The 57671-nt window shown below is 44.0% G+C and carries 52 protein-coding genes and 1 tRNA gene (1 of these 53 running past the window's edge); 23 read left to right on the top strand and 30 right to left on the bottom strand.

Features of this window, described 5'->3' with window-relative positions; genetic code table 11:
* The 4 genes from leuB to WA381_RS01740 all read left to right on the top strand — a co-directional run.
* Positions 1–687: the 3' portion of a 3-isopropylmalate dehydrogenase gene (gene leuB, locus WA381_RS01755; protein WP_061484939.1), read on the top strand. The gene continues 411 nt to the left of window position 1, outside the view; only the last 687 of its 1098 coding nucleotides appear in the window; its start codon lies off the left edge, out of view; its stop codon occupies positions 685–687.
* A gap of 9 nt (positions 688–696) precedes the next feature.
* Complete coding sequence (leuC, locus tag WA381_RS01750; protein WP_061094370.1) at positions 697–2097, top strand: 3-isopropylmalate dehydratase large subunit; 1401 nt, start codon at positions 697–699, stop codon at positions 2095–2097.
* A 3-nt stretch (positions 2098–2100) separates the two neighbouring features.
* Complete coding sequence (leuD, locus tag WA381_RS01745) at positions 2101–2706, top strand: 3-isopropylmalate dehydratase small subunit (RefSeq protein ID WP_156086019.1); 606 nt, start codon at positions 2101–2103, stop codon at positions 2704–2706.
* A 346-nt stretch (positions 2707–3052) separates the two neighbouring features.
* On the top strand, positions 3053–4249 hold the full coding sequence (locus tag WA381_RS01740) for an HD-GYP domain-containing protein (RefSeq protein WP_014975819.1): 1197 nt from the start codon (positions 3053–3055) through the stop codon (positions 4247–4249).
* A gap of 90 nt (positions 4250–4339) precedes the next feature.
* Here WA381_RS01740 and WA381_RS01735 read toward each other — a convergent pair whose 3' ends face one another.
* Together WA381_RS01735 and WA381_RS01730 are read right to left on the bottom strand one after the other, a co-directional pair.
* Positions 4340–5623, bottom strand: a complete 1284-nt coding sequence (locus tag WA381_RS01735; RefSeq protein ID WP_156086018.1) for a general secretion pathway protein GspB — start codon at positions 5621–5623, stop codon at positions 4340–4342.
* Positions 5616–6527: an ExeA family protein gene (locus WA381_RS01730; RefSeq protein ID WP_014948480.1), complete on the bottom strand. Its 912-nt coding sequence runs from the start codon at positions 6525–6527 to the stop codon at positions 5616–5618. The genes WA381_RS01735 and WA381_RS01730 overlap by 8 nt, the downstream gene beginning before the upstream one ends.
* A gap of 202 nt (positions 6528–6729) precedes the next feature.
* Between WA381_RS01730 and WA381_RS01725 the strand changes: the two genes are divergently transcribed.
* From WA381_RS01725 to hemW, 6 genes are all read left to right on the top strand, one after another.
* Positions 6730–7911: a CCA tRNA nucleotidyltransferase gene (locus tag WA381_RS01725; RefSeq protein WP_156086017.1), complete on the top strand. Its 1182-nt coding sequence runs from the start codon at positions 6730–6732 to the stop codon at positions 7909–7911.
* Between the two features lie 10 nt (positions 7912–7921).
* A complete protein-coding gene (locus WA381_RS01720) occupies positions 7922–8956 on the top strand; it encodes a WD40 repeat domain-containing protein (protein ID WP_156086016.1) in 1035 nt (344 codons plus the stop codon).
* A 273-nt stretch (positions 8957–9229) separates the two neighbouring features.
* Entirely contained in the window at positions 9230–9943 is a 714-nt protein-coding gene (locus tag WA381_RS01715; protein WP_156086015.1) for a hypothetical protein, read from the top strand.
* A 72-nt stretch (positions 9944–10015) separates the two neighbouring features.
* The gene (gene srmB, locus WA381_RS01710) at positions 10016–11242 is read left to right on the top strand and encodes an ATP-dependent RNA helicase SrmB (protein ID WP_014948476.1); all 1227 of its coding nucleotides are present in this window, start codon (positions 10016–10018) and stop codon (positions 11240–11242) included.
* A 220-nt stretch (positions 11243–11462) separates the two neighbouring features.
* Positions 11463–12065, top strand: a complete 603-nt coding sequence (locus tag WA381_RS01705; RefSeq protein ID WP_014948475.1) for an XTP/dITP diphosphatase — start codon at positions 11463–11465, stop codon at positions 12063–12065.
* A complete protein-coding gene (gene hemW / locus WA381_RS01700; RefSeq protein WP_156086014.1) occupies positions 12058–13197 on the top strand; it encodes a radical SAM family heme chaperone HemW in 1140 nt (379 codons plus the stop codon). Before WA381_RS01705 ends, hemW begins: the two co-directional genes overlap by 8 nt.
* Before the next feature lie 111 nt (positions 13198–13308).
* On the opposite strand, the gene WA381_RS01695 is transcribed toward hemW, so the two are convergent.
* The 9 genes from WA381_RS01695 to WA381_RS01655 form a co-directional block, all read right to left on the bottom strand.
* The gene (locus WA381_RS01695; RefSeq protein WP_014978492.1) at positions 13309–14103 is read right to left on the bottom strand and encodes a YggN family protein; all 795 of its coding nucleotides are present in this window, start codon (positions 14101–14103) and stop codon (positions 13309–13311) included.
* Positions 14104–14414: 311 nt separating this feature from the next.
* Positions 14415–14987: an Lcl C-terminal domain-containing protein gene (locus WA381_RS01690; RefSeq protein WP_014948472.1), complete on the bottom strand. Its 573-nt coding sequence runs from the start codon at positions 14985–14987 to the stop codon at positions 14415–14417.
* 2 nt (positions 14988–14989) lie between these two features.
* The gene (locus tag WA381_RS01685) at positions 14990–16768 is read right to left on the bottom strand and encodes an Lcl C-terminal domain-containing protein (protein WP_039224958.1); all 1779 of its coding nucleotides are present in this window, start codon (positions 16766–16768) and stop codon (positions 14990–14992) included.
* A 111-nt stretch (positions 16769–16879) separates the two neighbouring features.
* Positions 16880–17392 (bottom strand): PAS domain-containing protein, encoded by a 513-nt coding sequence (locus tag WA381_RS01680; protein WP_014948470.1) that lies wholly within the window; start codon positions 17390–17392, stop codon positions 16880–16882.
* Positions 17392–18387 (bottom strand): response regulator, encoded by a 996-nt coding sequence (locus WA381_RS01675; protein WP_014975809.1) that lies wholly within the window; start codon positions 18385–18387, stop codon positions 17392–17394. The genes WA381_RS01680 and WA381_RS01675 overlap by 1 nt, the downstream gene beginning before the upstream one ends.
* A gap of 366 nt (positions 18388–18753) precedes the next feature.
* Entirely contained in the window at positions 18754–19464 is a 711-nt protein-coding gene (locus WA381_RS01670) for an LrgB family protein (RefSeq protein ID WP_049585942.1), read from the bottom strand.
* Positions 19461–19862 (bottom strand): CidA/LrgA family protein, encoded by a 402-nt coding sequence (locus WA381_RS01665; RefSeq protein WP_049585941.1) that lies wholly within the window; start codon positions 19860–19862, stop codon positions 19461–19463. The genes WA381_RS01670 and WA381_RS01665 overlap by 4 nt, the downstream gene beginning before the upstream one ends.
* 138 nt (positions 19863–20000) lie before the next feature.
* Positions 20001–20762, bottom strand: a complete 762-nt coding sequence (locus WA381_RS01660; protein ID WP_049585940.1) for a LytR/AlgR family response regulator transcription factor — start codon at positions 20760–20762, stop codon at positions 20001–20003.
* 152 nt (positions 20763–20914) lie between these two features.
* Positions 20915–21241, bottom strand: coding sequence for a DUF3718 domain-containing protein (locus WA381_RS01655; RefSeq protein ID WP_014948465.1), 327 nt, complete (start codon positions 21239–21241; stop codon positions 20915–20917).
* Between the two features lie 312 nt (positions 21242–21553).
* Here WA381_RS01655 and WA381_RS01650 point away from each other — a divergent pair, with 312 nt between their 5' ends.
* Entirely contained in the window at positions 21554–22213 is a 660-nt protein-coding gene (locus WA381_RS01650) for a hypothetical protein (RefSeq protein WP_014975806.1), read from the top strand.
* Positions 22214–22261: 48 nt separating this feature from the next.
* Here WA381_RS01650 and WA381_RS01645 read toward each other — a convergent pair whose 3' ends face one another.
* From WA381_RS01645 to WA381_RS01635, 3 genes are all read right to left on the bottom strand, one after another.
* Entirely contained in the window at positions 22262–22591 is a 330-nt protein-coding gene (locus WA381_RS01645) for a hypothetical protein (protein ID WP_014948463.1), read from the bottom strand.
* A gap of 154 nt (positions 22592–22745) precedes the next feature.
* Positions 22746–23795 carry an MbnH family di-heme enzyme gene (locus WA381_RS01640; RefSeq protein WP_049585939.1) on the bottom strand — a complete coding sequence of 350 codons (1050 nt, stop codon included), beginning with the start codon at positions 23793–23795 and terminating at the stop codon, positions 22746–22748.
* A 71-nt stretch (positions 23796–23866) separates the two neighbouring features.
* On the bottom strand, positions 23867–24676 hold the full coding sequence (locus WA381_RS01635; RefSeq protein ID WP_014975805.1) for an MbnP family copper-binding protein: 810 nt from the start codon (positions 24674–24676) through the stop codon (positions 23867–23869).
* 83 nt (positions 24677–24759) lie between these two features.
* Between WA381_RS01635 and WA381_RS01630 the strand changes: the two genes are divergently transcribed.
* The 4 genes from WA381_RS01630 to WA381_RS01615 all read left to right on the top strand — a co-directional run bounded on the left by WA381_RS01630 (position 24760) and on the right by WA381_RS01615 (position 29007).
* Positions 24760–27513, top strand: a complete 2754-nt coding sequence (locus tag WA381_RS01630; RefSeq protein ID WP_156086013.1) for a choice-of-anchor B family protein — start codon at positions 24760–24762, stop codon at positions 27511–27513.
* Positions 27514–27796: 283 nt separating this feature from the next.
* A tRNA-Ile gene (locus WA381_RS01625) sits at positions 27797–27873 on the top strand.
* 186 nt (positions 27874–28059) lie between these two features.
* On the top strand, positions 28060–28428 hold the full coding sequence (locus WA381_RS01620) for a hypothetical protein (protein ID WP_156086012.1): 369 nt from the start codon (positions 28060–28062) through the stop codon (positions 28426–28428).
* A gap of 48 nt (positions 28429–28476) precedes the next feature.
* Complete coding sequence (locus WA381_RS01615; protein WP_156086011.1) at positions 28477–29007, top strand: hypothetical protein; 531 nt, start codon at positions 28477–28479, stop codon at positions 29005–29007.
* Positions 29008–29218: 211 nt separating this feature from the next.
* On the opposite strand, the gene WA381_RS01610 is transcribed toward WA381_RS01615, so the two are convergent.
* From WA381_RS01610 to WA381_RS01585, 6 genes are all read right to left on the bottom strand, one after another.
* On the bottom strand, positions 29219–29653 hold the full coding sequence (locus WA381_RS01610; protein ID WP_156086010.1) for a hypothetical protein: 435 nt from the start codon (positions 29651–29653) through the stop codon (positions 29219–29221).
* The gene (locus WA381_RS01605) at positions 29646–30077 is read right to left on the bottom strand and encodes a DUF5681 domain-containing protein (RefSeq protein WP_156086009.1); all 432 of its coding nucleotides are present in this window, start codon (positions 30075–30077) and stop codon (positions 29646–29648) included. Before WA381_RS01605 ends, WA381_RS01610 begins: the two co-directional genes overlap by 8 nt.
* A gap of 31 nt (positions 30078–30108) precedes the next feature.
* A complete protein-coding gene (locus WA381_RS01600; protein WP_141151650.1) occupies positions 30109–30825 on the bottom strand; it encodes a hypothetical protein in 717 nt (238 codons plus the stop codon).
* A 437-nt stretch (positions 30826–31262) separates the two neighbouring features.
* Positions 31263–33674: a DUF3987 domain-containing protein gene (locus tag WA381_RS01595; protein WP_156086008.1), complete on the bottom strand. Its 2412-nt coding sequence runs from the start codon at positions 33672–33674 to the stop codon at positions 31263–31265.
* A gap of 158 nt (positions 33675–33832) precedes the next feature.
* Positions 33833–34048, bottom strand: coding sequence for a helix-turn-helix domain-containing protein (locus tag WA381_RS01590; RefSeq protein ID WP_156086007.1), 216 nt, complete (start codon positions 34046–34048; stop codon positions 33833–33835).
* Between the two features lie 225 nt (positions 34049–34273).
* Entirely contained in the window at positions 34274–35578 is a 1305-nt protein-coding gene (locus tag WA381_RS01585) for a tyrosine-type recombinase/integrase (protein ID WP_156086006.1), read from the bottom strand.
* A 668-nt stretch (positions 35579–36246) separates the two neighbouring features.
* On the opposite strand from WA381_RS01585, the gene WA381_RS01580 reads away from it, so the two are divergent.
* The gene (locus WA381_RS01580; protein WP_156086005.1) at positions 36247–37092 is read left to right on the top strand and encodes a hypothetical protein; all 846 of its coding nucleotides are present in this window, start codon (positions 36247–36249) and stop codon (positions 37090–37092) included.
* Positions 37082–37816 carry a hypothetical protein gene (locus tag WA381_RS01575; RefSeq protein WP_156086004.1) on the top strand — a complete coding sequence of 245 codons (735 nt, stop codon included), beginning with the start codon at positions 37082–37084 and terminating at the stop codon, positions 37814–37816. The genes WA381_RS01580 and WA381_RS01575 overlap by 11 nt, the downstream gene beginning before the upstream one ends.
* Before the next feature lie 40 nt (positions 37817–37856).
* On the opposite strand, the gene WA381_RS01570 is transcribed toward WA381_RS01575, so the two are convergent.
* A complete protein-coding gene (locus tag WA381_RS01570) occupies positions 37857–37982 on the bottom strand; it encodes a hypothetical protein (protein WP_264386957.1) in 126 nt (41 codons plus the stop codon).
* 499 nt (positions 37983–38481) lie between these two features.
* Between WA381_RS01570 and WA381_RS01565 the strand changes: the two genes are divergently transcribed.
* From WA381_RS01565 to WA381_RS01550, 4 genes are all read left to right on the top strand, one after another.
* Positions 38482–39201 carry a zeta toxin family protein gene (locus tag WA381_RS01565; RefSeq protein WP_156086003.1) on the top strand — a complete coding sequence of 240 codons (720 nt, stop codon included), beginning with the start codon at positions 38482–38484 and terminating at the stop codon, positions 39199–39201.
* Between the two features lie 23 nt (positions 39202–39224).
* Positions 39225–39401 carry a hypothetical protein gene (locus WA381_RS01560; RefSeq protein ID WP_156086002.1) on the top strand — a complete coding sequence of 59 codons (177 nt, stop codon included), beginning with the start codon at positions 39225–39227 and terminating at the stop codon, positions 39399–39401.
* Positions 39402–39650: 249 nt separating this feature from the next.
* Positions 39651–40826, top strand: coding sequence for an MFS transporter (locus tag WA381_RS01555; RefSeq protein WP_231506417.1), 1176 nt, complete (start codon positions 39651–39653; stop codon positions 40824–40826).
* Between the two features lie 170 nt (positions 40827–40996).
* Positions 40997–41575 (top strand): porin family protein, encoded by a 579-nt coding sequence (locus WA381_RS01550; protein ID WP_156086000.1) that lies wholly within the window; start codon positions 40997–40999, stop codon positions 41573–41575.
* Between the two features lie 120 nt (positions 41576–41695).
* Here the strand turns inward: WA381_RS01550 and WA381_RS01545 are convergent, their stop codons facing one another.
* From WA381_RS01545 to WA381_RS01520, 6 genes are all read right to left on the bottom strand, one after another.
* Positions 41696–43243, bottom strand: coding sequence for a pectate lyase family protein (locus WA381_RS01545; protein WP_156085999.1), 1548 nt, complete (start codon positions 43241–43243; stop codon positions 41696–41698).
* A 436-nt stretch (positions 43244–43679) separates the two neighbouring features.
* The gene (locus WA381_RS01540; protein ID WP_156085998.1) at positions 43680–44774 is read right to left on the bottom strand and encodes a mechanosensitive ion channel family protein; all 1095 of its coding nucleotides are present in this window, start codon (positions 44772–44774) and stop codon (positions 43680–43682) included.
* A 332-nt stretch (positions 44775–45106) separates the two neighbouring features.
* Positions 45107–48535: a M36 family metallopeptidase gene (locus tag WA381_RS01535; protein WP_156085997.1), complete on the bottom strand. Its 3429-nt coding sequence runs from the start codon at positions 48533–48535 to the stop codon at positions 45107–45109.
* A 193-nt stretch (positions 48536–48728) separates the two neighbouring features.
* Positions 48729–49139, bottom strand: coding sequence for a hypothetical protein (locus WA381_RS01530; protein WP_039224650.1), 411 nt, complete (start codon positions 49137–49139; stop codon positions 48729–48731).
* Between the two features lie 79 nt (positions 49140–49218).
* On the bottom strand, positions 49219–50148 hold the full coding sequence (locus tag WA381_RS01525) for a PA2778 family cysteine peptidase (RefSeq protein WP_156085996.1): 930 nt from the start codon (positions 50146–50148) through the stop codon (positions 49219–49221).
* Between the two features lie 4 nt (positions 50149–50152).
* Complete coding sequence (locus WA381_RS01520; protein WP_014951406.1) at positions 50153–50533, bottom strand: PA2779 family protein; 381 nt, start codon at positions 50531–50533, stop codon at positions 50153–50155.
* Between the two features lie 581 nt (positions 50534–51114).
* Between WA381_RS01520 and WA381_RS01515 the strand changes: the two genes are divergently transcribed.
* Together WA381_RS01515 and WA381_RS01510 are read left to right on the top strand one after the other, a co-directional pair.
* Positions 51115–52716 (top strand): esterase/lipase family protein, encoded by a 1602-nt coding sequence (locus WA381_RS01515; protein ID WP_231506416.1) that lies wholly within the window; start codon positions 51115–51117, stop codon positions 52714–52716.
* A gap of 99 nt (positions 52717–52815) precedes the next feature.
* Positions 52816–54408: an ABC-F family ATPase gene (locus tag WA381_RS01510; protein WP_039230708.1), complete on the top strand. Its 1593-nt coding sequence runs from the start codon at positions 52816–52818 to the stop codon at positions 54406–54408.
* Between the two features lie 96 nt (positions 54409–54504).
* Here WA381_RS01510 and WA381_RS01505 read toward each other — a convergent pair whose 3' ends face one another.
* From WA381_RS01505 to WA381_RS01495, 3 genes are read right to left on the bottom strand one after another with little or no spacing between them, the layout of a single operon-like run.
* On the bottom strand, positions 54505–55410 hold the full coding sequence (locus WA381_RS01505; RefSeq protein WP_014951403.1) for a hypothetical protein: 906 nt from the start codon (positions 55408–55410) through the stop codon (positions 54505–54507).
* A gap of 47 nt (positions 55411–55457) precedes the next feature.
* Entirely contained in the window at positions 55458–56600 is a 1143-nt protein-coding gene (nagA, locus tag WA381_RS01500; protein WP_014951402.1) for an N-acetylglucosamine-6-phosphate deacetylase, read from the bottom strand.
* Complete coding sequence (locus WA381_RS01495) at positions 56597–57472, bottom strand: BadF/BadG/BcrA/BcrD ATPase family protein (RefSeq protein ID WP_156085995.1); 876 nt, start codon at positions 57470–57472, stop codon at positions 56597–56599. Before WA381_RS01495 ends, nagA begins: the two co-directional genes overlap by 4 nt.
* Positions 57473–57671: the final 199 nt, after the last annotated feature.

Below are 57671 nucleotides of genomic sequence, written 5' to 3'. Positions count from 1 at the left end.
GAGCTAACCAGCGGTATTTACTTTGGTCAGCCTAAGGGCCGAGAAGGTGAAGGCGAAGAAGAGTTCGCGTATGACACCATGCGCTATAGCAAACGTGAAATTCGCCGTATTGCGATTGCAGCGTTTGAAGCAGCACAGAAGCGTCGCGGCAAAGTGACGTCGGTGGACAAAGCCAACGTACTGGTAACCAGCCGCTTATGGCGTGAAATTGCTGAAGAAGTCGCAAAAGACTATCCAGATGTAGAACTAGACCACATCTACATCGACAACGCCACTATGCAAATAATGAAGAACCCAGCGCAGTTCGATGTGATGCTGTGTTCAAACCTTTTTGGCGATATCGTTTCTGATGAATGCGCTATGATGACTGGCTCTATGGGCTTGTTGCCATCGGCAAGCATGAACGAAGAAGGCTTTGGCCTTTATGAGCCAGCAGGCGGTTCGGCCCCAGATATTGCAGGCCAAGGCATTGCTAACCCTATCGCACAAATTTTATCAGCCGCCATGATGCTGCGTTTCAGCATGAATTTGAATGTTGTTGCCGACGCAATTGAAAAGGCAGTAGTGGCAACGTTAGAAGCAGGTGTACTTACAGGCGAGTTATTACCTGCAGATAAACGCAGCCAAGCGGCAAGCACGTCACAAGTGGGCGATGAAATCGTTAAACAATTAATGGCGCAGGAGTAAAACAACCTCATGGCCAAGACCTTATATGACAAAGTGTGGCAAGCCCACATTATTGACCAAATCGGTGAAGACAGCTTAATTTATATCGACCGTCACCTAATTCACGAAGTGACGTCACCTCAGGCATTCGCTGGCCTTAATGAAAAAGGCCGTAAAGTACGACGCCCTGATCGCACGGTTGGCACCATGGATCACAGCATTTCGACTCGTTCACTGGCAATTGATGCCTGTGGACCAGCCAATGCGCTTCAGCTACAAACCTTGGCAAAAAACTGTGAAGAACACGGCATTCAGCTATTTCCAGTGGGTCACCAAAAGCAAGGTATTGTGCACGTTATGGGCCCTGAATTAGGTTTAATTCAGCCTGGTATGACGGTGGTGTGTGGTGACTCACACACTGCAACCCACGGTGCATTTGGTGCGCTAGCGTTTGGTATTGGTACCTCTCAGGTAGAGCATGTATTGGCCACGCAAACGTTAAAACAAAGCCGCGCTAAGAGCATGCTTATTAATGTAAATGGCAAGCTTCCTGTTGGTATTACCGCAAAAGACATTATTCTTGCCATTATAGGAAAGATTGGCCACGCCGGCGCTACTGGCCATGTCATTGAATACGCGGGTGAAGCTATCCGCGGTTTAAGCATGGAAGAGCGCATGACGGTGTGCAACATGAGTATTGAAGCTGGTGCGAAAGCTGGCCTTGTTGCACCAGACGAGAAAACCTTCGCCTACCTTGAAGGCCGTGAATACGCACCCAAAGGCCAGGACTGGGAAGACGCTGTCGCTTACTGGAAAACCCTTTATACCGAAGAGGGGGCAACCTTTGACACTGTGGTTGAACTTGAAGCGGCGGATATCGCTCCTCAGGTTACGTGGGGCACTAACCCAGGCCAGGTTATTGGCGTAAACACACCGGTACCTGCCCCTGAAGACTTCAGTGACCCGATTGAAAAAGAGAGCGCAGTAAAAGCGCTTGAGTATATGGGCTTGAAACCCGGTGAAAAGCTTGCCGACGTTGCAGTAAACCACGTATTTATCGGTTCATGCACCAACGGTCGTATTGAAGATATGCGTGCAGCGGCACAAATTGCCAAGCGCGGTAAAGTCGCCGATTCAGTAACCGCGATTGTTGTACCAGGGTCAGGTAATGTTAAACGCCAAGCAGAAGCAGAAGGCTTAGATAAAATCTTTATCGATGCTGGCTTTGAGTGGCGTTTGCCAGGTTGCTCTATGTGCCTTGGTATGAATGACGACAAGCTAGTGGCAGGCGATAGATGTGCCTCTACCAGTAACCGTAACTTTGAAGGCCGTCAAGGCCGTGGTGCGCGCACTCACTTGGTAAGCCCAGCAATGGCTGCCGCTGCTGCAATTACCGGTCGCTTTGCTGACGTTAGAGATTATCAGGAGTAACTTATGTCTGAACAAGGTTTTACACAACACACAGGCATTGCTGCGCCGCTTGATCAGGCCAATGTCGATACCGACCAAATTATTCCAAAACAGTTTCTAACTGGCGTAACACGTGCTGGCTACGGCAAACATTTGTTTCACGACTGGCGTTATTTGGATTTAGAAGAGAAAGAGCCAAACCCAGCGTTCGCGCTGAATAAGCCTGAGTACAAAGGTGCGAGTCTGTTGCTAGCTCGCGAAAACTTTGGTTGTGGATCAAGCCGAGAACACGCGCCGTGGGCACTTGCCGACTTTGGATTTAAAACGGTTATTGCCACCAGCTTTGCTGATATTTTTTACGGCAACTGCATTAATAATCAGCTAGTGCCTGTGGCATTATCAAGCGAGCAAATGGACGCTTTGTTTGCTGCAGTGAAGGCAGACCCAGCAATTAAGATCACCGTTGATCTTCCAGCGCAAACAGTAAGTTTTAACGATACAAGCTTCAGCTTCGATATTGCTGAGCATCACAAAAACAACCTTATTAAAGGCTTAGATGCTATCGGTCAAACGCTTGAACTCACAAGTGCTATAGAAGCCTTCGAAGATAAACAGCCCGCGTGGTTGTAAAAGCGTGGGGCTTTAGCGCTTAACAACGCCCTAGCATGACACATGGGTGCTGTCGCGAGATGGCACCCTGTTTATTTCTCTCATCTATGCCTCTACCTTAACTTCGCATCAAGACGCCTAATACCAATCCGCAATAAAAATATCAGTTCACCTGATTTGAGCCATAAGCAACTTCTCGGCACATTTACACATCACGCGTTTTCTCACGAATTCGGTAATCCTACATTCGCCGACTCTAGCTATACTAAAGACTAATAAACTCCTCACTTTTTTCACTGGAATATCGTACTATTCGTTTCTATTGTAATTGAAGGCTATGGCAACGTTGTGCCTCACAGGAGAGATAATGCTAGAACAGGTACCCATTGATGATTTGCAGCCAGGAATGTACGTCAATCAAGTACTTGAACAAACAGGTTCACTTAAAATGCGCTCTAAAGGCATTGTGAAAACCCAAGCCATTATTGATAGTCTAAAATCGAAAGGTATTTTAAGCGTCGAAGTAGATCTTGCGAAATCTAAGCTGCCCGAGCCAGCTGTGCCACCCGAGCCAGCTAAAGAAAAAGAGCCTGAAGTGACTAAACCGGTTGTTAAGCCAGTGGGTCGTGATTCAATTAACGAAGCCAACGAGCTTTACAGCAGCGCAATTGCCATTCAAAGCAGCTTTTTAAAGTCGCTTAAAAATGGGGCGGTAAAAGATTTGTCTCCCATGGAATCGCTGTCGCAAAGCCTGATCGAAAGTGTATTTGATAATAAAGATGCGCTGAGCTGCCTGACTATGATCAAGGACACCGACCAGTACCTTCTTGAGCACAGTATTAATTGCAGTGTACTAAGCGGCATTTTCTGTGAGTTTCTTGGCTATGACAGAGATACCACAGAGCAAGTGAGTTTAGGCGCCCTATTGATGGATATCGGCATGTCTTCCCTGCCAGATGAAATTCGCAATAACACAGGCGAATTTTCCAGTGATGATTGGGAAGTGATGAAAACCCACGTTGAAATTGGTGCAGACCTAGTTGAACAGTGTGGCGATATTTCTGACCTATCGCTACGCATCATTGAAGAGCACCACGAGCGCGTCGATGGAAGCGGCTACCCGAGAGGATTGGTTGGTGACGAAATCTCAGAGTTCGCGCGTATTGCTGCCATTGTGGATGCATACGATGCCATGACATCTAATCGTACGCACAAAAACAGTATCACGCCTACTCAGGCGCTAAAGCGACTAACTGCGACAGAGAACTTAGACCAAGAATTGGTAAAACAATTTATCCAGTGTATTGGCGTGCACCCTGTTGGCTCCTTGGTGAGGTTAAAGAGCGGTAAATTAGGTATTGTTAGCAAAATCAACCCTAAAGACCCCGTAAGCCCTCACGTTATGACCTTTTACAGCGTTACGTCGCAGCATTTCAATGAAGTGAAACGCGTTGATTTAAGTCAGTACGACGATGAGATTGTGTCAGGCGTTCGCCCCGAAGAGTTTAGTTTGAACTTACCAAAATTCTTTAAAGACGTTTTCATCAATCAGATGCCGCTGTAGAACACAAAGTATAAGCAGCGAAAAGGCCCTTTTTTCAAAGGGCCTTTTTTGTATTTCTTGTTAGTGTTTTTTGTAACTAACAGATAGTAATTACCAATCGGTTAATGCTGCCATAGTAAAAATCTCATCTTCGAAAGCAAGCACCACACGTTGCGCTTCAATATTGACGATTTGCACTCTATCAGCAATCCAGTCGCCCTCACCTATTTGACGGCCATTGACTCTCACCCACCTATCGGCAGGACGAGACGCATACATATGCGCGCTAAAGTTCATGGTAGGAAGTCGTGTTAACAAGCGAACGGGTAACTGATCTACACGGGGTAGTTCGTCTTTAACCTTCACCCTTGCTTGCGCTTCAGCGGGTGTATTATCTTGTGCCTTTGAGTCTAGCGCTTCAACGGCAGCATTAAAACGGGCCATGAGCTCTGGTGACACGGATACGTCAGATTGAGACGCAGCTTCATTTAATACTTTCCCTTCATAATTCCCTGAAGTCTCAGTTTGTCTTGAATCTGTTGAGGAGCTACGCTCATATCCACTACTTGGCTCGGCGCCAGAACGTTGGGAGATGTCGTTATTGTAGCGATTCTGAGTACCTGTTGTGATTGGGTTTTTATTTGGAACTGCACCTAAATCAGTATTTTGCGTTGCAGCTAAATTTCCAGCAGACTGGTTATTTACCATAGCGTTCGCTTGCGTGCCTTGCTGAGCTGCAACGCCGTTACTAACGTTGGCATTTACCGCTGTGTTAGCAGTTTCATTTAAACCTGCGCTTTGCCCACTTTCCTGAGTGTTAGAAGATACCTGTTCACTTTTGTTGCTTGAAGTGCCTGGTGCTTCATTACTACTTTGCGTGGTCGTAAGCGCTGAAGCGCCTCCGCTTGCTTCAACCTGTGAAACTGAGCTTTCAGAGTCTGCCACCGGTACAGAAGCGGGTGCAGTTAGCATTGGCCACCAGCGTTTTGCCATAGCGGCGGAAAAGCCAATGCATAACCCGCCAAGAATAACGACGGCAAAAAGCGCAACTTGCTTGGTATAAAGCTTCCATGCTGACGGAAGCCCTTCCACTGTGGGTAAGAACAAGCTTCGATTAAACTGCTCGTTTAGGGATTTATCAAATTTGGCGGTAGTGTCGTGCTCGCCCCGAAGCAAAGCTTGGGTCTGAGTTCTATGATGAACTGTCGGCGCTATTTCCACGGTTTGCTCAGGGTCTATTTCGACCTCTTGCACGCCCATTTCAGACAAGCCCTGCACCATAGCATCGCTTGTCACTAAACCCGACTTTCTAATTTTAACTGGCCCATTTTGCTTGGTAATTTGAACAATCACCATACCGGGTTTTAAATGGTCAATGGCGACGATATTAGACATACAAACTCCCTAACCCGTAGCCGAATATGATGGCCAAAACAAACGCCGATGCGAGATACCATTTACGCTGGCTTTGCACGCGCTGACTGACAACATCTTCACCTAGAATTTGCTCTGCCGCGGCCAAGAATATAGGCTTTTGCACAACCGCATGCTGCTTAGTAAAAGATAAGGTTAACGCTCGGTCGCACAGCAAATTAATTACCCTTGGAATCCCACCAGTAATTTGATGCACCGCGCGCAATGTAGACTTACTGAAAATACTGATATCACCTTCTGCCACGCTTAAGCGGTGTGCTATGTAAGCACTAACTTCAGGCGCAGTTAAGGGCAGCAGATGATAACGAGCGGTAATGCGTTGAGCCAGCTGACGTAATTCGTTACGCTTTAGCAACTGCTGTAACTCAGGCTGACCTATCAATACAACCTTTAACAGTTTTTCACGATTCGTTTCTAGGTTGGTCAATAAACGAAGTTGTTCTAGTACTTCGGGCAACAGATGCTGCGCTTCATCAACCATTAGTACCGTATTCATGCCTGACTGATGATTCTCTGCTAACTTAGACAAAATCAAATCGGTGAAATACTTAAGGCTTGCTTTTTCAGGTGTATAAGCCAAGCCTAGCTCATCACAAACCGTTGCTAATAGCTCAAGGGCGGATAAGGTAGGATTCAAAATCATGGCTACCTGCGTATTATCGGGTAGCTGCTGCAACAGTTTTCTCGATACCGTTGTTTTTCCCGTGCCCACTTCTCCGGTGAGCATTACAAAACCACCGCTTTCTCTGAGGCCAAAGGTCAAATGGGCCAAAGCCTCTTTGTGCCTAGGGCTCATATACAAATAATCGGGGTTAGGCGCAATCGAAAAAGGATTGTCATTTAACCCGAAGTAGTTCAAATACATGGTTGCTGAAGCGCCTATCTGTTTTAATTTTTAACGACGAATAAACTACCAGACGCAACCTTGAAGTGAAAGCGCATAACGATGTGGCTACGAATTTTATTTGTAACATTGCTATACTGCGCCTCTGTTACCTTGGGAAGGTTGATTTTCGTTACACGTCAAAAGTCGGCACATCCCTAATCTAAAAAATCGTTGGAAGAGCATGCAAGTATATCTCGTTGGTGGCGCAGTGCGTGACGCACTGTTAAACAGAAAAGTTGTTGAACGCGACTATGTCGTGGTGGGCGCCACGCCAGAAGAAATGCTCAGCCAGGGTTTTACCCAAGTAGGCAAAGACTTCCCTGTTTTTTTACACCCTAAAACACAGGAAGAATACGCACTTGCACGTACAGAACGTAAGTCAGGAAAAGGTTACACCGGTTTTGTATGCGATGCGTCAAGCTCGGTGACGTTAGAAGAAGATTTGTTACGCCGGGACCTTACCGTTAATGCGATAGCGCAAGACAACTATGGAAAACTCATCGACCCCTATGGTGGTAAAAAAGATTTAGAAAACCGCCTACTTCGCCACGTATCTGAAGCCTTTAGTGAAGACCCTCTACGCGTATTTCGCGTTGCTCGGTTTGCAACCCGCTATGCTTATTTAGGGTTTACTATCGCCACTGAAACCATGGCTCTTATGCAGTCTATGGCGCAAAGCGGCGAGTTAAGCACGCTAAGTGCTGAGCGGGTATGGCAAGAAACAAAGCGTAGTCTTTTAGAGAAAACACCGCATGTTTTTTTCACTGTATTAAACCAAGCCCACGGTCTTAATGACTGGTTTACTGAGCTTGAAAGAAACGTAGATACTGCTTTGGCAACATTAAAAACGGCGGTAGATCTAGAAAAGGCTAAAAATGAGAGCTTTGTTAAAGACACGGGTTCAGAAACCCCATTACCTGACAGCAGCAATTCAGAAACCGCTAGGCTGATAACAAGATTTACTGCCCTGCTCACTCACCTTAATGAGGAAGAAGCGAAACAGTTATGCAATCGGCTCAAAGTGCAAAACCAAGTTAGTGAAATCGTCAGCCTTGCCTGCAAATTCAAAGGCTTTCTTTTGAACGCGCAGAACTCGCCCGCCGATTTACTTGCCCTGTTCAATGGCTGTGATGCGTGGCGTAGAGAGGAACGTTTCACATTATTGCTTAGCGCTTTTGCGCCTTATGCTCATAGCAAAGGCGTAGATTGGCAAGAACAACAAAAGCGCATCGAAAATGCATTAGCTGCCGCCAAACAAGTGAACGTGCAAGACATCATTGCCACCGGCGTTAAAGGCCCCGAAATAAAAGACGCGCTTAACCAAGCAAAGTTATCTGCTATTGCCTCGATTAATAATCAATAGTGGTAAAGCAATGATCGAAAGAAAAACGAACGGATGCTTTCTCTCACCTTTAGCGTCACCACTTTTTTATTTACTTTGCACCGTTCTCCTTGCGCTTTCTGGTTGCACTGAAGAGACGCGCGTATTACCTGTTCACGAGTTTCGCTTTACCCAAGAGCCAGTGAGGAATGCTACGCTTTCGGAGGATGCCCGTCTTGCGGCATTCATTTTTGACGATTCCTCTGTTTCTGTTTGGGATGTTGATGAAAAACGAGAGCGCTACAAGTGGCATAGTGACGTGCTTGATGAAGAGTCACTGCACCTAATTACGTTTTCCAAAGACAAGGCATGGTTAGCGCTCACAGGCTATTGGAGCACTACACTGATTAACTTGCAATCAGGTGATGTGGTAGGTAGTTGGCATTTTAGTGGTAAAGATCCCGGCGCCACAGCGTCATCAACTTCCCTATCCCACCATGGTGACAGCGCACTAGTTGGTATGACCGACGGTACCGTATTGCTACTAAATTTTGATAACGGCACTGCATTGCAATACCAGCACAATACAATGAAAGTGCTTCATGTAGGCTATTTTTCTAATGACTATGCGTTTTCTGGAGGGATAGATAAGCGCTGGTTTCTATGGGATTTAGACAAAAACGATGTGTTGCTAGAAAGGCAATATCGCAGTCGAGTTACCGCTTCAGCGCTAGACAATAGAGCTCAGCGAGCTTTTATATCCGATGCGCTGAACAGCCACGAAATTATTGATCTCGCCACCCATGAAGTGATCTCTGAACTACAATTTATGGAACGTTTCCGCTTTTTCCGAAAAGGGTTATTTTTAGAAAACGGTGACTACCTTATGACAACATCACCCAAATCAGTGGTGACGCTATGGCATGCTAACTCTGGCGAAGAGATAGCCTCATGGGAAATTAAACGCTACTCAAGCGAAGCCACCACTCACGCTATTACACTTAACAAGGATGGTGATGTTGTTACCCTCTCCTCTGATGGCGTGCTTCAAAGCTGGGATTACCGCGCACTGGTTACACCACTGTGATATACCTTATGCTTATACCGTCCCTCACAGCCTTTGCCCACCTTCTTGCTAACAAGTTTTCGTTTACACAACTTAAGCATGTCGCTATTATCCAACTTAGATTACAAATGTAATCCTTAACTATATTTGTGCGTTCTTGTGCAACAGTTGCTCGCTAGTTATTCGTTGCTTGTTCGCAGCTCGTTAAATAATAACTTCAAAGCGCGCTTCGCTTTAAACAAACGATTCGCCCTTTTAAATGAAAAAATCTGGCATCGGCTTGGAGATTCTTAAGTGAAAAAAACAATAATAACGTACCTTATAACTTTAGCTTTTACCCTTGTAGTTAGTGGATGTGCAAGCCCCCCAACCGTCTACCTTTATGGCAAATATCTTGAGCCGTCCAAAGTTCAAGCCTTATCTGAACAGTTAACGGACCAAGGCTTGAATGTTGAAGTAAACGACTTTGATTTTCCTACATCCGTGTCTACAAATACGTTGCTCTATTCATTGCTGCTACAATCACCAGAAGCAATCGACAATACCACTAGTATCGCAGAGCATGCGGGTTACTCTATAAACCGTGTCCAATCGCTCACTCAAGGCAATCATTGGTATACTAAAAACTCTTTGGCGCTATTCGTGTTTCCTGACGGCAATCGCCCCCACGGAACCCTCCTTGCCCAAGATCTTATCCATAACTATATCGCCAATGGATGTGGTAACGGCGAGCGCCTCACGCTGTACAAAGACGGTACGTATACCCTCACACTTCAAACGCCCACATCTTCAGAAGACGTAAAGGGTAAATGGAAGTATCGCCAGTTTCCTTACCTAGAGCTTCAAGAACCAAATTCACCGTACGCCAACTACTACTTCGAAATTTCACGGGTTGAAAGTGAGGATAAAGTGAGTAAGCTCGATTTAACGCACTTGCACTTACTTAACGCCAACAGTACCAACCCATTAGCGTCAGAATGTGTATTTACCTACGGTGTGCGAATTTAACGCCAGTTTTTCTCAATGTTTTGGTATAGCAATGCTACAATACGCACCATTCATTTAGAGCAATTTTATACTATGACTTTCGAAGAACTCGAATTAGACGAAGCACTGTGTCACGCAGCTGCCGATATGGGGTTTGAAACCCCAACTAGCATTCAAGAACTGGTTATCCCGCATGCGTTGGATGGACGAGATATCTTGGCCTCTGCTCCTACAGGTACGGGTAAAACAGCCGCTTTCTTATTGCCTGCATGCCAGTTTTTACTTGATTATCCGCGCAGACAGCCTGGTGCTACACGTATTTTGATTCTAACGCCTACCCGCGAGTTAGCGCTACAGGTTTATGAACAAGCCCTGGCCATAACAAAGCATACACAAATTGTGTGCGGGGTAATAACCGGTGGTATTAACTACGGTACCGATAAAGAAACCTTAAGCAAGAATCTCGATATTCTTGTGGCCACGCCAGGTCGTTTGCTTGAGCATATCGAAAAAGAAGCCGCAGATTGCCGTGATATCGAGTGTTTAATTCTTGATGAAGCTGACCGCATGTTGGATATGGGTTTCTCAACGGTAGTTAACCAAATTGCTGCCGAAGCGCGCTGGCGCAAGCAAAACCTATTGTTCTCTGCCACGCTTGAAGGCAAAGGCGTTAAGACTTTCGCTCATGACATTCTTAACAATCCTGAAGTGATTGAAGCGAACCCATCGCGCAAAGAAAAGAACAAAATTCATCAGTGGTATCACCTTGCTGACGACATGAATCACAAGCAAGCTTTGCTGGTGAATATTTTGAAGCAAGAAACCACGACGTCAGCGGTTGTGTTTGTGAAAACCCGCGAACGCCTGCAAATGCTTAAGGACTTCTTAGCCTCGAAAGATATCCCAGTGTGCTGGCTACAGGGTGAAATGCCACAAGACAAACGTATTGCAGCGCTAGCCCGTTTCAAAAGTGGTGAAGTACCTATCTTGCTGGCAACGGATGTTGCTGCCCGCGGTATTGATGTGCCTAACGTGAGCCATGTTATTAACTTCGACATGCCGCGCAAAGCCGACGTTTATGTTCACCGCATTGGCAGAACCGGCCGCGCTGGCGCCAAAGGTACTGCAATATCTTTGGTTGAGGCCCACGATTTTGACATGGTAGCCAAAACCGCACGTTACATGGGCGAACCACTTAAAGCTCGCGTTATTGACGAGCTACGCCCTAAAAACAAAACGCCTAAGATTGGCCCGAAAAAGAAAAAAGTAAAGGCCAAAGACAAAGCCAAGGCAAAAGCTAAGCCTAAAAAGAAAAAGTAAAACTTGAGCACGTAGAGGGTGAGCGATGCGATGGCCGAAGGTTGGGAGTGGCTTTCGCAAACACGCGGTAAACACATCCATGTGCGCTTCGCTGCCGCATCCCTGCGGCAGAGGGTTTGCTCAAACCACTGCCAACGTTCGTCCTGAATAACCTAAAGTAACCCGATGAATGTGTTTGAGCTTATTTCAGGAGCAAAGAAAAAACGAGGAGTCTGGCACAATGAAATTCCCAGAAAAAATTGTTTTAGCCACAGGTAATCAAGGCAAGGTGCGTGAGTTTGCATCCTTATTTGCAGATTACGGCGTAGACGTTGTGGCGCAAAAAGAATTAGGTGTATCTGATGTGCCTGAAACAGGCACAACATTCGTTGAAAATGCCATTATTAAAGCGCGTCATGCGGCACAAGTAACAGGCCTTCCTGCTATTGCTGACGACTCTGGCTTAGTGGTTGACGCTCTTGGCGGTGCACCCGGTATCTATTCAGCCCGCTATGCTGGCGCTGATGCAACTGATGACACCAATATCGACAAGCTATTAGCTGCCCTAGATGGCGAAACCCAGCGTAAAGCGCATTTCTTCTGTACATTAGTGTTTATGCGCCATGCTGACGACCCAGTACCATTAGTTAGCCAAGGTAAATGGCAAGGCGAAATTTTAACTGCTCGCTCTGGTAACGACGGTTTTGGTTACGACCCGGTATTTCACGTGCCAACTCATGGCTGCACTGCGGCAGAATTGGAGAAAGCCGAAAAAAACCGTATTAGCCATCGCGGCAACGCCTTAGCGATTTTGCTTGATAATATGAGAGCGACTTTTGCGTAATCCGCCGCTTAGCCTTTATATCCACATTCCTTGGTGTGTTCAAAAGTGTCCGTACTGTGATTTTAACTCTCACGGGCTTAAATCTGATTTACCCGAGAAAGAATATGTGGCGCACCTGCTGGACGATTTAGCCATTGATGCCAAACGCATTGGCGACCGCCCTGTTGAGACAATCTTTATAGGCGGTGGCACGCCCAGTTTGTTTTCAAGCGAGGCCATGGCTGACATCTTAAACGGCGTCAAACAGCGGGTTAACTTAAGCGACACTGCTGAAATAACCATGGAAGCCAACCCAGGCACCGTCGAGGCAGGTAAGTTTGCGGGCTTTTATCAGGCAGGCGTAAACCGAATATCGGTGGGCATTCAAAGCTTTCAGCCGAAGCATTTAAAAGTGCTAGGCCGTATCCACGATGAGAGCCAAGCTGAAAATGCGGTAAAACAAGCACACAGCGCAGGGCTACCTACGTTTAATTTAGATCTCATGCATGGTCTACCTGAACAAAGCGTAGAGAATGCTATGGCAGATTTGAAGCAAGGTATTGAGCTCGATCCTTACCACTTGTCGTGGTACCAGCTTACCATCGAGCCAAACACGCCTTTCTATTCAAAGCCGCCAGAACTGCCAGACGACGACATCCTGTGGGAAATACAGGAAAAAGGCCACAGCCTCTTAGAGCGTGCAGGCTATCACCAGTACGAAATTTCAGGCTACGCCAAAGCCGGGCATCAATGCCGCCATAACCTGAATTACTGGCGTTTTGGCGATTACTTAGGTATTGGATGCGGTGCGCACGGGAAGATTACCGATGCCGCTAACGGCACAATTCATCGTACCGTTAAAGTGAAGCATCCAAGAGGCTATATGGAAATGAGCCGACCGTATTTAGATACGCAAACGCTGGTTAGTGCAGACGACCTACCGTTTGAGTTTTTTATGAATAGGTTTCGTTTAGTTGAGCCTTGCCCGATGAGTGATTTTAGTGACTTCACAGGTACTGAGTTAACGGATGACGTTAAACACGCACTGTCTGATGCTCATCACCAAGGGCTGCTTTCTATTTCAGATAGTCACTGGCAGGTAACTGCTAAAGGACGTAGATATCTCAACTCTCTGCTGTCGTGCTTCGTATAATCTTGCCCATTTGAGTCAACCAAAAAGCTAGATCAAAAAAGCCTGCTCACGCAGGCTTTTCTGTCTTAATCAGTCTTTAACCAGAATTAGTACACGTATTACTTATTTCAACTAGTTTTCACTCTTATCATGTCGTGTAATGATATTGTAAGGCTTGAAAGCAGGCACACTTGCTCGAAGGTTTTCTTCCGCTATATCTAGGCGCTTAAGCTTTTCACAGAACCACTCGGCTTTTTTACGTAAAGTGGTGGCTTTATCACCCACATCAAGATGCTCGCCCACATTGTTAAGCTGACGAGTAATTTCCGCTACTTTCTCTTGGTTAACCTCGCCGCTTCCAGTGTTGATACCACTGATCGCCGATAATATACCGCCTACTGAGGTAGAAATTGCTTCCTCAAGCTGTGCTTCAATTTCACTATCCACGAATTCATCAACGCTTTCCAGTGATCCAGGGCCGATAAAATAATGATTACTCGCATGCCTGAATTTATCTTTCACGCGGTTTTGAACACGCTTCATAGCAGCATTCAAACGCTCGTAGCTGTCGTGATCACTGCCTACTAAGCCTAGGTAAACATGCTCAATAGTATCAATAGCTAAATCTACACCTTCGGTGGCCAAAATAATCATTTTTGGTACTACATAGTGTAACCCTGAAGAATACTCTTCTAGCCACTGCCGTTCTTGCTCATTCAAGGTTTGCCAACGTCCACCTACAAAAAGCTGGTTTTGGTCATTAATCTGAACTACGGTGCGAGTTTTATCCATTACGCGAAGCTGTTCGTTATTAACGGCAATACCGTAAGCAAAATCGATATTACAGGTATATTCAGCCTGCGCCGATGTGCTAAGTCCAGCGAATAAACAAATTGTAAAAAGGGCAGCCTTAAGGCTCGATATCATTTTCATACCAACATTGTGGCTAGCTTACTGGGAAATAAAAAGCCATCATGAGTCTAACGTGCTAAAAATCAGGTTGAACATGTCGATATTATCAATCTACTCAAAACGCAGGTTGATACTAGGGCCTGTAGACTTTTGTTATTCACCAAAGGTCAACAGGCTCTAAGCAAGAGTGTCGATTTTCTTTAAAATTGACGTTCAAACCAAAAAAACAAAGCACGCATTATAGAGCGTGCTTTGTTGATAAAAAGTCTAAGGGTCAGATACTAGACGAAAGACTAATACGAAGCGGTGTAGATCTTTATCTACACCTATTCGTTGGTGTAGGTGCGCACCAGTCGAACGTAAATGAAACGGTCTTTCTCTTTAATCGAATGGCTCGCATTAAAGAACGCAACAACCCAGGCTCTGTCTGGATCATCTGCCGAAGGGGTAGAAGTCCAAAAATCATCCGGAGGCGTTGCAGGAAAAAGCGAGCTATTAATCGCCGGGCGTACGCAGTCGCGTTCCGTTAAGGTGGCCAACTCTTTAACGTTGGGCAAGCGCCATCCTAGCAGGTCTTCGTTACTCGCCTGCTGCGCAAGTTGTAGCGCCTGCTGCCACGTATACTTCACCGCTTCACCACTGCATGTTGAGCCGTCCCAAGTTTGCCCTTCGGAACATCGTCTCCATACTAAATCTGTGGTGGTATCCAACAAAGTACTGGTAGTCACTGCTTCAAAATTATCGTTGGGCGTGGTTTCTAGTCCGTCAGACAGACACTCTTGGGCGAAAGCTGAAAGCGATGCACTAGCAAGCAACGTCGAGGCTGCAACCATTTTGAGTGTAGTTAGCACTGCGCTTTTCAGTACGCGTTGAGCGGATTTATTAACTTTATTGCTCATGACTATCTCCCTGCTCTTACAAGACGAACACGCGCCGCTGATGACTTATTAAGAAAGTTATCGACACCTGAATCAAAATCCAATGCCCATGCATTTTGTGCATCATCACTGTTTACCCCATCAGCACTTGGCACTGAGGTCCAATACCATAGGGGCTCGGTAGAGACTGCACCGGTGTTAGGAAAGTAATCTTCATCAATGGCCACGTCGTCGGCAATGCCTAAATGCATTAACGAAAAGAGTTCATGGTGAGTAGGTAGCCGCCAGTCGTAAAAACCACACAGCCCTTGTGCGTTAACCGCCTGTACATATGCAGAGGTATTACAGCTGGTTAATAAGCACGTTGCATTCGCGCCTGTCTGGTCGCCCTCAAAACCGCCATTTACCTCTTCGCTGTACCAAGAATAGGTGTAGTCTTTATCTTGAAATGCCCCATCGTCAGTTTTAACTTCCCACACCAATCCGGTGACATTGTCACGAACGCACGACCACGTATCTGCGCTGGCGTCTTGTTCGTCGCCATTGGCATTTAAACGGGTAAAGTCGAAGCCGGCTTTACCACGCCCAGCTTTTTCAATTAAGCCGTTCTGTTCAATAATATCAGCTCCGCGTTGTCCGTCTTGGCCAGGAAAATCATTTTGCTGCGCCTCTGTTAACGCATTATTGGTGGCTTGCTGCAAAAATCCCGTGTCGTTCAATAGCGGCGTCGGCATGGGGCGTATTCTAACGTTAATGGTGTCTTCAACACTGTTGTTGTTAGCGTCTGTTACAGTAAGTGTATAGGCCACCACAGTCGCGGTGGATACGGAAGGGGCAATAGCAAACGTAGATAGTGCATCGTTGTCATCTACAGGGCGAGCTGCCACTCCCGTGTTTGCCCCATTGTTAGATGTAACGTTGTTACTGCGCTCCCAAGAATAAGTAAGCGGTAAAGCACTGGGAATACTGGTGCTTGCTTCACCATCCAAAATAACCACCTCACCACTGAAAACGCCTTGCGAGAAGCCTGCATCAACCACAGGCAGTGTCTCGGTTTCAGACTGCACTGAGATTGTCACTGTGTCTACGTCGGTTGCACCTTCGCTATCAGTTACTTCAAGTTGAAAAGTGAGTTCCTGAGACTCGTTAGCGATAGGCGTAGTAATTGTTAAGGTAGAAAGGTTCGTTTCCACCCCCGTAATAACGTTAGTGCCGCTGGTTTGAGACCAAACATAATCGGCAATTTCGCCATCGGACGTAGATGAGTCAGTATCGCTGCTTCCCGTGCCATCAAAAATAATTTCAACACCGCCTGGGAAAGTATTCGCAGGCAGACCTTCCCACGCAGGCACATCAATACTTGCTTCCGGTGCTATGTTTACCGGCGCAACAGTAATTACCGTGAAGTCACTAGCCGTATTACCGCTTTGATCGTTTACCGAGACGGTAAGCGTGTATTCAGTGGCGCTATTAACTAACGGCGCGACGAAGCTCGCTGCAGAAGCGCTGGTGTCTTCATGTGTAATGGTCAGCGATGGAGACGCGCTCCAGTTGTACGTATACGTGCCATCACCACCACTCACTTGTGCACTTAGTGAATAGGTCACGCCTTCCGTTACGGTAGCGTTAGCGCCTGCATTAACAACTAAGTTGCCATTGCCAGATCCCCCACCACTAGAGTCACCATCTCCGCCTCCGCCACCACCGCAGGCTGCTAGAATGAAAGCACCACCAATAACTGCAAGCCCGCGTATTACGGTGCGAGGAAGGTAGCTTGAAAATGAAGACGAACTTGATTGCATACGTACTCCCATCGCACTCTGTGCCGCTGTTCTATGCTCAGTGCGAGTAAAAACTTGATGTAGATAGAACCGCAAGATAAACAATATACTCTCACGGGTTACACGTAGCGGTTATAAGAAGGTTTTCTTTGCTCTATCTGATTGTGAGCTTGCTTCTTGCGCTTCAGACACTGTTACTTGTAGCGCTTCTAGCTGCTTTTTACCTACCGCTACATCAGTCATGTCGTAAATCATCATACTGATAAAATCCACCTTACCCGTCGCAGAAGTAAGAGGAGAAAGTGTAATGTTTTGGTACATGAATGACTCACTACCTGTAATCGGCCGGTAGTTTGGAAACTTGAACAAATAAGGGCGTTGTTCCCATGTCATAAAGGCACGGGTTTTTAGATCGAAAACGGGCTTAGCTTTCTTAATAAACCAGTCTTGTTTGATTGCGGGAAATAACGAAAATAACGTTTTGTCTCTTACTTCACTCGGCAAAAGCCCACTGTGACTTTCCATAAAACCGTTCCACACTTGCACGGTGAAGTTACGGTCTAGTACGACAATGCCAACGTCTACCGTTTGCAGCATGTCCATCATCCAGTGAAATTCTTGTAACTCATCTAAATGCTGGCTCATTAAAAATCCTCCAACAAGTGGGCGAGTTTAGAATTCATCATTTTCATAGACTCTTCCGTGAACAACAAAATCAAATCACACTGAACATTGTAGCCTTCCAAGCCATAGCTAAGCTCAATCGCCAACGTTCGCTTCCACTTTATTTGATTCATGCTGATAATTTCAGTGATGGCACGATGTTGACCAAGTACAATGGGGTGACCTTGGCTGAAGTTAATGTCCATTTGATGGGCCAGCCCTGTTAAACAGGTGCCAATCAAAATACTCGCAGCATCCATAAGCAGCTCTAACTGAAGCTGGTCGTCAACTTCGCCTTCTACATTGAGTATTTTGGCCACGTCGTCAAAGCTAGAGTCGCTCAAAATACACAATGCCTCACCACTAACACCTGGCCCTAAGAAGCCTTGGCATACCGCAGTAACTTGTTCATGGCTCTCAATATCAGAAAGCATCATGTGAAGTTCAGACACTTCAATTAAATTAACGTTGGGAATAGGCAGCTCAACAAACACGTTCATGGTGCGGGCTAAATGATCCCCCGCTTGCCCCATGGCTATGTTAGTGATTTCTTGGTAACAATCGCGGATTTCAGGGTCTAGCGGTGAAACTTCTTCCGGCTCTTCCTCTTCAACATGAAGAATGTTGAATTTATCTAGTACCTCGGCCAGCTTCTTAGGATCCACCGGCTTTCGAATAAAGTCCAAAGCGCCAAGCGATGTCACTCTTTCATGAGCTTCAGGCTGAATATCACCAGACACAACAATAACTTTGGTTTTAAGACCTTGTTTCTGAATTGCTTCTAATGTGCCGTACCCATCTAAAACGGGCATATTGAGGTCGAGCAATAGAAGATCGCCCTTTCCTTCAGCGAGAGCCGATAGAGCATCTTGACCATTCTTCGCAAAATGTACGGCCACTTCCCAGTCTTGAGGAAGGCATTTAGCCACTTGCTTGCGCGCAACTAACGAGTCGTCACATACGAGTACAGAAAACATTAAGTTCTTTTACCACCTAGCTTTTGAAACCAGCTACCGCCGGTATTTTCTAGCAATTTCAATTGTATCGGCACAACTACTGTGAACTGAAGTAACGATTTGAGTTAACTTACACTTCGCTGTAACCCGGTTACTTTTTGTTTGAATAGATACCATGTATATAGTGATACGAAACACCTCACTAAGAAATAGCACTTTTGGGGAATATTGCCAGCACGTTTTTACTTACAAACATCACGGCGCTTTGATTCTTTGCTACGCGTTTTTACAGCAGCTTGTGCACCTTTTAGTCAAGGCGGGTGATTGCAGGCTTGGTCAGACTAAATCACAGCGAATAGATAAAACGCCAAGATACGAGAAAAGCTATCAAATAAAGAAACCAAAAATGACAGGTAGTGCCAACGCAGTAAATATACCATTTACACAAAGGCCTAGAGTCGCCATCGCCGCCACGTCTTCCCCCATTTGAATAGCTTTGGCTGTACCAATTGCGTGGGCCACCGTGCCCATAGCAATACCTTGCGCCTGTCGATTTTGTACATTGAGGATCGCAAACACACCAGTAGCCACAATGGCTCCAACTACACCCGTCACAATGACAAAAACGGCAGCCAATGCGGGAATGCCGCCAACCTGCGCACTCGACTCCATAGCAAGGGGCGTGGTGATTGATTTAGCTAACATGGTAATTTGTATTGCACGCGGTGCATCTAGTGCAAACAAAGTAAGCCACGCGGTGAAAGGCGCGAGTATGCCACCAAAAGCAATACTCGCCATTAACCGCCAGCCGTAGTGCTTTAGCTTTTGCCATTGTCTGTAAATGGGTAGTGCTAATGCCACAGTGATAGGCCCTAGCAACCAATGCAACAAAGAAGCCGCCTGTTGATACTCAGTAACCCCTGTTTCAGTTAAATAAAGGCCAGCTGACACAATCAGCGCGGTAACGACAATGGGATGCGCTAGCGGGTGACCTTTGCATTTTTTGTTTACCCAAAGAGCAATAATGTAGCCAATTATTGAAACGCTAAGCCACAATAACCCCGTTAAGCTAAATGCTTGATGTAGAGCCTCCTTCATTCTTGCTTTCCACCCTTGCTTGCCACATCTGAGCCGCTGCCGCTTTTGCTGTTAAACAATTGCTGCGAAAACCAAGCGGTTATCCCTAAACTTATCGAGGTCGTTACAATAATCGCGATAGCAATGGCAAGTGCATTGGACTGAATGTCAGCCCAATAAATAGATACGCCAAGTACGGCTGGAATAAACAGTAAGGACATATGCTTCAAGGGAAAAGTAACAAAGCGCGCCGTGTGAACCTCAAGCTGAGGAAAAAGAAAAAGCATCGCGAGTAAAAGGAATAAGCCCATTAATGGCCCTGGAATAGGAAGGGCACTCACACTAACGACAACTAGCCCAAGATAATAAGCAGCAAACACTAAAACTGCGCCCACTATCATGTTTCTTACATCTCGCACTATCGCTCCTTATTAGGCCTTGCAGGTCCTAGTACTTATTCCCAAAATTCAGTGAGTAAGTGTAACGATAAGCGAGTTAGACCACCAGCAGTACCATGGTCGTATAGTAGAATGTTGCACTGAAACTCAGTTTGACGTTCAGTCTGTCAGCCAAAACTGATAGTAATATTTGTGAGTAATCTTGAACGCTTCGCCACCTTGCATGACAACTCGCTGCTGATTGAGTTTTTGCTCCAGGTGCGCGATATGTTTTGCATTGACCGCCACAGAGCGGTTACAGCGTTTAAAATTCTGCTCTCCCAAACGCTTAAGTAATTCACACAAGGTGGTGCGGACAACGTAGCTTTCTGAGAGCGTTTGAACACACATGTAGTCTCCTGCAGCTTCAATCCATTTAATCTCTGCTGGATTTAAGCAACACCACCCGTTTTCAGCGCGTATCCCAACAACATTTGGCTGAGCACTTTTGTTCAATTGCTGGCGCAATGTAGCTAGAAGCGCAGGTTCAGACACCCCATATTGTTCACAAAGTCCCTTTACCAGCATATTGAATTGAAAGTCCCGTTCATAAAAATGGTACTTGGTTTTGACATGCTCTATAGCGTTTAATACTTGGGGTTCTTCAAGTGGTGATTTAACAAATCCTGACGCGTTATGAGAAAAGGCTAACAGCGCTTCTTCGTCTTTATTTCCTACTGCAAGCCAATACCGTGATGCAAGGTTTCGACTTGACTGAGAGACTGAATAGAAACCGATGGACTGAGGATATTTCTCTGCTAACGCAAGACAATGGCCTACAGATTGCGCGCCATAAACGTGACTGAATACGTCTAGCTTTTTTAGCATTTCGCAAAGTGAGTTTTGCATAGAAACAGAGTGTAAAAAAACCAGTGCGATCATCTGCGATCCCTTGCAAGTGCAAGCAGTAATAGCTGTCAGTGTTATCTATCCCAGTCTTAATAAGTGATGGGATGTAGACAGCGAAAAGTAAAAATAAGCGAAAAAGGGGCTATAAGCTGCATAGCCCAATCGCCAGGGTAGAAAACTCTTCATTAGCGTTTTGCTGTTAGTACACTAGGGCTAGCATTAATGCGACGAGCAATCAGTTGTGCGTTTTTAGATGCATTATGAGTAAGTGCAAAAGTAAGCATGTCTTGCCCGTTGCACACTAATCCTTCATGGATATATCGCATTTTAAAACCCGTCGCTTTCACGGCGCGATGCAATCGCAAACGGCTATCGCTTTTTACCGCTTCACACACTGCAATTAAGTTTTTTTCTACATGCTTGGGATACGGGGCGGCATTCGCTACTGTTGCAGTAAGCGACAAGGTTATTCCTAGTAAAGCAAGTTGGGTAACACGGCGTGACATAAACATAACAAGTTCCTCTGATAATATTCGGCAACGCGGTGACTACCTCTTTTGTCCCCGCACCATTAAATTAGTGAAACTTTGTAAAATTCACGCTATAAAAACGTTAAAGCACCGCTATTTGAGACGTTGCGACAAGTACACAAAAGCTAAGGTTTAATAATCGGTCTAAACTGTTATTAGTCGTACTTAACACACACTTTGCAACATTCTTATAAATGCATACATTGCAAAGTGGAAAATCATAAGCAAATACTCTTGCCCGCCTAGCGGTGCAGACAACAATCTAATTTTTTAACACGTATTCAAGGAAGAGCCATGTTAGAGCAGCAACAATATCACCTTATTAGAGAGCATATGCAGCCTGGTGACATCATCGCATTTGGCGGCAATAGCTTATTTTCTCGTTGGACCAAACTCACGACACGCTCTGCGGTAACGCATGTGGCAATAGTTATGCAAACGAAGATGCGCGATGAAGATTCTAATCGATATTTTAATCAAGTCATGGAAGCAACATCGTATAAAGGAAAGCGAGGGGTAATGACCAATAGACTAAGCGAGCGAGTAGCATCTTATGACGGTGATATTTGGTGGCTGCCCTTGTCTAGCGCGTCAAGAAGTATCTTTGAGCAAAATAAGCGAGACTTCTTTAACTTCATGTTTGAACAAGACGGGAAACCTTACGACGTGCTACAGCTATTCGGCTCAGCAGTGGACGCGATTGATGAACATCCCCTGTTCGGCAGCATAAGCTACAATCAAGAAGACTTTAATAGCTGGTTCTGTTCAGAGTTAATTGCTGAGGGGTTGGAGACTGCAGGTGTTGTAAGTGGAGTAAATGCATCGGAAGTCACGCCAGTGGACATCTGCCGGTTTAACATTTTCAAAAAGCGTTACGTACAGCTTAAAGGAAAAGGAAGGGTAATTGGAGGGTTCAATTCACTCAAGGCAGATAACTGGGGCCAGATTGCCTAACCCCATTAATTAAAAACACATCTACCCCAATATGGGGTAAGGTGAGTTTTAGAAAATACTGTCTTGGTGAATCTTAATAAACATGCTCGTCCCAATTTTAGAGTAATCGATTTTATACTCTTTCCCATTTAGGGTTTGTACGAACAATAATGTTTTTTCGTCGCCAAACACATCGCTAGTAGTTACATCTACTAGTTCCATGTCCATCATCTTGGCATCGCGCTTGTTTTCAGGCACTTTGCCTTCGTACTGCTTAATACCTTTATAAGTAACAAGAATTGGCGGATGTTCATCACCATTGATCACCAATAGATCTAATTTTCTTATTTTATGAATGATGGTATTTCGACCACTTGTAATGAAGGGTTTTTCAGTCATTCTCATCTCCGCGACCGCTCACCTGCTTTATAGTTATTAACAAAGAATGTAAGTGATTGAGTTTATCACGATGTTAACAATCAGCACATAAGCATTTGGTTGATATATGTGTGCAAAGTATAAACATAAATTACACAAAATGAGCAATAAATCGCTAATTTTTGCGTGTAGTGTGTGTTTTTACAAATTGCTCGTCGGTTAAACTGCGCAAAAATGCAACCAACGCCGCCTTTTCATCTTCAGAAATCGCAAAGCCTTTTATGAACGGACTGCGGTAAGGGTTAGGGCTTTCAGCCAGATTTCCCCCACGAGCATAAAACTCAATGACTTCATCAAGGGTGGCAATACTGCCATCATGCATGTAGGGCGCAGTAAGGGCTATATTGCGCAAAGTAGGTGCTCTAAACTTCCCCATGTCTTGTTTATTGTGAGTAACGCTGTAAAGCCCCATGTCCGATTCCGGATAACTACCCTTCCCATCTTCATTATACAGGCCAGTGTTGTGGAAAGGCTGAGCAGCAAAAGGTTGAAAACTATGCTTAGACGATTGAGTGAAGTTCAGACCTCCGTGGCAGTGAAAGCACTCAGTGCGCTCTGAAAAAAACAGATTCAAACCTTCAAGCTGCTGGGCGGTTAGTGCATCGTCATCTTGAGAGTAAGCGTAGTTATCAAAAGCACTGTTAAACGACACTAAACTTCTTACGTAGCTAGCAAGCGCCTTTACAATATTGTTTAAATTGGGGGTGTCATCACCATAAGCCGCTTCAAAAAGCGCTCGATATTCGCTGCCCTCAAAGCGCTTTAATATACGCTTTTCATTTCCCGTAACGCCCATTTCCACAGGATGTTCATTAAAAAGCGGGATCATCAGCTGCTTTTCTATACTTTCTAAATTGTTATGCGCCCAAGTGAAGGATGCATTATAAGCCACGTTTACTAGCGCTAATGCGTTACGGTTTAGCGCGTCTCCGTTCGCGCCTACTGAAACCGTCTTAGGTTCAGAGAAAGCATGCTCTGGTTCATGGCAGCTGCTACATGAAACCGTATTGTTAGTACTTAAGCCCTTATCAAAGAAAAGCTTCTCTCCCAAAATTACGCTTTCTTCGGTCACAGGATTGTCTGCGGGAACGGGAGGCTGTGGAATATTGTGAGGCAAATTCCAAATGTAAGGTGTGGGCGATTTACTGCACGCGCCTAAAATCATTGCAACAAGAGCGATAATTGCCGCCTTGAAAGCGAGCAGAGCTCGCCTTCTAGTGCAAATTAAACGTGCCGCTACTGCCACTTAATCCAAGGCCTGTGCACTAAATTCTGAATAAGCTTTTTACAGGGCTCAGTTTCAGGAGACTCGAACATACAACTTGGCGCTTCGTTTATATCAACTTGCGCGACAATGTTAGACACCGATACTTCCAAATCTAAATCAGTGTCGAGCTGGGTCATCGGCAGAATAAACTCCACCCGGTTTGTGAAAGCACACGATTTTTCAGGTGGCCTGACTGCTGATTCAGAATCGCAACCCACGCTACCTAAATGATAAGACCATTTGCGTGTTTCCTCTGAGCCTTTAGACACATCCAGTCGCAAAAACTTATGACCGTTTTGCCAGCTCCAAAACATTGTACTGTCATTCAATGGCGAGGGCTGTGTAAGCGGGTTAGCGTGATTATCGTCGAAGGGAAGACCCATAGTGAAGCGCAAGTTTGTGGACAGCTTTAAAAGCTCTTCCGATACATCTAATACAATTTTGCTATTGGCATCATCAGGGTTGTTGCACTTATTGTGAAACTTTAGCAATGCTATATTCGGCGTCTGCCATTGGGTTTGTTTAAACTTAACTCGCTGCCACTTACCATCAATGCGCACTTCTGGCTTGCTAAGGTAAAAACCGAAGTAGTCTATATTCCATCGCTGTTGTCCAATACTCATGATCATTGGACATGCCCCCGTATCGACTCCCACCAACTTAAACGGGATTTCACCAGGCTCTCTTCCTTTGAGGTTAATGGCATCACAGCCGGTTAACGACACTAGCGCCGCAAAGAGTAACGAAGGCATGACACTCATGCGAAAAGGCATTTTCATTTACGTATGTACTTCCTTTGGATATCTGGTAGTTTTTTATACAAACTACCTTTTTCTAATTACACACTTGCGCGGACGACAAGATGAATGCATTCCCATTAACGCTAATAGTGCTGCTTTTAGCATTTGTGAGTCAAGGTGCACAAGCACACACAGACCATGACAAAGCGCGTTTTGTTGCCGAAGACGGCGTGGACGCGGGCAAGTGTGACAACCGTTTCAGGCCCTGTAAAACGTTGAGCTATGCCGCGCGACAGGCCAATAAAGGCGACAAAATTCTCGTTGCTGAAGGCCAATATTATTTCGACAACGCTCAGCATGCACAAGTTCTAAACGACAGTCTTTTACCCGTATTAGGAGGCTTTTCTCGTGAAGATCATTACCAGGCACAGAAGCCTGCCTTGCACAAAACTACACTAGTTAATGTGCCTACCTATTTATCAGAAGCCCTTTATGAAAAAGGGTTCGATAGTATAACTGACGGAAAAGCCGCGTCTTCCCTTCAAACACAGGCATCATCGCACATGGTCCTTAGTTCCGAAGTCAGTGCAAATGAAGCTTGCACAGATGGAACGGCTGCCGACTTCCCATGCAGCAATATCGATCTACTCTCTAACGTACCTGTTAACGTGTTGTCGTCGGTATCAAATAGTACCAACGATATTTGGGGGCACGTCGATTTAAACAACCGTAGAGAATATGCCATTGTTGGCATGCAGGCCAGCATTGCCGTTGTAGACGTAACCGAGCCAACAGCGCCGGTAGTAGTGGGTGAAATTACCGGTCAAAGTACGACATGGCGCGACATTAAGGTCTATCAGTATTTCGATAGCGCTGCGGGGCGTTTTAAAGCGTATGCCTATGCCAGTGCCGATAGCGTAACAGAAGGTTTTACCATCATTGACCTTAACGACCTCCCTAATGGTATTAGCTTAACGAAGCGGATTAACGACGATAACCGTGCACACAATATCTACATCTCAAACGTAGATTACACGCTAAACACACCGTTAAATGACGCTGCGCCTCAGCTACATTTGGTTGGTCAGGATAGTAACGGCGGAGCCTTTCGTTCATATACGCTAACCTCACCTCAAACACCAACCGCGTCTTACATACCTAGCGGTTTTACACGTGCCGACTATACGCATGATGCGTCATCTATGCGCGTTACCGACGCAAGAGCGCAAACTGACTGTGTGAATGCTACGGCTGATGGATGTACGGTTATGCTTGACTTCAATGAAGATGCAATGCGCCTTTGGGATCACACGAACACAAATAGTACCTCTGAACTAAGTAGTATTAGTTATAACGAGGTTGCCTACACCCATAGCGGTTGGTTTAGTGAAGACAAGCAATATGCCTTTGTTCACGATGAGTTGGACGAGCGAAACTTCAGCTTAAATACCCGGGTTATGATTTTTGATATTTCATCACTCACAACACCTGTGCTTGCCAGCATTTGGACCAGTGACAACGGCACTATCGATCACAACGGCTACGTAAGAGGTAACCGCTACTATATGTCTAACTATGAGCGTGGCTTAACGGTACTAGACATTTCAGATCCTACCGCGCCTGTAGAAGCTGGCTTTTTCGACACCTACCCTGCTTTTAACAGCACCAACTTTAATGGTGCGTGGGGCGTATACCCGTTTCTACCTAGCGGTAATATTTTGGTTAGTGATATTCAGCGCGGTTTGTTTGTATTAAAAGACAATACGTTAAGCGCAACAACAGTCGCGGGCTTCTCTCAGGCTAATTATGAAACGGATGCTGATACAACCTTAAGCCTTCCTGTTAATAAGACAGGTACCGAGGCTATGACAGTTGCGTATGAAGTAATAGCGGGTTCAGCCACCAGCAGCGATGTAATGTTAGCGTCTGGAGAACTCAGTTGGAGTGCATCTGAAACACAGGCTAAAAATATTACGTTAAGCGTTAGTGCTAATGAAGATACCGAAAGCAATGAGGTATTTTTCGTCAGACTATTTAACCCGCAAGGAGGAGGTATCGCCTCTGGTAGCGGCTATGCTCAAGTCACGATTAACGGTGCTGCCCAACAAGGAAAAATTGAATTAAGCGCTGGCGAACTCGCTGTTTTAGAGACCGACTCTGAATTTACGTTAAACATTGTTCGCCAAGGTGGAAGTGAAGGCGAAGTAAGTGTGAACTATTCACTGGAAAGCGGCACAGCAGTGAGCGATGAAGACTTTGTCAACCAAAGCGGCACGCTAACTTGGAGCGACGGCGATACCAGTTCGAAGACCGTAAATATTACGCTTATTAACGATAGTATCGAAGAAGACAACGAACAATTTCGTTTAGTACTTGCTGCACAAGACACAAATCTTCTAGGTGGTGTGGTAGAAACGCTGATTACGATAAAAGACGATGAGAGCAATCAAGCTCCTGTGGTAAACGCAGGAACAGATGTTGAAACCGATGTAAGAGCCAGCGTTGAATTAACGGGAAGCGCCCAAGACCCCGAAGGCGCGTTAACAAGCGTAGAATGGACGCAAACCGCCGGCGACACGGTTACCATCAGAAATGCAGATACATTAACCATGTCTTTTACCGCCCCATCATCTCAAAGCAATTTAACCTTTTCGTTAACTGCAACGGATGAGTTTGGAGTTAGCACCAGCGACACCGTTACTGTTACCGTAAACGAAAGTGTAGTGAGCTTGCCAACGGATACTAATTCAAATAGCTCTGGTGGAGGCGGTTCTACGACTCTGTTTAGCATGTTAGGCTTGGCATTTGCTCTTGGGTGGCGACGTGTAAAATTGCCAAACAAGGCACATAAACTACAGCTTAGTGAACAAAAATAAAGCAAACAAATCACAAAGCCACCAGCGAGGCGTGACAAGGCAAATAAAACTGCTTATACTTGCGCTCGCTTGTGGTTGTTATGCATAGCAATTTGCAATAGAAAACTGCACAGCACATCTCAAAATGGCCCCATAGCTCAGTTGGTTAGAGCATCCGACTCATAATAAGTTGCGCTGGTCATTTAGAAAGAGATAAAATAGATTAAATACAATAGGTTACTAGAGAGTAAAAAAGCAACTCCGAAATTGTGTAAGCCTGTTGTAAGTAAGATAAAAAGTTTTCGGCCCAATAGCTCAGTTGGTTAGAGCATCCGACTCATAATCGGCAGGTCCCCTGTTCAAGTCAGGGTTGGGCCACCATATAAAGCCTCGCAGTACAAAGCCTGCGGGGCTTTTTCGATCTTGGCACCCTATAATATTTATACGCTTACATCAGCTTACATGACAACCAATCTATACTAATGTTTGAATATGAATTTGGGGTGTATTAACCTTCAGTATAAGGCGCTCACGAGCGCAATTAATCTTTATCTACAAGGAAGAATAATGAAAAAGGTTTTTGCTTCACTTTTTATCTCAATTGCAACTTTGTCTGGTTGTGCCACTTCAAATTACTCTGTTGGTACAGACTTCTCCGTTGAAAAAGCATCTGAAATTGTCAGGGGTGAGACTACGACAACACAGTTAGTAAGTCTCTTAGGAGAGCCCTATTCCAAAAATGTAATTTCTCAAAGCCAAGAAAAGTGGATGTACTTCTATTCCGCTGGTACTGCAAAAGCACAAAGTTATATTGTGTCCACAGATGTGAAAATGACAGGTACGCAGAAGACTTTGGACGTACTCATTGAGGACGGTATTGTGGTTAACTACACGCTCTCTCAGAACAACAATCCAGGAACTATGTCAGTTAACTAGAGCTTTAATAAACAAATTATTACTTCAATAATGTAAAAAGGACTTCTAATGAAAATAATACTAGCAACACTTTTCACAATAACTCTTTGCGCCTGTTCAAGCACCATTCCAACTAATCAAGAAGACATTTCCAATCAGGTAATAGTAGAAAGAGATGATTTTAAACAGCAGACTTGGATTAGAACTCCGTTGTATCTCAGCAGACAAGGCTTTACAGATACATTTCCTGTTCAGCTAAGTTTTAGATCTCTTTATAAAGGGGATAAAAGAGCTTTCATTCAGCTCTACGTCAGTTCAAGTAATGTAGATTGGGGCTTCTATCATTCAGCAAATGGTCAAGACGGTTATTCTTTTGAATTTGATGAAATAGACAATGAAGTTTCAGCAAACACGGGGATGGTCACAACTGAGGAGGTCTTTGGTTTGATTGTGCCTTACACATATCTTGAGAAAATGGCATCAACAGACTGGAAGATAAAGGTTTACGGCAAACGAAATGAAGGTGTGTTTCAAGTCCCTGCATCACTGTCTAAAGCGTTTTTGGAAAAGCTAAATTGTTATGAGCAAAAAACTTGCTAAAATTTGCATTTAATTTATGGGTATGCTGAGTTCATATATTACAGGCTCAACAGTCTTAACATTAGCCTTGAGGTGAGCTTGCATAGGAGCAGCAAGTAGTTCCCACTCCACAAGTGACTTCCTGACAGGAAAAAGAGCATAAGGCTTGTTTAAGTCCTTATGCTGCTGATTCTCAAGTGCTGCAATCCGTTGCAGCACTTTTGTTTTAGCACTATGCCGCATTATCTTTACTCGGGAAGTAAATATCAGCAAGCATACATAGCATCTCAACACGCTGGTTGTGATGTGGATGGCGAACAGCAATAAAACTTGCAATCCCAAGCTCTGGTTCCATGAAACTAGCAAGCTCATTTGCAGGTACATCACAGCGAATACAGGTAGCTGGAATATTCTTATCACTGTAATCGAATAACTTTTCTATGTCCTCTGCGACTACCAACTTAAACTCACCCTGCCCTGTTTGAAGAAATAGGCAACGCACTGTGCGCAGATGCTTATCGTGTGGCCAAAACATTTGACCACAATCATCATAAAACTTAGTCAGCCGAAAGCAGTCCTCTGGTGCATATCTGTATAAGAGAGGTGCAAACTCTTTCATATGATTCGTAGGGATGATGAAACGTTCTTCTATGTTTATCTTAGACATTGGCATTCCCCTCCAAAGCAGCTAAACGATCCTCAATATCTTCAAGGTGGCGGATTTCACCAAGCGCCCCAATTATCTGAATTATTCGCTGCGCACTGTCAGGTGACAATACACCCTTTGAGGTTGCCGACAACACTTGCTCCGTTTGTTCAGCAAGAGAAGCAGCGGTATCGAGCTCGAACTCAACCTTTTCGCTCTGTGCTGCTAATGTGGGTAATACCCGCGAAATAATTAATTGTGCAGCTTGCACATCACCTTGCTTTGCTTTTGCAACCACTGCTTCAACTATATCCGAAGCATCTGTTAACATGCTTTCGGTAATCTTAGCTCTTCGGTCTACTATTCCTTTTGGACGACCTTTAGGATTAGGTGACTTCATTCCTTTCACCCAAGCTTTATTTCCACTTACAGCTGGCTCTGACATAATTCCCCCTCTTGATAAGATCAACACTAGATCAGGCTTGGTTTTCTTCGTGGTCTTTAATAATAAGGGCGCGTCGTGTTGCACTTTCTTCGTTGCGTAACTTGGCAATTAAGTCAAAGTTAGCGCCAATAGCTTTTTCGGTTTGGAGCATCACAAGTGGGCCTCTGCTCTCAATAATAGAAAGTGCCGACTTCATAACTTTTACGCGTTTAACTAGCTCGGGATTAGTAGTCTCGTGTAGCTTGCGTTTGTAGTTCTCACGTTCTTCTGTGGTAATCCCAGACAAAAATGCTGGTGCATCAATTATTGCAGTCACTACATCGTAATTCTTTTCTGCGAATAGCTTTTGCACTAATTCAGCTCTTGCTGTTCTGTCCAAAGTTTTAATATGTGATCTAATTTCTTGGGCAAGTGCAGGTGTAGTTTTGCTTAGTGACTCGCTCATTGCCTGCTCGACACTTTTGATACCAGATTCAAGATTAGTTCTTGTGCGATCAAATACGGGCAAAATTCTGTCCATATTCTTTTCACCAAATTCAGCAAGTTCTAGGATCTTCTTTTCTTTTGACCACGCAGAATTAGCATTAACTTTTGCTCGCGCACTATGAACCGCGCCAAGAGATTTATAAGCTAACTCTAGTGCAGCTTTAGCGCTTTCAACATAGCCTGCTGTCGTGTCGTCATACCCATCAATTGAAGTAATATTCTGAGGGTGTAGTGAAGGGGTGATGTTTGAATTGATTTCCATTTTGTATTCCTCGCTGTTTCGAAAAAAAATAAGCAAGGAACACGTGAAAAACAGTGTGGTTACGCTTGTTAACAGTACATAACAGTTACACGTTACACTAAAACAAAAAACATCTACAAACTTTTTATTTAGGTAACAATAACCTACTTCTAAATTTAAAAATTAAAGCACACTACTACCAATAAGTAGGGCTAATTCTAACCACATTCAAACGTAGTAACTGTAGTTATGGCGTACTACAGTTAACCTAAAAATATTCCAGTAAAAACAATGCTATAAATAAGCTGTAGTAAATGTAGTATGTGTAGTAGGGGTAGTCCTGCAATGCTGTAAAGTTTGCTACTGTGGTAAGGGGTACGAAAATACTACTACACATACAACAATAGCAAATACAACAACTTACCTATCGCCTCATGTACTACACTGTACTACAGTCTTTATGTACTGATTAACTTATAAAAGTCCGCTTTGGAACGTGGCTCCATGTTTTCTTTTACTAAGTATCCAGTTTCGACAAGAGATTTGATTGTTTCTGCAAGAGCCTTTGTGGCTCCAAGTTTATGATTTTTGAACGAAGCTAATTTACAGGTATTCGACTGAAGAACACGCCTACTGATCAGTGTTTTATCATCAAATTTGTGGTCGTCTTTCAAATCGCCTCTTATTACCTTCTGGCAAATCTCAAGCACTTTTTTCTGTCTAGCATCATCGCCATCCCCAACATCACCGGAATTAACTTTATCTACAAAAGTTAATATGTCATTCCTTACTAGTTTGATTCCCCAAGCTGCGTGCTGAGCACTAATCTGTGGTTCAAAATAACAATCAGCAACTGCCAAAAGAGAGGCCATTTTTAATGCTTTAATGTGTGCGCGATTCCATGCAGCAGGAGCAAAATCATCGTTTTCTGCAACCGCTATATTTACATTATCGGTGCATTCTCTTTCAAACTCGTCGAACAGTTTTTCTACTTCAAGGGAGCCGAAATTAACTTTTCTAGGTTCTAAGGGGTATGCGTTATTAATCCTTATAGATTCGGCTGTAAGTGCCTGAAATTTATCTTGCAAGGTTCCAAGGTCCAAACAGGCCTGCCTATTTAAATTTGGACGCTTACTTTTTACTAATATTGTAATGAAACGGGAATAGAACCCGTCTTCCATCATATTTGGGGTCAATGAATTATAAAAAGTTCGAGGGGTACTTTCACCAATAAATGAGAGCGCAGGCCACCCGATACCAGACTGTGAATCAGTACCTTTGGAATAAGATACCCCCTCCAAAAAGTCCTTCTCATAAGTCTCTGTCAGTTTAGCTGCGAATTGTTGATCTTGGTTACTAGGATTGTTTCGCGATGCGATATTCTCTAGCCTTTTGCCAAACTCCGTGTGAAGAAGTAGAAACCCCGGCTCTGTCAAAATTCGCTTGTGCAATGCTACTCCGCTTACGAACCTTTCCTGAGTAAAAAATCTCTCAACATTTGGTATATTCAAACTTCTTAGAAGTTTTGGGATCAGCTTATGTATCGCGTCTTTACCCGCACCAGTATGAGCTATAACAAGATAAAACTGACTTAGCGTTGCATCTGTGGGCGTTCGGAATGCCCTACCAGCAACTGCCGATAACGTTGCCAATGCCATCGCTATTGATATCTCTTGTTGAGGAATCGGGCTTGCATTAAAATATGCTTCGGCTAACTGTCCTGTAACCCCAGGCGGAAATTCTATTACTTCTGAATCGTTTACTGGTTTCGACTTGAGCTGATGCTGTGTTTTTAAAGCAGCACAATCTATTTCTACTGCGGATTTCTTCTCGTTTTCCTGCCTACCGCGTATAATTTTAAGTGTGCGGTCAAGGTAGATATCATTCTTAACAGCCTTCTCACGTTTACCTAATACGGTAGCCCTGAACATTCTACGACACTGCTCATTTGATTCAGAGTAAAAGGCAAGCATAGACATAAGCGCAAGGTCAGCTTCGCTTTGACTAGGGAAGCTATATTTTTGCCACTGCCCACTACACAGGTCTACAAACTTTTCAGAATTGGCAGCTTTGTTTGCCCGCTCCCATAACTCGATATCTGATTGGGTTGCTTCCACTTCCACCAGATCAATTTTAGTTTCAGCTTCACTGAATTCGCTAACGATTGCGTCAACTAAGTGCTGGCGCGGTTGAAGTGGTAGCGGTTCGCAGTAAAGTGGATTCGCTATGGCTCGGCCTAGTATGTGCTGATACTTAATATCTGCAATGCTGTCTCCAGTAAAAACGATAAACCGTTCTTGGCTGTATACCTCGATCCCTTGCCCTCTTCTTCCCTCTCCTAGCTCCCCTTTAACCCAAACATGAACCCCCTTCCCTCCAGAACTCAATTCCGCATAGGATTTCGAGGCTAAAACGATACCTCGATACCATTCCAACTGCGAAACTGGTGTCCACAGATTATGTGGTAAATGATTCCCTTGTTTGTCTTTGCTATTCCCATCTTTGACATCAAGGTCTATACAGACGAAAGGATCATCTTTAGCCAGAACATATCCAATGCCAAGCCTATACTCTTTGGCTTTCGTATATATCTCATCGAAAGTTGACCACGTAGTAGGATCAGTAGGACTAGCGTTTGCCTTATTTAGCTGCAATGGCCTTTTGTCCGGAGCAGCCAAACACCATTGCGCCCTATCGCGCATTTCCTTGGGTATTTTTAGCAGTTTGTCGGGCTGTACGCTGGCTGTAGTTGCGCTTTCATTTTTGCCATCCCTGTTGTATTGCTGGCTGCCGATCTCTGCTTGTACAGCCTTTGTGGGATCCCACGTATTATCTTGTTTGTTATTAGCTTCATCATTATTGTTTAACATGAATCACTCCAAAGCGCTTTGTCTAACCCACGATGGGCACAGCGCTTTTTTTTTTGAATGAGTTACAGGTGAATTACTTGTTGATGCAAGAGCATTCAAATGCGTATGAAAAACTTCTAGTTTTCTCGGTGAACGCCCATTACAACTAGTAAGTCGTTCTAATAGGATTGGTCACCAAAACGAGAGGTTCTTTCTCGGCGTGTTTGTTCCATATAATCCTCTAATTCCTGCAAGCTATATCGAACTGATTTGCCGAATTTGTGAAACGCTGGGCCACGCTTAATGTGTCGCCATTGATTCAGAGTATTAGGAGAAAGCCCAAGGATCTCGGCTGCTTGTTGAGTATTAACTGTGGTTATAGTTTGAGTTGTCATGGGGTTGCCTGTATTCACTTGCCGCAAGCCCAAAACAAAAAAGGCAATGCAGCGAATTCAATTATGAACTCCGCGACACTGCCCATGCAGATCTTTACCTCTTTGAAGCGAATCACCGGAGTGATAAAGCATCACGCTCACTTTCAAAGAGATGGAATGGTGTGTTACCTACATTAGGTAACTGCGTATTAAGTTATACAATTTTATATTCGTTTGCAAAGAGAATTATTTCACTATTTGCACAACATTATCAGCCTTAGCAGCCGACTCGGCTATTTGCGCTAAACGAAGTACAAAGTCACCAACTTTATTCACCTCTTGAATCAACACTTTCGGATCTTTGTTATTACCGTAATGCAGAGCATGAACATCACCTGATATGTGGTTAAGCAATATTCGACGCCTATCTGAATCCACCCCTGACCTTACCGCAAGCTCCTCGAAGGTTCGACGCATTGCATGAGGATGAATATGACACCCCGTAATCTCTGAAACCCTAACGAATAAAGCACGGGGATCCTTGAGGTAACCAGCTTTGCCCCGCTTAGCAGGAAAAACATAGGGGTTGTTAGACAATTTTTGAGATTCTCGTCTTAACAATACTTTCCTGAGTTCCTTGCTAATTGGGAGAGTGATCGAATTGTGGTTCTTCGTGACATCCAAATGAAAAGTTGGAACGTCGTCATGCAATTTCACTCTGTCCCAAGTAAGCTGATTTGCTTCGCTGATACGTGTACCAGTTAGGAGCATAAACATTATGAGGTCAGCACTGGTGCAAGTCGTAGCGATATTTCTCTCTGGGTCTGCATGAGCGTTTAGCGCTAACCACACCTCCCCTATTTTATCTTCTGGAATCCTTGTATCTCTTTTGGTCTCTTTGTTCCATTGTGCAAGACCATTAGATTTGATTGCTTGTGACACGGGGTTTGGGTTCAATATCGTGTAACTTCCATCAGGAGCGGTATACTTCTCTTTAGCCCAATTTAACAAGGCACGTAAGTTTCTAAATGCTAGGTTCGCTTGTGTTGGGGCTTTTTGGGAGATATTCCTGAAACGTTCAATTACCGCATCTCGGGTAATATTTGCCACGGGTTTGCTTGCCCAGTCTGAAAACTCGTTCTTAACACAGCTCTCAATGCCGTTAATAGAAGCTTGGCGTAGAGGCATCCCCTTTGTTCTTTTGTGTTTCACATAGTCGTCTTTGATTTCAGCCAAGGTGACGGTTTCAGCTTCACTCACATTCTGCCGCTTCTTTTTCTCTTCTAGAGGATTTACTCCTTTGCGCATGGAAGCTCTTGTAGAGCTAGCTTCTTCCCTTGCTTCTTTATAATCAAGTTCATCTAGCAACCCTAATGTGAAGCGCCTCGACTTTCCATTAACGTAACCTTGAACGATCCAACTTCTTGCGCCATTAGCTGTTACACGTAAGCCAAGACCACTTTGCTTTTCGTCCCAATAGATTGCCTGCCCTTTTTCGGGGATAGGGAAACTAGCTGCTCTAGTATCAGTGATGTTGTATTTCTTACTCATACGTAACCCCTAATTTGTGGTTAGGAATTAGCTGCTCTGAAATAACTAAAAGATGAGTTAGAATTGCCATATCGGCGGTTCTCCTATGTCTATCGTCGATCATGCGGTCGGGACTGTTGCAGCAGTCGCCGGCCGCTTCTGTTTACTTACACCAGAGACTCATGTACGCCCCGTGTAAGCATTTTTATTATAAAGACATATTAGAACGCATTACTACATATAAAAATAAGACGCTGAATTTACTGGAATTTATAAAGACAATGAATTACATATAAGTTCAAATAACCACAACGCGACTTACTCATAATCGGCAGGTCCCCTGTTCAAGTCAGGGTGGGGCCACCATTTTTTTCTAGCTTTCCAAGTTAGTATCTACAAACTTCCATACTAATTTTTGATTTTTTATAGCAAATTTGTAGCGTGTAGACTTTTTTGTTTTATTTCTCTTTGTATAAATAAATAGAACCTCTACGCACAAGCATCATTCACAGTTGGGAAGCTACTTTTAGAAAGCCCCCCCTAGTTTTCTCGCTAAGATATTCTCTCTTTTAATGTTTGCCGAATTGGCACAAAATAGATTGAATATTGGAATTGGAAACAAGATCTGTTACTAAGTACAGGCGAATTAAAAAGTCACGAAAGATATTATATTTAAAAGGAAGTAAATAATGAGCAATGATCAACTCGAGGACTCGATTCAAATGTCCCTTGTGATTAGTACGCCTGGACACGAGCTAGACATGATGCATGGTTCAACGACATTCATAGGAGCTTCAACGCTAATAACTAGATTAGCAGACGCTGCTCTTGATGAAGGGATAGTGGAAAAAAGACAAACTTCTAACCCAATAAGAGCTGATTTACAAAGAAACTTCGAATCATCCTTCGGTCAAAATTTCGTTATCCGTGTAAAAGGCGAAGAGTTGGTAAGAAAGCTCAATGACATCGGTAAAAAAACTTTCTGTGAGGTTATACAGTTTTACGTCCAAGAGTCACTATATCAGGAACCTCCAGAGTTATCGAGACGAGCTAGCCAAATTGTAGATAGATTAAGTGGCATTCATGAGGACCTGCTCGCACACATTCGAAACCCAATGAAAGACCTACATAAGGTTACAGAAGCTTATGGATATGATATCACCCTTCAACATCGGATTGAGGGCGGAAAAACTGATATCGTATCTTTAAACGAAGATACAGCTTTAATGTTGAGACCAACGAGACTAACAAATGTGGACCACGAGTTTAGTGTTGTAATTACTCGTTTCAACCATCTTACAGGCAATGGGAGACTCATTATTGAAGGACATAGCAATACCGTCGCATTTAGTTTTTCAAGCGGTATAAAGTTAGTAAGAGTTGAAATAAAAAAAGCTGTCTCAAAAAACCTAGATCAAAATACTGTTCTTAATGAGGATTGTTGGTTGTTTATGAGAGTGAATGCAAAGAAGTTGACCTTAAGAAATCAAAAAATAGTCAAACTTTTGATATCAGGCATAGTTGATGAGCAGTAAAAGTCTATGGGTTATGATCGTACTAGCATTTCTGCTAGTCATCTTTTCATTTGTTTTAAACTTTCATACCCAAAGTATTTCGGATGAACTACAAGACTGGAATAACTTTGGTGGATACGTGGGGGGAACGCTGGGGCCCCTACTTAGTTTTTTGTCTGTAGTTTTACTTATAAAAACTCTCGAGCTTCAACGAAAGTCCTCAAAATCACTCGAGGATGAAATAGAAAGAACAAAACAACAAGATAAGCTTAAAACTTTTGAGTCACACTTCTTCAATATGGTCTCTTCACAGAAGAATAACTTCGACAGTTTTTACCTAGTTTTCGAAAACTCCAAAGTGGACGGTGTTGCATCAGCAAACAATTTAGATGATCTTATTTTTCACTTGAAAAGCCGAGGCGCAGCGAGACCACATGTTCACAGCGTTATTTCAAAGATTGATACTCATGGAAGTTTGTTCAACGCAGCACGAATTTTCTACGTAATATGTAAAATAATAGAAGAACATTTATCTGACTCTGAAGGCTTTGATGAAAAAACAAGGGAAAAATATTACCAGACTTTAATATATTTCACTGACTTTGCCCTTTTAAGGCTCATTTGTATATATACAGCGTATTTCCCTGATACAAAAATCGCTTCACACATTACCGCTAATAAGATTTTACGTCGAATTTCAAAGCGCTCTGGTTTAGGGAAATATATAAGCGATATTTCTCTCTAGTACACTTATTTACAGAACTCCAAGTAAAAGCGAAAAAGCCCTAAGCGGCTTTTTCCTGTCTGCGCTCAATACGCCATGAATGCTCGCGAGTGATAATTTCTTTACCCTCGTATTTAAGCCCTTTTATTTTTACCGCGGGTTCTTCATCAAAATAGCTTCGTTTCACTTCACCTGTGTCTGAATCTATCGTGATGTCGTAATAGGGGCGTATTACCTAATTGATGAAGCTATCTGATTTCCCAACAACTTACAAAAGCTTCAATTCTTCTAGCGGCCTCTGTTGCAGCGCCACCGTTTATAACTGTATCTAGGCTACCTCCTCCTATATTCTCACCCACGTACTTGACAATGTCCTAGAGCAGAACAGTATTATTAGTCAATATCGACGTAGGTAATTCACTTCTGAACTGCCCCATCTTCTTCCATAGCGGAATATGCTTACATATCTATTACGTGCCTTTGACTCGTATCGACGGTAAACGGAGTCAGAAATATTTGCTTCAAAACGTTTAAGTAAATGACCTTAATGTACAAGTCAACGCTGTTCCTTTGCCTAGTTTTTAAGTAATCAACTATTTGTTACCTTCTAGTTTTTATTTATTTATCTATTACTGAACGTTACTGTACGTATATAAATATCAGCGGTATCGGTTGCAAACCTCAAGATGACTGAAGACGAAAAGCGTATTGAACAAGAAGCGATTAAGTTTGCTAAGAAGAACCGTACTGCCATTGCAAACGAGCTAACTAACAGAAAAAGATTCCCTCCTGAAGATGAGCCTGTAGCGGTCTTTATGGCCGGCTCCCCTGGCGCGGGGAAAACCGAAACCTCCAGAGAGTTTCTGCAAGAAGTTGAGGCTACTAATGTTATTCGATTAGATCCCGACGAATTGCGCCACTATTTCGAACAATACACTGGAGACAATTCATTCCTATTTCAAAGAGCTGTCTCTTCTATTGTAGAACGAACTCTGGACAATGCGTTTAAGCGTAAGCAATCATTTTTACTTGATGGAACGCTATCAAATTACGCTATAGCAGAGAAAAACATTAAACGGGCTATTGATCGAGGTCGCGCAGTTCTCGTATTGTTCGTATACCAGTCACCAGAGTTAGCATGGAAGTTTGTTCAATCTAGAGAGCGAGTCGAAGGTAGACGGATTAACCCTGAAATATTTGTAGAGCAATTTTTAGAATCTCAAGCGGTAGTACGGAAACTAAAGCAACAATTTGGTGGTCAGATAAAAATAGATCTACTGTTAAAGGACAACGAGGGGGGCACTCGCATGTACCACGCGAACATTCAGGCTGTAGAAAATCATGTTAAGCATAAATTTACTCGCGAGACGCTTACTACCCTGATACAATCGATGCCCGCTCATTAATTGGGCAATAAAATGGGAGAATAATGATGTTTGCCAGATTAAAAAACGGCCAGACAACAAAGTACAACTCCAGCCTGTCTGAGTTCGTTCGCAACGCCGACTCGTCTAAAAAGAAAAAAGTATACAGCCGTGTTATTGATAGAGCTGTAGAATCTCAGAATTCAGTAGTGAAGCAGGCTGAGCTACTACAAACTCGCTGATACTCGAGGGAGTCAGAAACTCCCTCTATTGTTTTATCTCTTTTATGCTATTAAAGCTGCCCCCTGTTCAAGTCAGGGTGGGGCCACCATTTTTTCTAGAATTACTAGTCACCACTCGCTTATATCATCACGATATCAGTTTTCTCAAATTCAAAAAAAGCGTCTTTATTAAAACTGTAACACCAAATCTGTAGCCTAACTGCACTGTTTCTTTACCCATAGTTTGGTTCCCCTTAGATGAAGCACACCATGTCACGCCATACGTTTTATTCGCTGACGGTAACCTTCACCATTTTGTCTATTCTTGGCCAACTCTCTACCAGCATTTATAGCCCCTTCTTTTTTGATTTGGCTGCTATATACGACAGCTATGTGGGAATAATTGAAAAAAGCGTGGCCGTGTTTCTTATCGCGTTCTCACTTTCTCAGTTAGTGTCTGGTGTCGCCTGCGACTACCTAAACAAACAAAAGTTTCTACTGTATGGAGTCTTTGTATTCATCGCCGGTACGCTTATGGTGGCACTTGCCACCGAAGAAAATACCTTTCTTGTAGGAAGAGTCATTCAAGGCTTAGGCGGTGGGGTTGGTGTATCAGTATCGCGCGGACTGTCGCGTCAGATATTTAGCGAAAAGCAGCTGAATGTTTCACTTTCGTTTATCAACATTGCATTCGCTATCGCGCCAGCAATAGCGCCACTAGTAGGTACACTAATTGGCGAGTCCTTCGGAGTTTCATCTATCTTTTATTTTGTACTAGTAATGGGAGTATTCGCCTTACTTTTACTGTTTTCAGTTTCCACCACCCTCAAACAGTATATGCCGACAACCTCAGAGAACGTCTTTAGCGATACTTTAGCGCTTATTAAAAGCACAATGATGAAAATCGTCTCAGTGGGGATGGCCAGCGGACTACTTTATGGCATTGTGTTTAGCTTCATTACCATCTCGCCGTCAATGATAATGCAGCAATTCGGACTCACCAAAACTGTGTTCTCGATATATTCGCTTCTAGCCACGCTGTCTCTTGTGATGGGAAGCATAATCAATATTCGACTAGCCTCTGTTTCACCATTGTTTAAATTCAAGTATTCAAGCTTGTTTATCGCTGTGCTTTCTGTGCTTTTTTGGTTACTTATTTCCCCCTTCGCAATAAAAGGGTTAATGGGTATTTTGACTTATTGCTATATCACCTTCTTTTTTATTGGTATTGCAATGCCCTGCAGCGTAACTATCATGCTTGGCTACTCTGATAAATCCGCAGGTTTTTTAGCGGCACTAACCGGCTTTTTTCACCTAACAGGGGCAGCAATAGGCGCTTACGCGGTGACCTTAATTACCCTAGAACCTATCATTTCTTTTTGTTTGTCCTCTTGCAGCTTAAGCGTTGCAAGTATCCTCATCTGTACAACACTGAAGAGGAATTAACTCAGCTCTTGTACGGCAATGCCGTTGCAATGATAAAACGTACACCATTTAAGGTGTTTAATAGTGAAAATCGAGTCGTGTTGCCCATTTGATTTCTAAAATCCATCCCCATAATGATGAGGCTCCCGAAGTGGTTGGGAGTAATTATTGTTAAAAGGATATTAGAAACAATGAAACGTACTATTCTCGCCAGTATCTTTGGCGCGCTTTCTTTAAATGCTTTCGCAGCTTCGCCTTCATATGACTTCGTTAAAGCTGGATACGTACAAGCAGATATTGAAGACGCAGGCGACTTCGAGCCAACCGGTTTTCAAATTCAAGGCTTCAAATCACTTAACGAAAATGTATACCTGACAGGTCGTTATGGTCAGTTGAGTGAAGACGAATATGGTGTTGACGGTGAACTTGACTATATCTCTGCAGGGGTTGGTTACCGCTATGGTTTAACTACAACAACTGACTTTTTTGGTGAGTTGACGTATGAGTATGTGGATGTTGACCTAGACTCAAGCTTCGCTTCTGCTGAAGCTGACGACAATGGCTATGGCATTACTGCCGGTATTCGTTCGATGCTGTCAGAGCAATTTGAGCTTCGCGGTGCTATCCGCTATATCGACATTGAAGACGACGAAACAGCTTTTGAAATTGGCGCAGACTATTTCTTTACACCACAACTCTCTTTCGGCGCAACTTACGTTATAGCTGATGATGTTGACCTACTAGGCGTATCTGCACGTTACACCTTCTAACACCTTTGATGGGTTAACGTACTCGCAACAAAGCCACGTTACACAACGTGGCTTTTTTATTGAGTTAAATAAACTCTCACAGAGAGTCACCTAAAAAGGTTTAGAACAAGCGCAACCGACTTAATCTAAATACACCTCAAACTCTGCAATTTGTGGTCGTTGTGTTGCAGAATCGATGACAAAGTTGATTTTATCCAAATTGGTATTTGAAAACGAAATCGTACTTGGAATTGAGTTTCCTGATGCCAATACGCTGCCTGTGTCATTGTTCACAAGTTGCCATGAAGTTACCGCACCTTGAGTAGAAGAGGTCTCAATTACCCGTACAGTATTTACTGTCGTATTCAAGCGTTTGATGCTAATTCTTCCCGTCGTTCCGCTCGGAGACCAGTAAGTAGATACATCCCCATCCCTTACGTTCCCGTAACTTGTTCCACTGTACTTAGAGCTACCGTCAGATTGTGCATTTAACGCTAAGTTGGTGCCGCTTGGCGGATTACCTCCTGAGTTATCATCGCCGCCACCATTATCACCTCCCCCTGTGTCGCCACCTCCTGTATCATCACCTCCGGTATCGCCACCGCCACCAGTTGAACCGCAGCTACCGTCTGATACTGCAAGATTCTTGTTGGCACCAGCGGTGTTCTCAAGAATATCTCGTATACAAGATGCCCCATCTAGCGAGTAACTATAGGGGATAGATATTGATGCTGTAGATTGAACGTTTGGCCCTGCAGGTTCATAGTCACTGTCTGAGTCGCTCCACGTTACGCCACTTCCGAAAGTGTTTCCCGCAACCTGCCAATAACCGTCAGTTGTTGTATAAAACGTACCCAGTGGATCTTTACTATTTTCGAAATAGTTGTTTTCTACTTTGACTTCGGCTCCTGCGCGGGAATTAATCCCTGAAGAGCGAACGCCGTCATAGTAGTTATTGTAAATGTGAGCTGTTGCCCCCCTTACAAGGGGAACGCGCGAGTTCAAATTGTCAAAGATATTGTGGTGATAGGTGATCGGACCGTTATTGACTTGTGATTCGCTTGAACCTACCAAACCACCTCGATCTGAGTTACGTAAAATGCTGTAAGATAAGGTGATGTATTTCGAGTTATCCTTTACATCGAACAAGCCGTCATAACCATCACTTTCACCACCACTAGCTTCTAAGGTTACGTGGTCAACCCATACGTTGCGAACGTCTTTTTCTATCCCTATCGCGTCTCCGCCATTTGACGTGGGTGAGCCCGATTTTTTGACGTTTTTAACATGAACGTTTCTTATAATGATGTTTTGGGAATTCCTTATGTGTATACCTAGCTGGTCAAATGTAGCGCCACCGCCTACACCAATAAGTGTCACATTCGCGATGTCTTTTAACTCAATTTTGTCTTCTGCGGTATTACAGCTGTCTCCAGACACTTTTTCAGTATTACCATGATTGATTGTACCCGAGACTTGAATAATGATTGGCGTTTCTGAGGTGTTTCTATTACACAATGCTTCGTGAATTTGTTTACCCGTAGAAGCTTGTACTACTTGTCCACCTTGACCGCCTGTCGTGCCTCCGTTCTGTGTGTGAAAACCTGAAGCAACTGCAGACGTAGAGACGGCAAAGGCAATTGATGATGCAATTATCGTCGATTGAAATATCGGTAAGTTCTTTTTCATTTTTTGTCCTTAGATTAATAATTAGAAGGGCGTACTGCTTCAATTACTCAACAAGACAACTTCAATTAGTTCTTCTTTTCACGCGAACTAACGGAACTTAATTACCGCCCATTTGCCACCGGTAGCAAAAAGATAGTAGCAGGCAAAAGGAAATAATTAACAATCGCATTAATAACAAATTATTAATAAATATAACAAAAAATATACAATAGACGGTATAACCTTGAAAAACTTAAAGTTAATTTTCTTTATAGAAAAGAGAACTACAACCTAAATTGCCACCGGTATCTTTTGAGGAGTCAAAAATCACTCGGGGAAAACAAACGCTGTATAGAAAAGAGAGCGATACGGATAAACGCATGTTGACTATTTTTGGCGAAAACTCCCCGTCAGAAGTCTGAGACATCATTTGCTCAAGTCATATTTAGCGAGATTTTTAAGCTTTGGGCGTTAAATTCTCTGTGGTTTGAGCTGCACCTTCCTGCTCTAGGTTAAGCGCAGTAATTGGAAATGGAATGACAATCCCTTCTTCATCAAAACGCTTTTTAAGCATTTTTATAAAGGCGCTCTTTATGAAGAAGCGGTTAAAGTATTCACGGGTTCTCAGCATTACTGTTAAGTTGATACTAGAATTGTCGAAAGTGTGAAACAGAACAAAAGGTTGATAAGTTTCAACACCAAACTCGTGCTGCTCTAGAATAGTATTGGCAACCTCTAAACATACGTTTTCAACATGCTCTAAATCAGAGCTATAATGCACGCCAACTTCAACAGGCACCGACAGTTCGCGTTCAGGGTAGTAGTAGTTAATCAACTTTGAATTAGACAACTTACTGTTAGGCATGATCACGATGTTGTTAGGTAGCATTCTAACCCACGTGGAGCGCCATCCTATTTTCTCTACAAAACCTTGTTCTCCGGAATCCAGCTCTATGAAGTCGCCTATACGAATGGGCTTATCCATTACCAACTGAATACCCGAGAAGAAGTTTTCAAGCGTTGGCTGTAGCGCTAATGCTACTGCGAGCGAAGTAATGCCTAACGATGCAACAATGGGTGTTACCGACACCCCCATGGTGCTTAATATAATCAAAATTGCTAATACAGCGAAAAGCGCTCTAACTGCTCCACCAGCAATTGCGCTAGTATTTTTAACTATGGTTGACTGGTCGCGATAACGGCTCAACGAGTAAGTGACAAAACGCTCGAAGAAGAGAAATAAAGTAATGATGAGGCCAGCTTCGATAACAATGGTTAGCGCTTTAATCGCCCCTTCATCTTCTATCTGAAATACTGAAACAATACTTTTAACCAACAGCAGGAAAATAACCCAGATAAGCAAATTAAGTGGGGCATTTAACGACAGCACAAGCACGCGATAGATATCAGACATACTGCTGTTTTCTGAACGCGCTTTAGCTTTCAAACGCACCAAAATAAGTCGTTTAACAATGAAAAGCACAATAACAACGCCTACTAATCCGGCTATTGCTATTGCCTGCTGGTTTTCAAGAAGTTGAGTGCTGTCCACGGCTGACGGGGCTCCTGCATATATAAGTAGGCACTTTTTATTTTAAGCTACACCTTAGTACGTGAAAGAAGAGGCAAAAGGTGCACCAGTTATACCAATCCGCATAGATAATTGCCCACTCAGAAGGCGCAGGCAAGTTTCCTAGCGAAGCGTGGGAATGAACGAAGCTAGGATACTTGCCAGACCTTCCCGGAGGGCGAGTTTAATAAAAAAACCCTATGCAGTTTTCACAACATAGGGCTTTGGTTTGTTTTATAGGCCTTTAGAAAGGCAGTTGTTGGTAGGTGACCTTTCTTCTAGTTAGCCTAGATTCTTCGTGTTTTCACGGGCGACTAATTAAGTAAGTTCAAAGGTATTACTTTCCCTGTTACGGGATTAAACTCAAACGTTACTGTTCCCGTTGTCGCATTACCATTTTGATCAACGTTTGCGTCGTTAATATCACTTACAAACTGATCAATAACAACCCGGTATGACGTCGGGCCGTTAGCCCAACCATTCACGCGAACCCGATAGGTTTCTCCGGGGACAATGCCACCGCCAACTTGCTCATTAGAGCCCAAGTTGCCGGAGCTCGCCATAATATTGCCTTCGGCATCGAGCAGTTCAAAGTCAAGATCTGGCACCGCTACTACCTCAACATCAGCGCTCAGCGTTGCAACTACACTTGACGCACTTGGCAGCGCTGTAAACGGGATATCAACATAGTCAACGCCATCAACCAATGCTTCATCCGCTGCGCCAATTAAGACAACACCCGTGTGCTCCTCAATATTATGGTAAACCACAGACTGTTCTTTTGGCTCAGACGTATCAAAGGTAGGCGTTTCTCCTCTACCGGTTGACGAAGCGCCAGCTTCGTAGCCGCTGATCCGCGCTTGGAACGTAAAGAGTTTTCCATTTGGGTTATCAAACTTTAGATAACGCAGTGCAGATGTTCTGTCTACATCTAGCGATTGATCGAAACGGAACCTTGCTATGTCGCCGTTTTTACCAGTGCCACCATTATCTGCATTCAATACGGTAATACTGCCATTGCTAATATGAGTAATATCGAAATCAACTGGACCGTAAATTCTCTCGTCGCCAGTATTTATCAACGCAATATCAAAGGCAAAGATACCGTTATTGTAGTTTACATTACCCACCTTGTAGTCAACTTGCTCACTCACATCCACCGTGTTTAAGCCGGTTGAAGCAATCCCTGACATATTAGAAAAACCAACTTGCTGATTAGGGTTAAGGCTGATTGCACGTACTACGTATTCATAGTCAAACGAGTCTATGCCTTGACCTGCTCCACGCCCTAAACCTTGCCCTTTGTCTATGTAGCGATTATCGCCCACTATAAATTCAACATGGGTGAAGCCAGAGAATGTGAGGTCGCCGTCAAAGTATTCTCGGGTTGGTACACCCGTAAACAAACGCGCACTCGACCCTTTTTTGCGTTTTAGCAATTGATAAGCAAAAGCGTCAGGTACGGTTTCCCACGTAATTTCAATCGCGTCATCAGAAATGATATGCGCGTCTATAGCGTCTGGTGTCGATGGCTTAGCCTGGGTAGCCGTAAACTCGCTCACTGCCGTTGATATAGTCTGTCGACCGCCTAATGGTGCTTTCGCGTTCGCACCTAGCTCTCTAGCAGCAAAAACACGCTCAATTAATGCATGATGACGACCCGGTGAAGTTAAATCTAAAGGATCGGTAGGATATAAAGCGGCATCTGCAACTAACACTGCATCCCGTGCGCGCACGAAAGTGTCTGGTGCAGATATTCCTAGCACGTACATTGAGCCTAGGAAGATACGTTCCCACGTTTCTTTGCCCAAGCTAGTTTCTTGGGTAGGATCGCCGGTAACTGGGTCGGGGCGAACAAAGTCTTGTCTAGGCTGCAGCGCCACCATAAGCTCTCTTAAATCCCACATTGCACCCGCGTAAATTTCTCCATCACGATGCACTTCAAATGCGTTGTCTCTTGTACCTAATTGTGAATAACGAATTTGGCTCTGTGCAGAACGAATAAACTCAAATGAGTCGGGATTAACCCCCTGCTCTCTTAAGAATTTTCGTAAATCGCACGAATTAACGGGGTAAGTCCCTAAATCTGGTGTTTCACCAACTGTGTATGCCCATAGGTCGGCTTGCCCTTCGTTAAGCGCGCCACCTTCTGGCTCGCCTTCAAAACCTGCGATAGGGGTAATTGTCGCATGGGTGCCTTCATGAATGGGAACCGAGAAATCCATTGCTAGGTTGTTGAATAAGTAACCATGGCCGTAAGCTGTCGGGTTAACCACGACCTCTTCACCTGCAATTTCCTGTGATAACGGCACTGCGAATGCGTTGTCCAAGCCCAATAGCTTAGCCATAAACTCAGGATCTGCTGGATTATCTGGTGGGTCGAGCACATTCGGAATATGTACCACACCAGTTAACGGTACCGCTTCGTTAGGGTAGCTATTTGGAAACGAGCCATCGCCCACGCCACGACTATGCACAGCATCGCCGTCTTTATGAAGGTAATCTAAATATTCGAGCAATGTGGTGATGTAAATAAACTGGCTGATGCCGTCAATGTGATGTGCCGTAGAAGGCGTTACATGATCATCTTCGACAGGTCTTGCCTCAATGGCAGCATCCTCACTGAAGTGATACGTACCCGTTGCCGCTTGTGGAAAAGGCCCTTTTGTCAGCATCGCGCTTTCAATAAGCGCGTGCTTACCTGTAAGCAAACCTTCAACACCCGTCACAAAGTTAGAATCGTCAAACTTACGTAGATTAATGCGTTCCATCCCTTTCGGTTTGCCGGTGTAGCCACCTGCATCGTCCTCTATCAGACATTCACTTTGCATCGATGGCGTAATGGGTGGAAATGTTGGGAAATAATCCGCAGTCTGCTGAACTAAGCCAACCTGCCCCGTTTGCGTAACTTCATTTTCACCTAAAGGAAGAATGGTTTTGACCCGATCATTACGCGCCAGAATGTCTCCTGACTGGGCATCGATGACATACTCAAACACACCAAAGGGATTTGAAGAGTAATAGAAGAACTTCCATGCGAGTTTCAGTTTATTGTCATCTTGTACCACCACTTTCTGTGGCACTGGCTTGGCGAAAATGCCAAGGCTTTTTTCTATTTGAGAAAAGGCAGGGTTCAGTACATCAAGAGCTTCTATTGGCAATGCTCGTTTGTAAGACGCTAAATCCGCGGTTGCCACGCTGATCGCGCTATTAGCAGAAAGAACTTGAGAGTTAGCAATAGGCGTATTTATAGCTGTATCGGCAAACAGCGCTCTCACCACCTGAGACTCATCTATTAAGAGGCCGACACCTCTATCTTTGATTTTTACTCCATCAATGACTTGGTCAAACCTCACTAAATGACCACCCAATGCTGCTTTGCTGCGGTGAGGGTTAAAAAGAAAATCCCCGTCACTTAGTCCACCTAAAAGGGCAGAATGTCGACTAATAAAGTCATACCCCATCTGTTCAGGCGACGTGCCTGAAACATCAATGGCAATACCAAAAACACTATCTAAATGGCCATTAGCTGTTCGTAATGTAGATGATGGGAATGTGGTTTGCAGTTGGTCTAACGCCATTTGAAACAAGCTGTTTGCTGGCGGGTTAACAACATTGTCAGTCAGATTTATTTCAGCAATGCGGTGCGATGAAGTATCTAAGGGTGCGTGTACTTTGGAGGCGCTTGCTACGAAAGGTAGAGCCGCTGCTACCGCAGCATATATAAGGGTTCTTTTTTTCATTATTCAATCCTTAAAATTTGGAGCTATCAATGCGTTCAGCGTTAATACTGAGCAACGACTAGATAGCGTTAACCAAATTAGGATCGAGCAAAAAACGCCCATCCACCATAGGGGTTAACCACTAGAGTTAACTGCACCAACCAGATGTGGGAAATGAGAAAGTTAACTGTGCTATTAACTTATTACAGGCTAATTAGGAATCAGAGAGCAGAGATAGTTTGCGTTCATATTCGCGAGACAACCACGAAGAAGCTTCGTCAATATCTGTGAAAAAAAGATAATCCATACTTTTGAGCTCGGGGATCCTCTGAAACATTATTCCGCGTATAACAGGTCCTTTATAAACATAAGCTTTCGCGATTAATCCCATATCAGGGAGCCGTTTTATAATACGCTTGAGTATATCGAAGGCCTCAGGAGTTGCACCTTCAACTTGGCTAATATCTGCCAGAAGGGAAAAGGGTCGTTGATTCAGTCCTATGACTAGTTTAAAAAGACGATCGCTGTAGTCTTCCGCACTTTTTTCATTAAACGCGCCGTAGAGTCGAGTGGTGACTACTCCGTTCTCGTACGAAATTGTTGATGAGCTCAGTATTTTTGGCATAGCCTACTTTCACAATTACTTCCTAGGTTAATAGTAGACGATAAGTTTTCGTAAATGCGAATACTCTTAAAGTTTAGGTTTATTTCTCAGCCAATGTTAACAGCGGTTCGTTATTGGGAAAGCGTTCAAGCCCCTGTTTTAGAATTGTATTTGCCTTCTCGGGCATGTTGTTTTCGCGCAAAGCTAATACGTAGTTGTGAACATAAACATGTTGGTGCTGCCCCACTTCATAGCCTTTCTCAAACCAAGCCACGGCTTGGTTGTCGTTTTGCTCTAAGTAATAATTGGCAATCAGGAAATAACTTAACCAGTACGTTGGCCATGTATGCGACGCGGTTTCCAAAAACGCCAATGAACGCGCTTTATCTCCCACTTTAAGCATGTCGTAAGCCGCACTTACATAAGTGAACGATGTCATCTCAGGCGAGGTTACATTAGGAGGAACTGGTGCCAAATACCAGTAATTTCCTCTTCCCCACGTTCTTTCAAAAAGCTCAAGCGACATTTCGTGATTAGGCGTAAGGCCGGTATGTAAAGTAACCGTCCCCTTATCACTATCGAACCCAATAACAACAGCGTAGTGCCATTGGGGTAATAACTGGATGGACAAATTTTGAAAAACAATCACTGGGATATCGTCTTTAACTAACGACATAATTGACGATAAAGTCCCTCGGTCAGAATATGGCAAAAAACCAAATTGTCGGGTAGCGCTCACCATTTCTAGTTGTAAACTCCCTTCTTTACTGGGAATGAACAACTTAGGCGCAATATCATTTGGAGAGGTGCTTTCACCATAATAACCAAACACTTCAGATAGTGTGGTAGGCCCGCAATAAAACTGTTCTTGGGGGAAAAACGGAACAGATTGAATAGTGTGAGATTCAGGTAAAGAGGCAAGTCCCTCTTGCCGCAGCTTGTCAGCTTGAGGTGTGGACTGACAGCCTGAAAGCAAAAATAGAAGCGAAAGGCCTGCTAACGCGCAGGCCTTTTTAACTGAATTGATCATTCAATTAGCTGTTCACTGGACGAATAAATGGGTAAACGTCAGTTACACCAATTAGGTCCAAAATTGCGATAATAGCAAGTACGGTAAGCACTGCGCCCACAACGCCACCCGCTGGCGCTTGATTAATTTCATCATTTAATTGGGCAATTTCGCTGTCGGTCATGCCGTTGATTCTGGCGATAGCTTGGTTGCTATCTACACCTAAGCTAACCAATTTACTCTGCACGTCTGCACGATTAACCATGTCAATTAGCTGCTGCTTATTGTAGTGAGCGGCTTGAGTTTGCATTACGGAATCTGAGCTAATTGCTTCTGCATGCACGCTGCCTGACATTAAAACCGTTGCCGAAAAGCAACCAATCGCAATTTTTTTCAAAAATTTCATGATGTTTCCCTCTTTAAAATGCCCAGTTTTATTCTTCTTTTGCGTTACCTAACTCACGATAAACTAGAGTGAAATAAAACTTCGCACTGATTCAGCAGACGCATTTGCGCTCTGCGGTTTATTTTCAGTAGATAAGCACAGCAAGATTAAGACCAACTAAAAATGCTTTTTTTCATAATAGACAAGATTCCATTTTTTCTCTTTAAAATAACGATTTAAGTAACCTTTATACTAAAAATGCTGATCAAAGCTCTGTTCGTTAATTCTGCATTGATGCATCACCGCGCGCTGACTTTTATGTAATATTTTCTTTATGCTGGAATTATTTGCTTGCCACTAATATAAAAGAAGCAACAAACCATAAGGGGCAATCTGTAGAATGAGCGGGGGATTCGAAACGCTTGTTTCACGCCTCATACCATATGGAGTTAAGTTTGAGGTGCAATTTTTGACAAAAACACGCTATAAAAGGTTAATACTTTTTTTAGCGTTTGGGTGAAATGCGCATCAAGCAGAATCTCATTTATTGGGTATTGGTAGCGACTGTCTGCTGTATTAGTGCATGCAGTTCAGATAAGTTTATGCGTAAAAAAGTATCCCCTTTGTCTTTGGCCGGTGCATACGGATATGGCTATTTGCCCGACTTAAGCCACTTCGACAACATACAACTGGCTGCTCGGTGCACGTCGTACGAGCAAAGTACTACATTAGATATCGCGCTTGCGCTCGATTGCTACATTACCTTGTTAAAAAGAGACAGTCTTTCCGATGCGCATCGTGCTATAGGGATCGACGGGTATAACCTCGCAGTAAACAAGTTATTCCGTCTTAGACATACAACTGACAACTTAATTCAGGTTAACTACTCGGGCCCAAGCGAGCTCGTTTTAGTTTCAGAAATAGAAGCCTTAGACGCTCGCCTCTCTCCTAAGGTATTTGGTGAACTTGGCGGTGCTGCAGTGGCTCGAATTAGCAACCAAGCACAGAATGGCCGTAGCCTTGACCTAAACTATCCACTAGAAGGTATCTACTCGCCTTACTCCCTTCAAGTTGAGTCGGTTGCATTGAAAGGGCTTAGAATTCACATATCCTTGCAAGCCCAACATGTCGATGTGCCTACCGAAATACTGGTTGGAAACAACACATACACGCAACGGTACTCACCTGCTGCCGCTTACCTTTCCCTATTACAAAATGCCGACATCCATAATTTCAGCTGGCTAGGATTTATTAATGCACAAGACGCTGAAAAGAGAATGGGAGTCTTTAGTATTGGAGAGCTTTCTTCAGTCAAAACCCCAATTATTATGATTCATGGCCTCAATTCAGACCCGCTAATTTGGCGGTATCTCACAATGGCTATTTTCAATGACGAAGAATTATCTCAACACTATCAGATATTGCACGTGTACTACCCGTCAGGCCCTCCTCCTTTCTATAACGCCATGCGAATTCGCAATTTACTGTACAAGCTAAACCAGCGGATAGCGTCATCGGAAGGCGCTTCTTCATCTGCGGTATTGATAGGACATAGTATGGGCGGCGTAATCGCAAAGCTGATTTCAACGCATTCAGATAACACGTTATGGGATACTACTTTCACAGAGCCTCCAGAAGCGCTACTGGCTGAAGGCGATGAAATGTTGCGAGATATATTTATATTTAATCCTGTGTATAAAGAGAATACGGTGTTTTTTCTCGACACGCCACACCGAGGCTCAGAAATAGCTAATAGCCTTATAGGGTCGTTAGGCTCTTCACTCATCACACTCCCTTTTGGTTTTAAAGCGCTATTTAAAAACTTTATCGAAAAAGTAGGCGTGAGCAGATTAACCGCTGCTATGCTTCCTTTCTTGCAAAACTACGGGCCAGATAGCGTCCAAGTGTTGCGCCCCAATCACCCGCTGATGACAGCGTTAGCCGACATTCCTGTAGAAGGCGAGAGCTATTCTATTATTGGCTCAACCAGTACCTTGTATTGCCAGTCAGAAACAGAATGCGCTGCTATAACTGACTCTGTGGTCAGTTATAGCAGCGCATATTTACCTGAGGCAAAAGACACAACAATTGTTAACTCGTCACATAACTCATTCAAAAGCAGTCAGGCAATCGAGTTTATACTTGATAAGCTTCGCCAAAAGCACATCAGCGCAAAAACTGTTCAAAATTCCCTCGACATGTAGCCCTCAATTCCTTATAGTGCGCGCGCTTTTATATATTAGTGAAGTGACAATCGCTTTCACTACTATCTCTTCTCATCGTTTTACCCCTGGATACCTGTTTTGATTACCACCGCAAATATCACAATGCAGTTTGGCTCTAAGCCATTATTTGAAAATATTTCCGCAAAATTCGGCAACGGCAACCGATACGGCCTAATTGGCGCAAACGGTTGTGGCAAGTCTACCTTTATGAAAATTCTAAGCGGTAAACTTACTCCATCGTCGGGCAACGTTTCTATGGCGCCAGGCACAAAGCTAGGTATCTTGAGTCAGGACCAGTTTGCGTTTGAAGAGTTTAGCGTAGTCGATACCGTTATCATGGGTGACCGTGAACTATGGGAAGTTAAGCAAGAGCGCGACGCCATTTACAGCAAGGCTGAAATGAGCGAAGAAGATGGCATGCGCGTGGCGGACTTGGAAACCCAATTCGCCGAGATGGATGGTTACACCGCCGAAGCGCGCGCTGGCGATATCTTAAACTCTGCTGGCATCGACGAAAGCTATCATTTTGGTCTAATGAAGGAAGTAGCACCTGGTAAAAAAGTACGTGTGCTTTTGGCGCAGGCGTTATTTGCCGAGCCAGACATTCTGCTTCTAGACGAACCAACCAACAACTTGGATATCTACACCATCAGTTGGCTAGCTGAAGAGCTGAACAAACGTAAATCGACCATGCTTATTATTTCGCACGACAGACACTTCCTAAACTCTGTATGCACGCACATGGCCGATATCGACTATGGTGAGCTGCGCGTTTATCCGGGTAACTACGACGACTACATTCAAGCTGCCATGCTCGTTCAAGAACAGCTTCATGCAGAGAATGCTAAGAAGTCAGCGGAAATTGAAGAGCTACAGAGCTTCGTAGCGCGATTCTCTGCCAACGCATCGAAAGCGAAACAAGCCACCTCGCGTGCCCGCCGTCTTGAGAAAATTGAATTAGCTGAGGTAAAAGCGTCTAGCCGTCGTAAGCCTTATATTGTGTTTAACCAACATAAGAAACTTCACCGCCTTGCCATCACACTTGAAGACTTAGGCCATAGCTACCCAGATCTTCCGTTATTCGATAACGCGAACTTGCTATTAGAAGCTGGTCAGCGCTTGGCGATTATTGGTGAGAATGGGGCCGGCAAAACCACGCTTTTGAAGTGTTTGGTTAATGACATTGAACCTACCGCAGGAAGCTATAAGTGGGCTGAAAACGCTGCGATTGGTTACATTCCGCAGGATAACGCTAAATACTTTGCCGAAGATATCACTATGTTTGAGTGGATGAGCCAATGGCGTAGCCCCAAACACGATGACCTGCAAATAAAAGGTATGTTAGGACGTTTGCTATTTACGTCTGACGACTTCAACAAACGCGTGCAGGTATGTTCTGGTGGTGAGAAAAACCGTTTGCTGTTCGGAAAGCTAATGCTTCAAGACATCAACGTTTTAGTAATGGATGAACCCACTAACCACATGGACATGGAGTCGATTGAAGCCTTGAACAATGCGCTATACAAGTTTGATGGCACTGTTATTTTTGTTAGTCACGACCGTGAATTCGTTTCGTCACTGGCAACGCAAATCATCGAAATTAAAGACAAGAAACTGAATCACTTCGATGGAAACTACGAAGAGTTTTTGGCGCATAAAGAAAACGCGTAGTTATATATCGATGCCTTCATCAATAGATGAAGTGAGCCACATAACAAAACGGGCACTTATTTAAGTGCCCGTTTTTTGTTTCAGTATATTAAAAGCTTACTGACCAGATAAATACTTGCCAACCGCTGTCGCTAAGCGGTCGAAGTAGTTAACAATCGTATTTTTAATTGGCGCTAACTCTTGTTCCGTTATTTCATCAAAGTTATCTGGCGGTGTGAAATCTTCAACACGCTCATTTTTTAGCGCATCATCTTGAAATTCGGTAAACACTGGCAGCGTTAAGATATCAACTGGCTTGTCTAAACGCTCAATACTAACGTTAAAGCTTGCCGAAGCAATATAGTGATCGGTACCCAAAAAACTACGCGTAAACAGTCCGAACCCTTTGCTTTGATGCTCTGAACATCCATAAGTACCGCACTCGGTAATAGCCACCGTCGGCGCTTCTTCAACGATAATCACAGTGGCAATGCCTTTGTCTAACAACGATTTTCTTAATGTGTTTTGTTTGTCATTGAATGCCCCGTTATTTCCTTCACCCATCACAAAATCTAGGGCGCCTGCATCGTCAACCATAGAAGAGATATCCACCGCAGTGAAACGACTGTTTTGCTCAATGGCTTTTTTGAATGTGCTATACAGCGTGTTGTTCAATTGCCAGTCGTAGCTATATTCTTTCGTAAAATTGTTAAATTTAGTGGTACCGATATGCGTGTGAGTGGGAAACTTTTTAGCGCTAACCCATACCCCAACTTTTTGTTTTGGTGGCGCTACTGGCTTGCTATCTGGCTCTTTAGTCGATTCGCCTTTCGTGGTTCCATCATTTACGCTGTCGCCATCTTGCACCACATCTTCTTGCTCTGTGCTTTCAGTTGGCGTGGCTTCCTCGCTATTAGGTTGAGAAGGAACGCTTTCGCCAGAATCCATACCTCGTTGCGTAACACACCCTGCAGCCAACATTAATACGGCTAACAGAACAGTAAACTTTGTCACAAACTTCATAACACTTCCTTATTTCAAAGCCATTTAAGTTAATACTAAATTTCTACCTAAAAGACCATTCTCATATTACTGAAAACGTGGGTCAGTGCATTGGCGGAATTAAGCAGTAAAAAGTCTGCGCGCTGACCTTCGGTAATGCTGCCTATGTCACTCTCTAGCCCCATAAATTGAGCCGGCGTGGCACTCGCCATTTTGCTCGCATCTTCTAACGTTACACCGCAATCATTGTGCGCATTCAAAACTGCACTATGCATATCTAAGCACGAGCCAGCCAGTGTTTTGCCATCTGGCGTAGTCAGTTTATCGCCATGCCTAACAATCTCGGTATTAAAAAAGTGAAGACGCTCAATATCACTGCCCACATGCGCCATGGCATCGGTAACCAACACGGCGCGGTTGGCAGTTTTCACATTTAATGCCAACTCAGCACTTTTGCGATGTAAGTGGTGATGATCGATAATAAAACCACAATATACGGTGTCATTAAGCAACGCTGCACCAACGGCTCCTGGCTCCCGGGAGGTTAATGCAGACATAGCGTTGTACAAATGCGTAAAGCCTGTAGCTCCCGCGTCGATAGCCGCCTGGACTTGCTCATAGCTGGCATTGGTGTGCCCAATTGCAACCACAACTCCTTCAGTAACCATTTCTTTTATGAAGCTAGTACTCACCGTTTCTGGTGCGACAGTAAGTAAGACTTTACCAATATCTTTACGACATAAGGTTGCAAGCTCTGCGTCAGAAGGCATTCTTATAAATTGTGCTTCGTGCACGCCCTTTTTTGCTTTGCTCAAAAAGGGCCCCTCAAAGTGAATCCCTTTTATTAACGCTTTAATGCACTCTGGGCCGCCCGCCATTACTTCCGCAATGGCATCCGCCGCCTGAGCCATTGTTGAAGCATTATCGGTAATGATAGTTGGCAACATTGACGTTGTGCCGAAACGAAGATGAGCCAGCGCCATGGTTTCTACTATAGCGGCAGAAGGGCTATGGTTAAAAAGCACACCACCACCGCCGTTCACTTGCGTGTCGAAATAACCGGGAATGAGCTTTCCGTTGTAAATACTACTGAGCTCTGCTGAGGTCGCATCGCTAATACTGACTATCTTGCCGCTATCAGCAGTAATGGTTTGGTTTTCAAGCCAACCTTTTGGCGTTAAAACCTGCTCGACAGTAATCGATTCTTTCATTCGCTTTTTACTCTTTTGGCAAAGCTGATAGCGCCATATTCAGCACTTTTTAGCGGCGCTGTTAAATTAGAAGAGATAGAAGGCGAAAGTAAAGGCGTGTAAACATCAGCAAGGCCACCAACTAAACATAGCGGCAATGTAGAAGCCTGATTAATCAATGCTTCACCCAACTGATTGAGGTAATTTGCTCCCTTTCGAATAAGAGAGGTCGCGGCGGCACACTGGTCTCGATAAGCCTGTATAACCACTGGGGCAATATCACCAAAATCTGCAGCGTTGTAATTTGCCACCAAGGTCACTAATTGCAGAGGTGACGCTAAATTAAGGTGCTCACAAATTCGCTTCTTTAATTCACTAACGGGCTCTACGCCGTCATAAGAAAGCAGTACATGCTTTATAGCTGATAAGCCCAACCACGCACCACTTGCATCATCGCCAACTTGCAGACCGTAACCACCTTTGTCAGTAAATACCCCCTTGTCGTAACGGGTTGCCGCTGAACCTGTACCGCAAATAATAAGGGCTCCAGACTGATTGTCGTGCGCGCCCAAACAAGCGGCGTGTAAATCACTTATTACCACGGTATCGGCAAATGGGTTGTCTAACGCCAAAAAAGAATGCTTTGCTTGAGGAATATTCGCCCCTGCCAATCCAGCAGCTAGCAACACTTCTTCGCATGTAATCGGCAACGAAGCACTGTCTATTGCGTCTAACGTTGCGTCTATTACCGATCCCATTGCTTGTTCGGGGTTGGTCATTATATTTGCAGGGCCTGCCGCCCCTTCACCTAATGTATTGCCATCAATATCTTGCAACAATGCACGGCACCGGGTGCCACCACCGTCAATACCCACTACATATTTGTAACTCACGGGTTACCTGCTTCTCTAAACTATTCAATACAACTTGTTGTATGCACTTTACCACACCGATTTCACAGAATAACTTGCTTTCTTGCCAGTAACGCAGCCTTTCACGTTACCCGAAGGCCCTTATACCATATATGGACCCTCTCCGATTGCAAGACACCGTGTTGATTTAATAACGTGATTCATTGCTGCCATATATTCG

It is taken from the genome of Alteromonas sp. CH_MED4-4 (assembly GCF_037029575.1).
Taxonomy (GTDB): Bacteria; Pseudomonadota; Gammaproteobacteria; order Enterobacterales; family Alteromonadaceae; genus Alteromonas; species Alteromonas macleodii.
Note: the sequence above shows the minus strand (reverse complement) of the source record. Positions and strands in the feature narration are given on the sequence as shown.

What these genes read in the sequence shown, in the direction of transcription:
- WA381_RS01605 (WP_156086009.1), bottom strand. Translation starts at nt 30,077, where the DNA reads ATGTCAGAGCCAGCTGTAAGTGGAAATAAAGCTTGGGTGAAAGGAATG.
- WA381_RS01555 (WP_231506417.1), top strand. Translation starts at nt 39,651, where the DNA reads ATGTCACGCCATACGTTTTATTCGCTGACGGTAACCTTCACCATTTTG.
- WA381_RS01685 (WP_039224958.1), bottom strand. Translation starts at nt 16,768, where the DNA reads ATGCAATCAAGTTCGTCTTCATTTTCAAGCTACCTTCCTCGCACCGTA.
- WA381_RS01590 (WP_156086007.1), bottom strand. Translation starts at nt 34,048, where the DNA reads ATGACAACTCAAACTATAACCACAGTTAATACTCAACAAGCAGCCGAG.
- WA381_RS01630 (WP_156086013.1), top strand. Translation starts at nt 24,760, where the DNA reads ATGAATGCATTCCCATTAACGCTAATAGTGCTGCTTTTAGCATTTGTG.
- WA381_RS01525 (WP_156085996.1), bottom strand. Translation starts at nt 50,148, where the DNA reads ATGATCAATTCAGTTAAAAAGGCCTGCGCGTTAGCAGGCCTTTCGCTT.
- WA381_RS01730 (WP_014948480.1), bottom strand. Translation starts at nt 6,527, where the DNA reads ATGTATTTGAACTACTTCGGGTTAAATGACAATCCTTTTTCGATTGCG.
- WA381_RS01675 (WP_014975809.1), bottom strand. Translation starts at nt 18,387, where the DNA reads ATGTTTTCTGTACTCGTATGTGACGACTCGTTAGTTGCGCGCAAGCAA.
- WA381_RS01705 (WP_014948475.1), top strand. Translation starts at nt 11,463, where the DNA reads ATGAAATTCCCAGAAAAAATTGTTTTAGCCACAGGTAATCAAGGCAAG.
- WA381_RS01610 (WP_156086010.1), bottom strand. Translation starts at nt 29,653, where the DNA reads ATGTCTAAGATAAACATAGAAGAACGTTTCATCATCCCTACGAATCAT.
- WA381_RS01615 (WP_156086011.1), top strand. Translation starts at nt 28,477, where the DNA reads ATGAAAATAATACTAGCAACACTTTTCACAATAACTCTTTGCGCCTGT.
- leuC (WP_061094370.1), top strand. Translation starts at nt 697, where the DNA reads ATGGCCAAGACCTTATATGACAAAGTGTGGCAAGCCCACATTATTGAC.
- WA381_RS01520 (WP_014951406.1), bottom strand. Translation starts at nt 50,533, where the DNA reads ATGAAATTTTTGAAAAAAATTGCGATTGGTTGCTTTTCGGCAACGGTT.
- WA381_RS01550 (WP_156086000.1), top strand. Translation starts at nt 40,997, where the DNA reads ATGAAACGTACTATTCTCGCCAGTATCTTTGGCGCGCTTTCTTTAAAT.
- WA381_RS01645 (WP_014948463.1), bottom strand. Translation starts at nt 22,591, where the DNA reads ATGACTGAAAAACCCTTCATTACAAGTGGTCGAAATACCATCATTCAT.
- srmB (WP_014948476.1), top strand. Translation starts at nt 10,016, where the DNA reads ATGACTTTCGAAGAACTCGAATTAGACGAAGCACTGTGTCACGCAGCT.
- WA381_RS01620 (WP_156086012.1), top strand. Translation starts at nt 28,060, where the DNA reads ATGAAAAAGGTTTTTGCTTCACTTTTTATCTCAATTGCAACTTTGTCT.
- WA381_RS01545 (WP_156085999.1), bottom strand. Translation starts at nt 43,243, where the DNA reads ATGAAAAAGAACTTACCGATATTTCAATCGACGATAATTGCATCATCA.
- WA381_RS01600 (WP_141151650.1), bottom strand. Translation starts at nt 30,825, where the DNA reads ATGGAAATCAATTCAAACATCACCCCTTCACTACACCCTCAGAATATT.
- leuD (WP_156086019.1), top strand. Translation starts at nt 2,101, where the DNA reads ATGTCTGAACAAGGTTTTACACAACACACAGGCATTGCTGCGCCGCTT.
- WA381_RS01635 (WP_014975805.1), bottom strand. Translation starts at nt 24,676, where the DNA reads ATGAAAATGCCTTTTCGCATGAGTGTCATGCCTTCGTTACTCTTTGCG.
- WA381_RS01575 (WP_156086004.1), top strand. Translation starts at nt 37,082, where the DNA reads ATGAGCAGTAAAAGTCTATGGGTTATGATCGTACTAGCATTTCTGCTA.
- WA381_RS01530 (WP_039224650.1), bottom strand. Translation starts at nt 49,139, where the DNA reads ATGCCAAAAATACTGAGCTCATCAACAATTTCGTACGAGAACGGAGTA.
- WA381_RS01690 (WP_014948472.1), bottom strand. Translation starts at nt 14,987, where the DNA reads ATGAGCAATAAAGTTAATAAATCCGCTCAACGCGTACTGAAAAGCGCA.
- WA381_RS01585 (WP_156086006.1), bottom strand. Translation starts at nt 35,578, where the DNA reads ATGAGTAAGAAATACAACATCACTGATACTAGAGCAGCTAGTTTCCCT.
- WA381_RS01515 (WP_231506416.1), top strand. Translation starts at nt 51,115, where the DNA reads ATGCGTAAAAAAGTATCCCCTTTGTCTTTGGCCGGTGCATACGGATAT.
- WA381_RS01535 (WP_156085997.1), bottom strand. Translation starts at nt 48,535, where the DNA reads ATGAAAAAAAGAACCCTTATATATGCTGCGGTAGCAGCGGCTCTACCT.
- WA381_RS01660 (WP_049585940.1), bottom strand. Translation starts at nt 20,762, where the DNA reads ATGATCGCACTGGTTTTTTTACACTCTGTTTCTATGCAAAACTCACTT.
- WA381_RS01680 (WP_014948470.1), bottom strand. Translation starts at nt 17,392, where the DNA reads ATGAGCCAGCATTTAGATGAGTTACAAGAATTTCACTGGATGATGGAC.
- WA381_RS01580 (WP_156086005.1), top strand. Translation starts at nt 36,247, where the DNA reads ATGAGCAATGATCAACTCGAGGACTCGATTCAAATGTCCCTTGTGATT.
- WA381_RS01650 (WP_014975806.1), top strand. Translation starts at nt 21,554, where the DNA reads ATGTTAGAGCAGCAACAATATCACCTTATTAGAGAGCATATGCAGCCT.
- WA381_RS01640 (WP_049585939.1), bottom strand. Translation starts at nt 23,795, where the DNA reads ATGATTTTAGGCGCGTGCAGTAAATCGCCCACACCTTACATTTGGAAT.
- WA381_RS01725 (WP_156086017.1), top strand. Translation starts at nt 6,730, where the DNA reads ATGCAAGTATATCTCGTTGGTGGCGCAGTGCGTGACGCACTGTTAAAC.
- WA381_RS01735 (WP_156086018.1), bottom strand. Translation starts at nt 5,623, where the DNA reads ATGTCTAATATCGTCGCCATTGACCATTTAAAACCCGGTATGGTGATT.
- nagA (WP_014951402.1), bottom strand. Translation starts at nt 56,600, where the DNA reads ATGAAAGAATCGATTACTGTCGAGCAGGTTTTAACGCCAAAAGGTTGG.
- WA381_RS01505 (WP_014951403.1), bottom strand. Translation starts at nt 55,410, where the DNA reads ATGAAGTTTGTGACAAAGTTTACTGTTCTGTTAGCCGTATTAATGTTG.
- WA381_RS01720 (WP_156086016.1), top strand. Translation starts at nt 7,922, where the DNA reads ATGATCGAAAGAAAAACGAACGGATGCTTTCTCTCACCTTTAGCGTCA.
- WA381_RS01695 (WP_014978492.1), bottom strand. Translation starts at nt 14,103, where the DNA reads ATGATATCGAGCCTTAAGGCTGCCCTTTTTACAATTTGTTTATTCGCT.
- WA381_RS01670 (WP_049585942.1), bottom strand. Translation starts at nt 19,464, where the DNA reads ATGAAGGAGGCTCTACATCAAGCATTTAGCTTAACGGGGTTATTGTGG.
- WA381_RS01740 (WP_014975819.1), top strand. Translation starts at nt 3,053, where the DNA reads ATGCTAGAACAGGTACCCATTGATGATTTGCAGCCAGGAATGTACGTC.
- WA381_RS01655 (WP_014948465.1), bottom strand. Translation starts at nt 21,241, where the DNA reads ATGTTTATGTCACGCCGTGTTACCCAACTTGCTTTACTAGGAATAACC.
- WA381_RS01560 (WP_156086002.1), top strand. Translation starts at nt 39,225, where the DNA reads ATGATGTTTGCCAGATTAAAAAACGGCCAGACAACAAAGTACAACTCC.
- WA381_RS01595 (WP_156086008.1), bottom strand. Translation starts at nt 33,674, where the DNA reads ATGTTAAACAATAATGATGAAGCTAATAACAAACAAGATAATACGTGG.
- WA381_RS01565 (WP_156086003.1), top strand. Translation starts at nt 38,482, where the DNA reads ATGACTGAAGACGAAAAGCGTATTGAACAAGAAGCGATTAAGTTTGCT.